The following is a 57,462-nucleotide window of genomic DNA, read 5'->3' on the forward strand; positions in this document are numbered from 1 at the left end:
CCATAGAAACCTCCCGCTCACAAATGGAGCTGCTGGAAGCATTTTCAGCTTTCCGGTATCCGAATGAGATAGGGCCTGGCGTATATGATATTCACTCACCACGCGTACCAAGCATTCATGAAATGACGGAGCTGCTGGAAAAAGCCGTGCAGTTATTGCCGGCGCGCAACATCTGGGTAAACCCGGACTGGGGCCTGAAAACCCGCAAGTGGCCGGAAACCGAGCAGGCGCTGCGTAACATGGTGGCAGCTGCGCAGAATATGCGTGCAGCAGTACCGGTATGATGATGATGTGCAGGTGTGCAGATATGCAAATGTGCAGATGGATTGAAGCGAATAGATGATGATGGTAATGTAAGGATTGTAATAAATTCATTACATTTATTCTACTAATTTTCGTGTTCAACACATTTGCACATCTGCATATTTGCACATTCGCATATTAAGACTATGGCCTGTCACGAAACCGTTACCTGTCCCAGCTGTAAAACTACTTTTGAGTGCCGTGTAGGTACTATTCTGCGCTGCCAGTGCCAGGATGTACCGCTTACGGAAGATGAGCGCCAGTACATTGCAGAACGTTTTTCCGGATGCCTGTGCGCTTCCTGTTTGCAGGCCATGAAATCCAGCTACAAACAAGAAAAATTCAAACAGCGGTTACATAATATTTTCAACTTATTTGGAAAGCGATAAACGAATGTCATACGAAGCACAGATTGCCCGTTCCGTTACCCGTATTTATAAAGCTGTTTTCCCGAATACGGTAAACCATTATGATACTATGTTTGGCGGTACCGCCATGCAGTTAATGGATGAAGTAGCTTTTATTACAGCTACCCGTTTTTCCCGTATGCGGGTAGTAACCGTATCCAGCGACCGTATAGATTTTAAGAAACCTATTCCGCATGGCACTATTATAGAATTGATCGGGGAAGTAATGCATGTAGGTAAAACCAGCCTGCAGGTGCGGGTAACTGTATATGTGGAGCAGATGTATTCCAATCACCGGGAGAAGGCCATTGAAGGCACTTTTGCCTTTGTGGCGATCGATGATCAAAAGCGGCCAACAGCGATTGTGCTGCCGCCGGAGTGATAAAAAAAAGTCCTGCATCTAAGACGCAGGACTTTTTTTTATACACTACTCAATTCGTGATTAACTATTTTATTTCTACAAGCTCTATTTCAAAGATCAGATCTTCACCAGCCAGCGGATGGTTGGCATCCAGTGTAACAAATTCAGTGCTTACACTGGCTACTTTTACCGGGAATACCTGGCCCTGTGCATTGCTCATTTGCAGCTCCATACCTATTTCCGGTTTCAGGTCGGGCGGTATATTAGCTTTAGGAAAATCCATGATCAGCTCATCGTTCTTGGGGCCATAAGCCTGATCCACAGGGATTTCCAACCTTTTTTTGTCGCCTACCTGCATCTCGAGTACGCCACTATCAAAGCCTTTGATCACCATGCCGGCACCTACTTTAAACTCCAGCGGGTCTCTTCCTTCAGAAGAATCAAACGTAGTACCGTTGATTAAAGTACCATGATAATGTACACGTACCGTATCCCCGTTTTTAACTGTTTGCATAACGAATAATAATTAAGTGTTAACAGATGATGTCTGCTGCAAGGTAAGGAAAAAAGATCATGGCGCACAAGCTGAGCAATCCGTATTTTTACACGCCTGTTATGCATTGGTGCTGATAACATGACTGATACTGCCGGGCTGGCAGCCATGTTCACCCAGGCCCGCCTGCCATATGCCTGTATGGTTAATATGAGGCAGTATCGTAGCGTAACATAATGTTATAAGGCTACTTGTAATTATAAATTTTTAATTATTTATTATAAAAGATGATCGAGAAACAAGACCTGCGCATTGTGTTTATGGGTACACCTGATTTTGCAGTGGCATCACTGGATATATTGGTACAGGAAGGCTACCAGATTGTTGGAGTGATCACGGCGCCGGATAAACCCGCTGGGCGTGGCTTACAGCTGCAGGAAAGCGCCGTAAAGAAATATGCAGTAACGAAAGGACTAAAAATATTACAACCGGAGAAGCTGAAGAACCCGGAATTCCTGGAAGAATTAACCGCCTTAAAGGCGCATCTGCAGGTGGTAGTGGCTTTCCGCATGCTGCCGGAAGTAGTATGGAATATGCCGCCCCTGGGTACTATTAACGTACATGCGTCCCTGTTACCTGACTACCGGGGCGCTGCGCCTATTAACTGGGCTATTATTAACGGCGAAAAGGTATCCGGCGTTACTACCTTTAAACTGCAGCATGCTATTGATACGGGTAATGTGCTGTTCAGCGCACAGGTGCCCATTAGCGATGATGAAACAGCCGGTGAGCTGCATGATGACCTGATGCAGACCGGCGCACAGGTACTTTTAAAAACCGTAGCAGCCATTGCAGCCGGTACCGCTGAAGAGCAGCCGCAGCCCGCGCTGGACCCGGAAAAGATAAAACATGCTCCCAAGATATTTAAAGAAGACGGGCGTATTAACTGGCAGCAGCCTATTGACAAGATCTATAACCTGGTGCGGGGCCTGAGCCCCTACCCCACTGCGTGGACCACCCTGCAGGATAAACAGCTGAAAATATTTAAAGCCTCTAAAGAACATGCTACCCCTGCCGTAGCACCCGGCGAGCCGTTAACAGATAACAGATCTTACCTGAAAATAGCCGCCAGTGATGGTTACCTGGTATTACAGGAAATACAGCTGGAAGGAAAAAAGAAGATGGAGATTGAGGCTTTCCTGCGAGGGTTCCGGCTTGGTAATTAATAATCAGGTACATAAAAAAAGAAAGGCTGCTCATTACTTTGAGCAGCCTTTCTTTTATGATCTGTGATTATTAATTCTCGTAACTCAGCTCACAATAGAACTTCGTTTCATTAGTGCCCAGGGCTTCAATGGCAGAATCACTTAGCTTGATGATCAAACCGGCGTTCTGCTTCATTTGCGGGATGGCTTCCAGCACTTTGGCATAAATGGATTTACCATTCAGCGGGTTGGTAACTTTTATAATGGTGCCACGGGAAGCGGAGTTATGCAGGGCATAATACTTACCTGCACCGGCATTGCTCTTAAACCAGGAGCCAGGGCCTTTTTCAGTGGTTGGCTTTTTACCGGAAGTTTGCTGCGAATAGATCTGCTCAAAGCTGGAACCGGATGGCGCTGGCGGCGGCGTGCTGGCTGCGGGAGCGGGAACTGGCGCAGGCGCCGATGCATGCGTTTCGCTGGCACTATTGTTATCGCTTTCTGTAGTATTGCTGCTTACCGGCGGCGCAGGCGTAACTACCGGGGGAGCCGGTGTTAGTACGGGAGCCGGAGCAGGATCGTTCTTTACAACAGTAGTGGTTTCTGTTACCGGCGGTGCAGGTGCAGGGCTGGCAGGTGTAGCAGCAGGAGTAGTAGACGGCGGTGCTGCAGCAGGTGTATGAGATGCGATCACGGCGCCATTGACAGTACCTTTCACATATCCTACTATCAGATAACTGTCTTTCTGTACACCATCGCCCGTCAGATTATTCCAGTGGCGGACGTTATCCAGCGACACTTTATTATAATTAACGCTGATGCGGTACAGGGTTTCTTTTTCCAGTACTTTATGATATACCGGGTGGCCGGCTGCTTCACCGCTTTGTACAAAGTTGCCTTTGTTCAGCGGGATCTTTACGCTTTGACCCAGCTGTAATCCACCATCAAAATTAAGATTGTTCTGTGCGGCAATTTCTTTGGGGGGCACGCTGTAGGCGCGTGACAGGCTATAGAAGGTCTCTCCTTTTGTTACAGTGTGCATTAAATACAGATCAGGAGCAGTGCCCTGTACCTCTAATATGTCCTGTGCCTGTACACCTGCTGCACCTAACATAATTCCCATGATAATCAACAATGATCTGACCATACTGACTCTTTTTATAATGCTAAACGCATTTTCCGGCAACGAATATATGCGTTAAAATTGATAAATTTTGATTCTCCGCCGGTGTGAAAACCTCAAATCTCTTTTAAAATACGGAGTTCTTTAGGATAATAATTGTTGATGCGGTTAGGCAATATCTTGGCCCATCCCAGGGGCATTTGCTCATATACCATCAGCGCCCAGCCCTTTACATCAGTGGGTACTGCCGGATCTTCCTTACGCAGGTATTGTAAGGCTTGTACTTTATTCAGCGCTACCTGCGGTATGTTGGCAGCCAGTAAAGTGCTCATGGCTAACTGGTGGTCCGGTACCAATTCTTTCGCAGTCAACTGCCCGGCTTTTACGCCGGCTTTCCGCAAATATAACTGTTGTTGCAATACGGCCACTGCGGGCGCCAGGCTGGCGGGCAAAATAATCGCATCGCCCTGATGCTCCATTAAGAACATTTCTGCCGTGGTATTCAACCAGGGGAATACTTTATCCTGCTCTTTTTTAGATAACGCTGGCAGGCTGTCTTTTAGTTTGCGGGAAGCCACCGGATCTGCGCTGGTCTTGCGGAAACAGGCAATAAAAAAACCTTCGCCCATTACCTGGTCCGGGTAAAAACGGTAACCTTCACAATTTCGTTTATCCGACCTGGTGGTTACAATATGCCAGCCTGCCGGCACCTGCAAGGGTATATTTTCAGCTTCCAGCTCTGTTGATAACCAGTCCAGGATAACTTCATCTTCTTCTTTAGAGTAAGAACAGGTGGAGTAAATGAGCACGCCATTCTCTTTCAGCGCAGGCCACGCATCAGCCAGGATACGCTGCTGGCGCTGGCTGCAAAGCGTTACATTTTCCGGCGACCATTCCTCCACTGCTTCGGGATCGCGGCGGAACAAACCGGAGCCTGAACAGGGCGCATCTACCACCAGCACATCAAAAAAGCCGGGCAGGCGGCCCATATCCCGCGGATCATTGTTCGTAACCACCACATTCTGCGCACCCCAGCGGCTAATATTATCTGCCAGCAAACCGGCACGGGCGCGGATCACTTCATTGGCCACCAGCAAACTATCTGCAGAAAGTAAAGCCTGCAGCAGCGTGCTTTTACCACCCGGTGCAGCGCAGAGGTCCAGTACCTTCAAAGGCTGCGACAGATCGCAGGTTTGGCGGATGGCATATTCCAGGAACATAGACGAGGCTTCCTGCACGTAGTATGCGCCGGCGTGAAAAAAAGGATCGAGCGTAAAGGATGGACGTTGCGGCAGGTAATAACCGTACTGCGACCAGGGCACCGGGCTTACCGGCGCAGCGCTGAGCGACTGTAATACCTGTGCTGCTGCAGCAGCATTGTGCACTTTAGCCGGGTTCAAACGCAGGGAAGTAACCCGCTCTCCGCTTGCATGCATCTGTAAAAATGCTTCCTCGTTATAACCCGGAAGCCCCCGCAAACCGGCTAACAGCGCAGGAGGTAAATATGTAGACACTAGAAATTCTTTTCGCAAAAATAATTAATAATGAATAATTAAAAATCAATAGACATAGTGCCGGTACTGCGCGTAACAACAGCCCTGCGATTATTAATTATTCAATTATTAATTAAACCTGTTTGATCTCCGCGATCAGCTGTTGTAATACCTGCTTGGCATCCCCGAACAGCATAGAGGTTTTGGGTTGAAAGAAAAGATCGTTCTCAATACCAGCGTAACCGGGTTTCATGCTACGCTTATTTACGATCACCATTTTGGCGGTTTCCACTTCCAGGATGGGCATACCGTATATAGGGCTGTCGGGGTCGTGTTTAGCTGCGGGGTTCACCACATCATTAGCACCTAAAACCAACACTACATCTGTAGTAGGCAGGGAGGCGTTGGCCTGCTCCATTTCCAGGAGCTTATCGTACGATACATCTGCTTCTGCCAGCAGCACGTTCATATGCCCCGGCATACGGCCTGCCACCGGGTGAATAGCATACAGCACGCTTACCCCTTTTTCTTCCAGCTGTTTTTCCAGCTCATGACAGGCATGCTGGGCCTGCGCTACGGCCAGCCCATATCCTGGCACGATCATCACTTTTTGTGCATATGCCAGCACCACTGCCGCATCTGACAAAGAAATAGCTTTGTATAATCCCTGCTCCTTAGCCACACCGGCTTTGGCGCCTCCAAACGAGCCAATGAGCACATTTTTCAGGGAGCGGTTCATAGCCTTACACATTAAAATAGTAAGGATGGTACCTGCAGAACCTACCAGGATACCACCGGTAAGCATTACCTGGTTGTTATATAAAAAACCTCCGCAAGCTGCAGCTACGCCGGTAAAAGAGTTCAGCAGGGAAATTACCACCGGCATATCTGCACCGCCAATGGGCATCACAAACAATACTCCGTATAACAATGCTAACACTAATACAATGTAAAATAAAATGTGGTGGTGCACCTGCAATCCGTCATTACTCAAAAGCAGCCATACAGCGCAAATGACCATTACGGCCAGCACTACCTGGTTCACAATATGCTGCCCCTTAAATGCAAAATCTTTGATACGCCCGTTCAGCTTTCCCCAGGCAATCATGCTGCCGGCAAAGGAAACAGCGCCTATCATTAAACCCAGTAAAATGGTCAGCAGCTCTCCGGTTGTTACCACATTCTCACTTAAATGCCGGAACTCTATTGCAGAGATCAATGCCGCGCAGGCCCCGCCGGTACCGTTGAACAGGCTTACCATTTCCGGCATGGCGGTCATTTTCACCTTTTTTGCAGCCAGCACGCCTATTACGCCGCCAATGATCAACCCTGTGAAGATCCATCCATAATTATGCAATCGCTCTCCGTTGTGCTCATACAGGAAGATGGTGCCCAGGATAGCCAGCGTCATGCCGCCGGCCGCTATCAGGTTGCCTTTGCGGGCAGTAGCCGGATGGCTGAGCATTTTTAAACCAATAATAAATGTAACAGAGCCAAGCAGGTAAATGATGGATAACACGCTGAAGGACATACTCTATTTTTTGGATTTAAACATTTCCAGCATCCGGTCCGTAACCACAAAACCGCCCACCACGTTTAATGTACCCAGTATTACGGAAAGGAAACCCAGTATCAGTGCAATGTAATTATCTGCTTCTGCCTGCCCCATAACAATAATAGCGCCTATGATCACTACCCCATGAATGGCATTGGCGCCGCTCATGAGCGGTGTATGCAGTACTGCAGGTACACGGGATATTACTTCTATACCCAGGAAAATGGACAGAATAACGATGTAGATGAGCTCAATATGTTGGTGAATGAATGACATGGAATGCGGTTTTTTAATTTTTACTTTATACTTCCTCTTTCAATCCGCACAGCGCTTTTACTCTTTCATTGGTAATAACACCATTATGCGTGATACAGGCGCCCTGCACAATATCATCTTCAAAATCCGGCACGGCCTGGCCATTGCGGATAATGAGCTGTAAAAAGTTGAACAGGTTGCGGGCATACAGTTTGCTGGCATCTGCCGGCATAACAGCAGCCAGGTTAGAGTTACCGATAATGGTAACGCCGTTATGCAGGATGGTGCTGTCGTTTTTTGTAAGCGCCGTATTGCCGCCGGTAGCGGCTGCCAGGTCTACGATCACTGCGCCGGGCCGCATGGTGTTCAGCATTTCCTGTGAAATAAGCTGTGGCGCCGTTTTGCCGGGTATTTGCGCCGTGGTGATCACAATATCCGCCTTGGCAATGCTGGCGGCTATTCTTTCCTCCTGTTTACGTTTATACGCATCCGTTTGCTCTACAGCATACCCGCCGGCGGCCGATGCATCTGCCGCACCTTCCACTTCAATAAAGCGGGCGCCTAAGCTCATTACCTCTTCCTTCACAGCAGGGCGGGTATCAAACACCTCTACTACCGCGCCTAAACGGCGAGCTGTGGCAATGGCCTGCAAACCCGCTACCCCGGCGCCTAAGATCAATACTTTGGCGGGGGCAATGCTGCCTGCGGCAGTCATGAACATAGGGAAATAACGGCTATAGGTATACGCTGCCAGCAACACCGCCTTATAACCGGCAATGTTAGCCTGGGAGCTTAATACATCCATACTTTGGGCACGGGTGGTACGGGGAATGCTATCCAGGCTGAAAAGTGTGAGCTGGCGGTCAGCTGCCTGCTGCATTTGCCGGGTATTATAAAGAGGCTGGTACACACCGGCCAGTATTTTACCGGGCTGCATGTTTTCCCATATAGCCGGTTCCGGTAGTTGAATGCTGAGGATAAGGTTGGCCTGCTGTACAATTTCAGCTGCCGGTTTAATGATGGCGCCGGCCTGCGTATAGGCATCATCGGGGTGAAAGGCCAGGGCGCCGGCATTGGGCTCCACCCACACAGTAACAGATTGCTGGCTTAGTTGCTTTACGACTTCCGGTACTAAAGAAACACGTTGTTCGCCTGTTTTTTCTTTGAGGACACCTGCAATCATCTGTGAAAATTTATTGATGAAATTTAAAGAAAAAACAGCAGGAATGGAAAAGAAAGTTGGAAAGCAGCGTAAGCCATTAGCTATTAGCTGTTAGCCGTTAGCAGTTAGCGCTGGCAGGCCTAAAGAGCACGGCAATTGAATAACACTTGCACTGTAGCTGCCAGGGCGCATGCACAAACAGGGAGTGGTAACCTGGATACCCATACTTATTTCCCCGGAAAAAATTTCCCCGGATCTGTCCAATTCCGGTTTGCCCGGTCATTATTGTAATGAACCACAAACTTATACCACCATGGACAACGCTATTAAATATCAACAATCAGCCACTGCGTACCGCGTACGTACCATTGCCTACTGGCTTGTTACCGGTTTCCTGGCCTTTGAGCTGGCCTATGGCTCTACCTGGGACCTGCGGCAAATACCCTATGTACGGGAGGTGATGACGCAGCTGGGCTACCCTGCCTATATACTGCTTATTATCGGGTTATGGAAGCTGCCCGGAGCCGTGGTTTTGTTGATACCAGGCACTCCCCGCCTGAAGGAATGGGCGTATGCAGGCACATTTTTCATTTTCTCCAGCGCCTTTGTCTCACATCTGGCAGTGGGTGATGTTAAGGGAAGCATCTGGCCGGCTATTTTCGGCTCGCTGACGGTTGCCTCCTGGTTCTTACGGCCGGCCTCCCGCTGTATAATGCCTGTTGCTGCCGCTCCTGCTGCGCAACCGGCAAAATGGAAGTCCATCTCATATTGGGCTACCATTGTGATCCTTGGATTTGTGCTGTTGTCGGGTGGTGCAGGGGAAATGTTGCATTTATGGGGTACTGTAGAAGGCACTGTGTATCATTTGGGGTATCCCCTGTATTTCCTCACCATCCTGGGTATCTGGAAAATACTGTCTGGTATAACGCTGATCGTGCCGCGTTTTCAGTTATTGAAAGAATGGGCGTACGCGGGAATTGTGTTTAACCTTACAGGAGCAGTGGCTTCCCATATAGCCATTGGCGATGGCATAGACCATTTTATTGCGCCCCTTATATTTGCAGCTGTGGCTATGTTTTCCTGGTGGCTGTTGCCGGCCAACCGCAGGCTGCAGTGATCGTGCACAAAGAATGTAAAATGCAAAATTCTAAATATAAAATGTAAAAGGGAAATGCCGCGACCGGAACCTGCCTAGGTATCGCTGCATTTCCCTTTTACATTTATGATTTTACATTTAAGATTTTACATTCTTTCCATTACACCATTTTCTCTGCTAACACGCCCGCCTGCTGAATAATTGCCGGTACTGCTACGCCGCTAATGTAATTGCCGCTGATATGTATGCCGGGATATTGCTGTTCAAAAGCCTGCACCGCCATGCGCAGCTGCCGGTGGCCTACATTCAGCTGTGGAATAGCTTTATCCCAGCGGGTGAATTCCTGCAGCACAGGGGCCTGGGTTATTCCCAGCAAAGCCGTGAGCTCGCTCACAATGGTTTGCTGCAGCGCGGTTTCATTCATTTCATCAAAAAAATGCTCCTGCTGTACGCCGCCGGTAAAAACAGTCAGTAATACTTTATCATCCGGTACACGGGAGGGAAAGATAGCTGAATTACAGATAGCTCCCAGGAAATGCAGCTGCGCAGCATGCGGCACCAAAAAGCCAAAACCTTCAGGCAGCTGCTGTACGGCCGCCCGCTCAAAACCAACATGCAGCACACCCATGCGGGGGTAATACAGCTGCTGCAGTAAATGTGCGGCAGCAGCATCCAGGCCCTCTATAACCGGTGCCGTGGCATAAGAAGGTGTAGCAAAGATCACACGGCCTGCCTGTACCGTTTCCGTTTGCCCGTTACTGTTATATTGTACGGTATAACCTTCCGCGGCAGCCGTAATGCCGGTTATACGGCTGTTGTAACGCACCGGGGTGTTCAATAATTGCTGCAAACGATCCGTCAGCACTTCGTTCCCACCCTTAAAGGCAATAATTTTGCGGCCGCCCATCATACCTTTGTTCTTAAAGAGGCCCTTGGTTACGCTGCCATACTCCTGCTCCCATTTGGGTAAAAAGGGCAATACTTCCTGCACAGATAAACGCGCAGGGTCTCCAGCGTAAATACCGGACAGGATGGGATCAAACAAATAATCGCTGATCTCTTTATTAAAACGGCGCTGTACAAAGCTGGCCACGGTTTCCTCACCAGTGGCCGGTTGCGGCTTCCTGAAACGTTCGGTGAACAGCCGCCATTTAGCCCTGCCACTAATGTATTTAGACGATAATATTTTTACAGGATTGGGAGATACCGGGTGTAAAGCCCCATCACGCACCAAAAAACGGTTCTTACTAACCGCAGCCGCTTCCAGCACCTCAGCTTCCAGCCCGATCTCTTTGAGAAAGGCCATGGTAGCCGGTGTGGCGCCAATAGAATTAGGACCGGCATCCAGCGTAAAACCATCCTTTTTAAAAGTGCGGATCACGCCACCGGGCGTATTACCTGCTTCCAGTAACAGATAAGGAAGGTTACGTTTCTGCAGTTCGTAGGCAATGGTTAAACCGGTTAAACCGGCGCCGGCGATAAGGATGGTGTTGTTCATGAGGAAGGTTTTTTAAGCTGGCAGCCGCCAGTAGGCAGTCTGAGGACGATGCCTGATGCTACTGTAACTACCTGCTATAATTCCAGGCACGTAAAAATTTCAATACGATCTACTCCCCAACTGCTAACAGCTAACTGCCAACTAACTTAGCTACAGCCTGTACCCACAGCGGATGCACATTCAGGCAGGGGATCATGGTAAAGCTATCTCCCCCATTGCTGATAAAGGAATGTTTACCTTCCACGGCAATCTCTTCCAGCTTTTCCAGGCAGTCAGATACAAAAGCAGGGCATACCACCAGCAGCTTCTTTTTACCTTCTTTGGGCAGCTCTTCCAAACGCGCTGCTGTATAGGGCTGCAGCCATTCTTCCCGGCCCAGGCGCGATTGGAAGGATACGCTCCATTTATCAGCCGGCAACCCCAGTTTGGCTGCTACCAGCTCTGAAGTATTTTTCACCTGGTGGCGGTAACAAAACTCATGGGCCGGTGATTGCACATGGCAGCAATCATCTACCTGCAGACAATGTTTGCCTGTTATATCGCCTTTTCGTATATGCCGTACCGGTACACCATGGTAGCTGAACAGCACATGATCATAATCCTGCTGCAGGTAGGGCCGCATGCTTTCCGCTACTGCGTTAATATAATCAGGTTCATCAAAGTAAGGCGGTATAACGGTAAGCTTGAACGGGTATTTTTTCTTTTTATACACCTCTTTGGCGTATTCCGCAGCCGTTTCGTAAGACGACATGGCATAATGCGGGTACAAAGGCAGCAGGACCACCTCTTTCAGCTGCGGATTTTCTTTCAGTAATTTATCATATGCAGCTGCGGGCGAGGGCGTGCCATAACGCATGGCTATTTCTACAGGCATCTGCAGATCATGCTGCACAGCCTTTTGCAGTTGTTTGGTTAATACGATCAATGGAGAACCTTCTTCCCACCAGATGGAACGGTAAGCCTCTGCCGACTTAGGCGCACGCCGCGGCACAATGATGCGTGTAACCAGCAGCCAGCGGAATAGATAAGGATAATCTATTACCCGTTTATCCATCAGGAATTCGTTCAGGTAACGCTGTACATCGGGAACCGAAGTAGAATCAGGCGATCCCAGGTTCATAAGCACTACGCCTACATCAGATCTTGCTTCCATTTATCAGAAATTGTTGCAAAAGTAACGGTTCTATCATGCGAATAAACAATGAAATGTCATACAATTGTTAGAATACAGGCGCAATAAAGCTGATAAAAATCATTTTTTAAGAAGCCTTAGTACCATGAGGAGAAATGACACACTAATGACCAGCTACATGCCTTTTGTTACTGCACTTGCCAGTATTTTTGCAGCCGGAAGCTTATATATTAAAATGCAGATTGCGTATTCAAAAGATATTACCAATTTTCATAGTATTGGGATCAATTACAAAAAAACAGATGCTGCTATCAGGGGTTTGTTCGCCATTAACCAGGCGCAATACCTGAGCCTCCTGGAGCATGCGAAAGCTGCGCAACTGGATGATCTCTTTGTACTCTCCACTTGTAACAGAACAGAAATATACGGGTTTGCACCCGATGCACAACAGCTGATGGACCTTGTATGCAAGGTAACCAACGGCGATTGTAACCTGTTTGCACAACTGGCTTATATACGTTCCGGTGAAGATGCGGTAAAACACCTGTACCAGGTAAGCACCGGCCTGGATTCACAAATACTGGGCGACTATGAAATTGTAGGGCAGATCCGTACGGCCTCCCGCTTTGCCAAGAACCATGGCTGTTTGGGCGGGTTCTCCGAAAGGCTGGTGAATAGTGTTTTACAGGTATCCAAATTAATTAAGAACGAAACAGGACTGAGCGCTGGCACAGTATCCGTGGCATTTGCCACCATACGCTTACTGGAAAAAAAGGTGCCGGATATACAAAATAAAAAGATCGTACTGGTAGGTGTAGGCAAAATAGGCCGTAACACCTGCAAGAACATGATCAGCTACCTGGGCACACAGGATATTACCCTCATTAACCGCACGGCCACTGTAGCCGAAGACTTTGCCTGTGTGCACGGTTTAAAGTTTGCACCATACGAAGAAATGGTGCCGGTACTTCAACAGGCCGATGTAATACTGGTAGCCTCCAATGCACCGCATCCTACAGTGCTGGCATCCCATTTACAGGCTGCTACGCCTAAGCTGGTCATAGACCTCTCTATTCCCTTTAACGTGGAACCTGCTGTGGGCGGGCTTTCCCATATAGAGCTGGTAAATGTGGATGAATTATCCAGGGTACAGGATGAAACCCTGCAGATGCGCCAGAAAGAAGTGCCCCGCGCACAGGAGATCATAGAAGAGCATATGGCCGAGTTCCTGTACTGGTATAAAATGCGCAAGCATGCCGTGGTATTAAAAGCAGTAAAAGATAAGCTGCATGAAATACATACGCGCGAAATACAGCAGCAGAAGAACGGCGCCCAGTATGACCTGGAAGATGTAGAAGAAGTATCTTCACGCATTATACAAAAAATGATCAACCTGATGGCAGGTAAAGTACGCAAGGAAACCGAAAAAGGCGACCTGTATATCTCCATGATCAACGACATTTTCGAGACCGGCATAAAACAGGATTAATACAATTCATGCAAAAAGAAATACGGATAGGTACACGGGAAAGTCAGCTTGCCCTGTGGCAGGCTAATTTGGTAAAGGATCTGTTAGCAGCACAGGGGTTTGCCACCACGCTGGTGCCCATAAAAAGCGAAGGTGATATTGACCTGGTTACCCCTCTGTATGAAATAGGCGTACAGGGTATTTTCACCAAAACACTGGATATTGCCCTGCTGAACAACCGTATAGACATTGCAGTGCACTCCCTGAAAGACGTTCCCACCCAGCTGCCAAAAAATATTATACAAGCCGCCGTACTGGAAAGAGGCCCTGTAAAGGACCTGCTGGTATATAAGCAGGATACGGCTTTCCTGGAACAGCCCGGTTATACAGCCAATGTGGCTACCAGCAGCCTGCGGCGTAAAGCCCAGTGGCAGCGGCGGTTTCCGCAGCACCAGATCCATAACCTGCGCGGTAATGTAAACACGCGTTTGAAAAAGCTGGCAGACGAGAACTGGGATGCCGCTATTTTTGCCGCCGCCGGTTTAGAGCGTATTCATTTACGCCCGGCACAGTCCATTGAGCTGGACTGGATGCTGCCCGCACCTGCACAAGGCGCAGTGGTAGTAGTGTGCCGGGAAGATGATACTTTTTGCCGGGAGGCCTGCGCCCCCTTACACCATACTGTAACCGCGCTTTGCACACAAATAGAAAGAGATTTCCTGCGCACTTTAATGGGCGGCTGTACTACGCCCATCAGCGCATATGCACATATAGAAGGTGATACCTTACACTTTGCCGCTGAACTCAGCAGCCTGGATGGGCTTACCTTCCTGGAAACCCACCGGCAGGTACCGGTACAACAAGCTGCTGACCTGGGAAAAACCGCTGCTGAAGAAATATTGGCAAAAGGCGGCGACAAAATAGTAGCCGCTATCAGAGATGCAAAATAAACGCCCCCGCATATTATGCACCAGGCCTTTGCCGGAAAGCCTGCTGGAAATGGCAGCCCGGGAGGGTGTGGATATAACAGTGGAAGTGTTTACAGCAATACATCCCATTGTATCAAAGGAAGTATGGGATATTATATTTCCATTATTGCAGCAGCGCATTACCCTGGTATTCACCAGCGCACATGCGGTAGAGATACTGGAAAAACATTACCTGCACCAGCCGGATACGTACTATGTGCCGGGGCGGCTATGGAACATTTGCTGCCTGGAAACAGGTACCCTGGATGCAGTGAAGGAAGCGCTGCCGCAATGCACCATCAAGGCCACTGCAGCCAATGCTACTGCGCTGGCCAATGCCATTACCGCATTAGGAGATGTGAGAGAGGTATATTTTATTTGCGGCAAACAACGGCGGGATGAGCTGCCCGGCATATTGCAGCAACACAACATAACCGTGCATGAATTAGTGGTGTATGAAAATGCTGCCACACCGGCAAAGCTGGATGCTGCTGTTTATGATGGCATTTTCTTTTTTAGTCCCAGCGCAGTACAGAGCTTTTTTTCGGTGAATACACTGCCTGCAGCTACTGTTTGTTTTGCCATAGGCGAAACCACCGCAGCAACATTACGGACTGTGACCAACAATAAGATCGTTATCAGCGGAAGCCCCAGTGCATATGCATTGCTGGCTGCTGCTACAGCATATTTTAACAAACCTTAACTGCAACGAATGAGCGCTTTGAAGAATGACCTTTTGCTGAGAGCTTTACGCGGAGAAAAAACAGAACGCACACCCGTATGGATGATGCGCCAGGCCGGCCGCTACCTGCCGGACTATATTAAACTGCGCGACAAATATTCATTTTTTGAACGCTGCGAGAACCCGGAGCTGGCCACGGAGATCACGGTAATGCCTGTAGAGCAGGTAGGCGTGGATGCCGCTATTATATTTTCAGATATACTGGTAGTGCCGCAGGCCATGGGGCTGGAAGTGCAGTTAATAGAAAAGTTAGGCCCTTTATTACCGGCCCCCATTAAAGGCGCTGCTGACCTGAAACGGGTATGCGTGCCTGATGTAAAGGATAAGCTGCATTATGTATTTGATGCGCTGCGCCTTACCAAACAAACCCTGGCCGGCCGCGTGCCGCTGATAGGTTTTGCCGGCGCCCCCTGGACACTGCTGTGTTACATGGTACAGGGCAAAGGCTCCAAAACATTTGATGAGGCTAAAGGTTTCTGCTACCAGCAGCCGGAAGTAGCGCACCAGCTGCTGCAAATGCTGACTGATACTACCATTGCCTACCTGAAAGAGCAGGTAGCTGCCGGCGCCGACCTGGTGCAGCTGTTTGATTCCTGGGGTGGTTTACTGAGCCCGGAAGATTTTGAAACATTCTCTTTGCAATATATGCGGCAGATAGTGGCGGCGCTGAAAGAGGTGTGCCCTGTGATCATGTTTGCCAAAGGCGCCTGGTTTGCGCTGGAAGAAATGGCAGCCACCGGCGCACATGGCTTGGGCATAGACTGGAGCATACAGCCACAGCGGGCCCGCGCTTTTGCAGGCAACAATGTAACCCTGCAGGGCAACTTTGATCCTGCCAGGCTGCTGCTGCCCATCCCGGAAATTGAAAAGGCCGTAAAAGCTATGTTAAAAGCCTTTGGCCCGCAGCGGCATATAGCTAACTTAGGCCATGGTATTTTACCGAATATACCGGTTGATCATGCAAAGGCGTTCGTGAATGCTGTAAAGAACAATTAATAATCGCAAGGCAGGCCTTCACCTGATGTACCTGCACCACGATTATTAATTCTTAATTAAATTGGAACCCATGTCTATAAAAGAGTCCTTCATATCATTTATTCACGGCTTACAGGATGAAATATGTACTGCGCTGGAAGACATTGATGGTAAAGCAAGCTTCCGGGAAGACCGCTGGGAGCGGCCTGGCGGCGGTGGCGGCAGATCGCGGGTAATTGCAGATGGCGCAGTGTTTGAAAAAGGCGGCGTAAATACTTCTGTAGTGCACGGCGCTTTGCCGGAAGTAATGGCCCAGCAGTTTGGCGTGCAGGACAGCCAGTTTATGGCTTGTGGTATTTCATTGGTGATACACCCGCTGAACCCTTTTGTGCCTACCGTACATGCTAACTTCCGTTATTTTGAGCTGTATGATAAGGAGGAGAACCTGAAGGATTGCTGGTTTGGCGGCGGCGCAGACCTTACACCTTATTACCTGTTTGAGGAAGATGGCAAACATTTTCATCAAACCTTTAAAAATGCCTGCGATCCTTTTGGGAAAGAGTTATACCCGCAGTATAAAAAACATTGCGATGAATATTTCATCAATAAACACCGCAATAACGAAGCCCGCGGCATAGGCGGTATCTTTTATGATTACCTGCGGCCAGATGCCAGCAGAAGCGCTGAACAGCTGTTCCGGTTTGCACAGGCTAATGGCAATGCTATATTACCGGCTTACCTGCCTATTGTGAAAAAAACAAAAGACCTGCCTTTTACTGCTGCGCATAAAGACTGGCAGGAGTATAGGCGCGGCCGTTATGTGGAGTTTAACCTGATCCACGACCGCGGCACCCTGTTTGGCTTAAAAACCAACGGGCGTATAGAATCTATTTTAATGAGCCTTCCGCCCCGGGCCCGCTGGGAGTACGACTATCATCCGGAACCGGGCAGTAAGGAAGCAGAGCTGCTGGAATATTTAAAACCCAGGGAATGGGCTAGTTGATGTGCAGATATGCAAATGTGCAGATGTGCAATGATTAAATAAGTTGATTTAATTTACTGATTATGATACGCAGAAACAGAATACTCAGAACTTCTCCGGCTATACGCGCCATGGTAGCGGAAACAATATTAACGCCCAGCGATTTTATTGCCCCGTTATTTATAACAGAAGGAGAAAATGTGCAGGAAGAGATCAGCTCTATGCCCGGTTATTTCCGCTACTCGCTGGAAAATACCGTGAAAGAAGCCAAACTGTTGTGGAGCATGGGTATTAAAAGTGTATTGCTGTTCATTAAATGTGCAGATGAGCTGAAAGATAATTTAGGCACGGAAGCGGTGAACCCGGAAGGGCTGATGCAGCGTGCCATCCGGAGCATTAAACACGCTGTTCCGGAAATGGTGGTGATGACAGATGTAGCGCTGGATCCTTACTCCTCCTACGGACATGACGGTATTGTAAAAGGCCAGGAAATTGTGAACGATGCCACAGTAGAAGTGCTGGCCCGCATGAGCCTGAGCCACGCACAGGCCGGCGCCGATATTATAGCGCCCAGCGATATGATGGACGGCCGCATACTGGCCATCCGCAATATATTGGAGGAAAATAATTTCGACAAAGTGGGTATTATGGCCTACAGCGCCAAGTATGCCTCCTGCTTTTACGGCCCCTTCCGCGATGCGCTGGATTCCGCACCCGGCTTTGGCGATAAGAAAACCTACCAGATGGATTATGCCAATACCAAAGAAGCTATCAAGGAAACCCTGATGGATGTGGAAGAAGGCGCTGATATTGTGATGGTAAAACCCGCCCTCTCCTACCTGGATATTATACGCACTATTAAAGATCGTGTAAACGTACCCGTTAGTGCTTACCATGTAAGCGGCGAATACTCCATGGTAAAGGCTGCTGCTAAAATGGGCTGGCTGAATGAGGAAAAGGCCATCCTGGAAATACTGACCAGCATTAAACGCGCCGGCGCTGACCTTATTGCTACCTATTTTGCCAAGGATGCGGTAAGATTATTGCAGGCATAACATAACTATGTTTCACCCTTCACAACAAACACCATGTATTTTCAAAGTAAACTGTTATTTGAAAAGGCGCAGGAGCTGATCCCCGGCGGGGTAAATTCACCGGTACGTGCGTTCAAAAGTGTAGGCGGCACGCCCATCTTTATGAAACACGCCAAAGGCGCTTATATGTATGATGTGGATGGTGCACGCTACCTGGATTATATTAACTCCTGGGGCCCCATGATCTTAGGCCATGCCTATGAGCCCGTGGTAAAGGCTATACAGGAATATGCCACTTACTCCACCTCTTTTGGCACGCCTACAGAGCTGGAAATTAAAGTAGCAGAGCAGATCGTGAAAATGGTGCCTAATATAGACCAGGTGCGTATGGTGAACTCCGGTACAGAAGCCTGCATGTCGGCCCTGCGGCTGGCGCGTGGTTATACCGGGCGTAACAAGTTCATTAAGTTTGAAGGTAATTATCATGGCCATGCTGATGCATTCCTGGTAAGCGCAGGCAGCGGGGTGGCCACACTGAACATACAGGCCGTGCCCGGCGTTACGCAGGCCGTGTCGGAAGATACTTTAACAGCGCCCTATAACAACCTGCCTGCTGTAGAACAGCTGATAGCAGATAACCCGGAGCAGATAGCCGCCATTATTGTAGAACCGGTAGCCGGCAACATGGGCTGTATACTGCCACAGCCGGGCTTCCTGGAAGGTTTGCGCCAGCTGTGCGATGCCAATGGCATACTGCTGATATTTGATGAGGTAATGGCCGGCTTCCGCCTGGCCCGTGGCGGCGCGCAGGAGCTGTTCAATATAAAGGCTGACCTGGTAACCTTTGGCAAGATCATTGGCGGCGGCATGCCCGTAGGCGCTTTTGCCGGCCGCAGGGAAATTATGCAGCATATTGCACCTGCCGGTAAAGTGTACCAGGCCGGTACGCTTAGTGGTAACCCCATTGCCATGATAGCCGGTTATACCGTGCTGCAGATCCTGGATGAACATCCGGTGATATACAGCCGCCTGGAAGAGAAAAAAGATTACCTGGTAAAAGGAATGCGCGAAGCCCTGGGCGCAGCGGGCATTGTACACCAGATCAACCACGTAGGTTCTATGCTCAGCGTGCATTTTGCAGAGTACCCCATTATTGATTTCAGCGCTGCTTCCGGAGCCAGTAACGAGCTATTTAAACGTTTCTTCCATGCTATGCTGGAAAGGGGCGTGTACCTGCCGCCTTCTGCTTTTGAAAGCTGGTTCTTAAGCAATGCGCTGACCCAGGAGGACCTGGATTTCACCATAGATGCAACAAAAAAGGCTATCAAAGCCATTACAAATAGTTAACAAATCAATCCAGTGCAGCGTGAAAAGTCCCGGCCAATGTGCCGGGATTTTTATTTTTTGGCTGCAGGGAACACCTGCACGTTATCACCGTCATATTCCAGCGTTTCGCCGGGCTGCAGCAAACGGTCGGGCAGCTTTTTATCTTTGAAATGAATGTGAATGTGCCCGTTATTCAGCGTAACCCGTACCTGCTGCTGCTGGGCTTTTACGCCAAACTCAGTGCCGGTGGCTATAATGTCCAGCGGAGCAGTGTGTACTACAAAAGGCCGTAAATGCTGATCTGCTTCCTTTTCCCGTACTACGGAAAAAGCAGCTTCCCCTTTCAGCCACACTTCCCGCTGCGCCCGTTCATTAAAATGCTGGCGGTAACGTAAGGTAGAGCTGGCATCCAGCAATACTTCGGAAGCATCCGGCAGCAGCACTTTACGGTTGCCGGCATCACCGGTGCGCACCTGCACCATGTTCATGCCGAACCATTGCCATAAAATAAAGGAAAGCACAAAGAGGATTACAGCAGCCGCCCACATCCACTTGCCGTACCAGAACTGGCGGCGGATCTTATCATAGAACGTGGGAGGAACATCGAGAGTTTGTTCTTGATTCATAATTATGAATTACGAATGATCAATTATGCATAACATTTTTGATCTAGGTTCATTATGCACAACTAACGTTGCGTAATTTACAAAAAAGCATTTATTTATGATGTTTGAATAACCAGGGCACTAATCCGGGTTCTGCGAAAGCATTATCCCAGCTGTTATGGCCTACACCAGGGTATTCTGTATACTTAACTTCTCCATGCAGGCGTTGCAGCTCCGCATAAAAATCGCGGGAGAATTGTACCGGTACCACGGGATCAGCGCCGCCATGAAAGATCCATACGGGTATTTTTTTCGCATAATTGGCTGCGGTGCTTACATTACCAGCCCCGCAAATGGGAAAAGCAGCGGCAAATACATCCGGGTAGCGGGCTATCATATCAAATGTACCCATACCGCCTAAAGAAAGGCCGCCAATGTACACCCGCTTGGGATCTACCTTACCGGATGCCAGCAGACTGTCCAGCAGGGCTTTCACCAGCGCGCCCGGTTTGGGCTGTGGCACATCTGTTGGAAACTCTGCACCGCTAACCTTACCCGAAGTATCCCGTTTTAGCCGGAAAGGCGCCCAGGTCATATCCGGCGGGCATTGCGGGAATATTACAATAGCCGGGAATGCCTGGCGGAGGGAATCTTTCAGGAACAGCGCGCCGCCATGCAGCAGCTGGGCCGCATTATCCCTGCCACGCTCCCCGGAGCCGTGCAGGAAAATAATAACCGGGTATTTTTTATAACTATCGTAATGCAAAGGCTCCAGCATACGGTATTGCAGGGTATCGCCATCTTTGATAAAGCTTTCGCGGCTATACGCGCTCATATCCACATCCTGGGCCTGCATATAAAATATATTCGTAAACGTTAGCGCAAATAGTAAGAGGTAACGCATGGGGAAAGTTTTGTTTAATTTACGAATTATCAATTACGAAATGCGAAATAGGTTTACCACAGGGAAAATTTTGCCTGTGAATGCACGGCTTTTCCATATGATCTGCTCAGTTGTAATTGATAATCCGTAATTAATACTTCAGTATGAAGTGTTGTTTGACCTTCACTTCCGGCATAAAAAATACCAGCCCAATGAAAAACAGGTCAATGGTGAGCGTTACGCGGGGATGCTGCTGAATGGTAGCCCAGGCTTCTTCCATGCCCGGTGTCCAGTGAATATCGTCAAAAATAAACAGCGATTGGTCGTGCGCCTGGGTCAGGCACTGTTCAAAATAAGCCAGGGTAGGGTCTTGACGGTGGTTGCCGTCAATAAACACCCAGTCCAGCCGGGGCTTTTCCTTCAGCAGGGCGGGCAGCACATCATCAAAATTACCGGTGCGCTGTTGTATATTCTTTATATCCAGCAGCTCAAAGTTCTGACGGGCACGGGCGGCAATATTGGGACAGCCTTCGATGGTCAGCACCTGCGCATCTGGTTTTGCCAGGGCCATATAAGCGGTGGAAAGGCCCAGGGAGGTGCCTAATTCCAGCATGTATTGCGGTTGCAGATATTGCACCAGGCGGTAGAACAGCTGCCCGAATTTGGGCGGTTTGGCTGCATAACGGGCAATGTCGCTTACTTTACGTACAGTACCGGCGCCGGTGAGTGAGCCGGCTCCCAGGTCCGTAACTGTGAGCTCCTCTCTGGTTTGCAGCAGCTGGCGGCGCAGGGCCTCCACCTCCTTGAATAGGTTAGGCTTACTTTTATCGCGCAGTACTTCTTCTATCAAAGCATACACAAAAGGCGAATGCACATCGTGCCGGTTGCCCGCGGTAAAATAGTAGCGCAGGTATTTTTTAGCAAATTCAAACTTGTGAGCCATCATCTGATTTACGATTTCAGATTTACGATTTTAGATTTTGCCTTGTACGTATGGTGTACGCTGTAATTTAATCTAAGACCGTAAACTGTAAATCTATAACTGTTTATCAGATCTACGATCTTAGATCTTTGCCTTATCCGCTGCAATTCAATCTAAGATCGTAAATCTAAAATCTAAAATTATTTAATAGATCTTCCCCCTGATCCATCCCCAGCGGTGCAGGCAATGCTGCAGCGATACCCGCAACACGCCCAGGCCATAGATACTGCTACGCCGGAAATTAATGCTGGACGCTTCTTCAAAATACTTGGTCGGGCAGGTAACCTCCCCTATTTCATACCCTTTCATGAAGATCTGCGATATCATTTCATTATCAAAAATAAAATCGTCGTCATTGTCCATGTAACGGATGTTTTCCAATACTTCGCGGGAAAAAGCCCGGTAACCGGTATGGTACTCGCTCAGCTTCTCATTAATAAGAATGTTCTGCGCCAGGGTCAGGAACCGGTTAAAAAAATATTTATAGATGGGCATACCTCCTTTCAGGGCGCCTTTTCCTAAAATGCGTGAGCCTAACACTACCGGGTATACCCCGTTTGCAATAATACTGCACATGGCCTGTATTAGCTTAGGAGTGTATTGATAATCAGGATGTACCATAATTACAATATCAGCGCCCAGCTCCAGGGCTTTGTTATAACAGCTCTTCTGGTTACCGCCATATCCCTTGTTATGGTCATGGCGGATAATATGCTGAATGCCCAGCTCCCGGCCTACCTGCGCGGTATCGTCCCGGCTGGCATCATCTACCAGCACCACCTCATCTACAATGTCAAATGGGATCTCCTTATAGGTTTTTTCCAGCGTTAATGCTGCATTATAGGCTGGTAGTACCACTATTATCTTTTTACTATTCAGCATAAAAAGTGGCCGTTTGGCCTGCAAATATAACAGGAAACCTGGCAATCCTACCTATCAAATAAAATCGTACTATCTTTGCAGCGGAATTTATTTTTGGCACCATATTTTCTTAACATATTGTTAATAAAAAGCGAACACTGCATGAACTTGCTTTATATGAAAAATGCTTCAAGATGTGTTTCCCTGTTTTCACTGATGATAAGTGGCATTGTGACGGCCCGGGCCCAGGAAAAACCGAAAGCAGATACGGTGCCGGTAACGGTAACACAGCCACAGGAAATGCGGACCAATGTCAGAACAGCCGATACCACCATCCGGAGGCTGATTGAAGACCTGCAGAAAGTAGCAGACAGCGACCGGCAAAATTCCAGCGCCATTCAGGGTTTATTGCAGGGAAAGGAAATAGATAACCTGACTAAATACGAGCTGATTAAGAATAACCTGATCAATGCCAGTGAAACCTACTACTTACTTAACAAAAAGATAATTGACTTAAAATCACGTACCACTACCAATAACCTGGACGTGTTCATTACTGCGTTGAACAACCCGGAAAGTAAAGAGCTGGGCTTTTCTTTCAGCGACCGTATTGTAGAACTGGTAGAAAAAATAGTGCTGAAAGGCAATGCGGATAAAGGCGAAAAAAATGGCAAAATAGTGGAATCCACTAAATCCATTATCAACAGCCCTATTTTCCAGAGCTTTACCTCACTCACTCCCCCCCTGGCAATTGCCAACTCTGTAATGAACTTCCTGCACAGCGTAAGCGTGAATAATAAACAGATTAACCAGAAAACGCTGCAGGAATTTGAAAAAGAGCTGAATAAATACGTAGTATACTATACGGCATTAAATGATGCCAACCAGAAATTTGAGTTTGGCCTGAACTTTAACAAAGACCAGCTGACCCTGTTGCAGGATAACCTGTATGATCACCTGATGTTCACTGCCAGCGCGCTTAAATTCCAGCTGCCGCAGCGGGGCAACAAACCCATTGGAGAAACCATGAATGATTTTTTCCTGGACTTCAAAAAAGAAAAGGTAGTGGATTTCTTTGGCCAGCTGGAAACCAAGTATTCCAAAGGCAAACGGATAGATTATGAATTGCTGCTGCGCGAAAATCCGAACCTGAAAGAAGTGAATAACCAGCTGGAAGACCTGATCCTGCAAACCAAACGTTTTGAGAACCTGTATAACGAGTACTTTACCCTGCTGGATTCTTATTACAGCAAAGTGAACAGCTCTCTGAAAATAGCACAGGATAACGGTTTGGCGGCACAGAATGTCATTGACAGCAAGCAGGCAGAGTTCCGTAACCTGAAGAATGAAGCAGTGGGCGATATACAGGCTTCCATAAACATTAAGGAGCTGTATAACAATACGGATAAGGTAAAATACCGCTACAGGATATTTTAATTTATATTTCAGATATTACATTTTAATTAGGAGTCCTGCGTACTTAGAACGCAGGACTTTTTTTTGTGAAGAACCTAATCGTAATTATAGATATTATCGATACCTTTAACCTATAAAATAGGGAACAATGACCACTGTACAACTGGAATACATTGTAGCGGTAGATACGTACAGAAGCTTTGTGGTAGCAGCAGAAAAGTGTTTTGTTACACAACCTACCCTGAGCATGCAGATACAGAAGCTGGAAGATGAACTGGGTATCAAGATCTTTGACCGGAGCAAGCTGCCGGTAGTACCAACAGAAATAGGCATCTCTGTAATAGCGCAATCCCGCGTAATATTAAAAGAAAGCTCCCGCATCAAGGAAATTATTGCAGGCCATAAAAAAGAGATCCAGGGCAACCTGAAAGTAGGTATTATTCCTACGCTGGCCCCTTACCTGCTGCCACGCATTCTTACGGGCTTCATGAAAAAATATCCCAAGGTTAAGCTGGAAATATGGGAATATCCCACAGAACAGATCATGCAGCAGCTGAAGCTGGAGCTGCTGGATTGCGGGCTGCTGGCCACTCCCCTCCATAATCCCAATCTGGAAGAGCAGCCGCTGTTTTATGAATCCTTTGTGGTATATACCGCTAAAAGCAATGAGCTGTTCAGCAAAAAGTTCATTAAACCGGAGGACCTGGATGTAAAAGAAGTGTGGCTGCTGAATGAAGGGCATTGCATGCGCAACCAGGTATTAAATATTTGCCGTGATAAATTTACCATGGGCGAGTACAAGAACCTGGAGTATAATACCGGTAGTGTAGAAACCCTGAAAAGAATGGTGGACCTGAATGAAGGATATACGATCTTACCAGAGCTTTCCCTGCAGGACCTTAGCACCCGCCAAATGAACATGGTACGCTATTTTAAGACACCGGAGCCAGTGCGGGAGATCAGTTTGGTCACTCACCGCTTTTTCATTAAACAGGCATTGATCGGGGCCTTTAAAAAGGAAATACTGTCGCAGGTACCGGAGAAAATGAAAGTGCAGAAGCAAAGAAGAGTAGTGGATATTGTACCGGAAAAGGTGCTGAAAGCGGAAAGCTAAAAGCATAAGCCAGGTACATCACTGAAAATAATAGCAATAAAAAAGCATAAAGCTCCTGCAATCGCTGCATTCGCTTTATGCTTTATGCTTTATGCTTTTTGCTTTATGCTTTGTGCCTATTTAACAGGCGTATAATACTTCATTGCCTCCGGCATCAGCTGTTGCAGCTGCTGCACACGGCGGGCGTCACTGGGGTGGGTGCTTAAAAGCTCCGGTGGTTTTTGTCCGCCGCCGGTATTAGCCATACGCTGCCAGAAGGGAATGGCTTCCTGCGGGTTGTAGCCGGCCATTGCCATAAAGATCACGCCCAGGTGATCGGCTTCCAGCTCATTCTGGCGGGAAAAGGCCATCAGCCCCACATTACCGCCTACGCCAAAAGATTGTAAAAAGATGTTCTGCGCCTGCGGGTTGCGGTTCAGCGCTACGGAACCGGCTACCTGTATACCTTGCGCTATCAGGCCCTGGCTCATACGCTCATTACCATGGCGGGCAATGGCGTGCGCAATTTCATGGCCCATTACGCAGGCCAGCGCAGTCTCATTCTGCGTAACCGGCAGCAGGCCGGTATACACAACTACCTTACCACCCGGCATACACCAGGCATTTACTTCTTTATTATTTACCAGGTTAAATTCCCATTTATAGGTGGAGATCTCTTTGCCGGCATTATGATCGTTCATGTAACGGGTTACCGCACCGGCTATGCGTGAGCCTACCCTTTTAACCATTTCAGCATCTTTACTGGCCGCAGGGGAAACCGCTTTGTTCTCCGTTAAAAAGCTCTGGTACTCCTGCAGTGCCATAGACTGCATTTGACTTTCGGGGATCAGGTTCAGCTGACTGCGGCCGGTAATAGGCACCCTGGTACAGGCAGCCATAAATCCCAGGCCGGCAGTTAAAAATAAAACAGTCTTTTTCATGGGTGAAGTCATTTGTTTTTTCTTGGACCAACTATACCAACTCCTACGCTACAGGTTCGCATATTTCTGAATAACAATCCAGGATGATTGTAAGTTGGTTCAGTGGCAAAAATACTTAGTGCAATCGGTATGCCAAACAAACAGGGTCAGCAAATTTTCGGGAATCATGCAAAACCGCTATCAAAGCAGGTATGCAGGTTGCTCTTTTATGAAAAAGAACCACCTGCACTACCTGGCAGTGATATTTGATGTATATAAATAAGTGGAACTTATATCAAAAGGAAAGATGATCAGGGCTTACGGCGGAAACCCCTTCTGTTTTTGAACAGCGGCACCTTATTCTCGTTACCGGTAAGCAGGCGCGCAATGTTCTTCTGGTGGGTTAGTACCACCATCAAGGCTACCGCTATAGCAAAAATGCGGTAAAAAACCTCCGGTTCGTTAAAGATGTAAAGGATCAGGATCGGGAATGCAATACTGGCTATAATAGAGCTCAGTGATACATACCTTGTAAAGAACAGGATCATTAAGAACACGCCTACACAGCAAACGGCTACAATAGGCTGTATGGCCAGCACCAGCCCAAACAGGGTGGCAATACCTTTACCGCCTTTGAAACCGGCCCATATCGGAAAAATGTGGCCCACTACTGCGGCCAAACCTAACCCGATCTGGAAGTTTACGAGCTGTGTTAAATGATCTGAGTTCTGATAATAGGGTAAAAGATAGGAAAGCCTGACTGCTATAACTCCCTTCAGCATATCCACCACCATTACAAAGGCTCCGGCTTTAGGGCCCAGCACACGGAAAGTATTGGTAGCACCGGCATTGCCGCTGCCATACTCCCGTATATCCATACCAAAAACCCCTTTGCTAACCCAAACGGCGGTAGGCACTGATCCTATGAGATAGGCACATATAAGGAATAACAATTCTATCATCACAATAAGTTAGAATGCTAAGATAACGAAAATCTGCGCCAAAATTAATAAAATATTATCTTTTTCTTTAACACGAAAGTTGAATAATTCTTGTTTTTTACGATTGTTAAATATAATTATTTTTTCATTCCGCTACCAGTCTTATAGCCAGCCAATTATCCTTCTCTACCTGTTCCAGCCTCTGCAGGCCTGCTTTTGCGGCACTTTCTAAAATTATTTTTTCATCCTGGGTCATAATACCACTTAACAGCAGCTGCCCGCCCGGGTTCAACAGCCTGCGCATGCTGGTCATGAATTGCAGCAGAATATTACGGTTAATGTTGGCGAGTATAATATCGTAAGGGCCTTCCAGATCTTCCAGGCTATCTGCCTGCCAGATATTTACCTCTACCTGGTTGCCAGCTGCATTTTCTTTACTATTCTCTACTGACCAGTCGTCAATGTCGATGGCATCTGTTTGTGCGGCGCCCATTTTTTGCGCCAGTATGGCCAGTATGCCGGTGCCGGTTCCAAAATCAAATACCTTTTTGCCCGCAATATCCAGCTGTTGCATAAGCTGTATCATGGAAAAGGTAGTGGCATGGTGCCCGGTACCAAAAGCCATTTTAGGCGTGATCACTATTTCATGCTCCAATGTTTGTGTAAAGGGTGCATGAAAACCTGCACGTATGCCGCAAAAGCTGCCTACAACCACCGGCTCAAAATTGCTTTCCCACAGGGCATTCCAGTTCTCCTGTTTGATCTCCTCTTTCGTATAGGTAATACCGTAAGACTGCAGCAGGTTATCCAGTGCTGCAACATCAAAATCTGTGGTGGGTATGTAGGCTACCAGGGTGCCCGGCCGCTCTTCAAATCCTTCGTAACTGATCTCAGTAAGCTGCGCTACCAGTACATCTGCAAGTTCGGGTGCACAGGCTATTGTGATGGCTATGTGTGACATGGGAGCGAAGGTAATCCGTAATTCCCAATTAGTAGTCTGAGTATTCTGTCGGATACAGGAACATAATATCCTGGTGAGATACATTATGCTGGTACTCCGGCAGGGCGGATAACTGCTTCCAGGCCGGGTCGCTGCCAAAGGATTTCCAGTGCGCCTCGCGGGCAGCTTTATTCTCAAAAGTGGTCAGGTACATGAGGTTGGGCATATGGCTGCCGCTGATCACCTCTCCATAAAACACGGCGTTAAAGTTCAGGCGTTTGAAAATGCCTACTTCATCGCCTTTATTAAACATTTGTACCTTATTGCGGTATAATTTTTCTGTAGGGCCTTCGTAGCTGCGCAGCTCATAGATACGCTCTTTCTTAGGGCCGCTGAGCGCCGGCAGCTCCAGCTGCGGATGGGCGCTGAAGGCCTGCAGCAGCATGATTTCCATTCTCGTATAGGGGGCAGCGTTATAGGCTGCATCCAGGTATTCCGCACCGGCCGTTCCATGTTCCTTACTGGCTTCCAGCTGTTCCGGCAGCTGCTGGAACTGTTCCAGGCGCTTGTAAGGTATCAGCACATAAATACGGCGGTCTGCAGCCGTATCATTGCCTACCGGCTTAAATACGCCTACTTTGGAAATGCCTGCCTTGTGTACGGCAGGTAAAAAAGCCTGTTCAAGGTAATGATCTACCGTGCTTTCCTGTGCAGCATCTTTCACATGATAAACCCTGATCTCGTAGAACTCACGCTGCGGCGGTTTTGCGGCAGCGTTAACAGATGATTGCAACATGCAAATGAGGATGGTAATACATAAGCCCAGGCTTCCGTTTAACGATCTCCTGAATGATCTTGACATTGTACAGTGTAACATGAAATTTATAAATTGTGTAGCGGCAAACGGTTGTCCAATTTAATAGTAAACCCCAGATTTTTTCAGTGAAATATTACAAGCGGCAATATAATAGGGACTAATTGTTAAACGCTGGTTAACGCGCCGTTTTTCTCATAAAAAAAACAACCGCCCCTAACGGAACGGTTGCTTTCTATAAAAAGATAATTACTGCTTATTATTCGTCGTCACCAATAAACTGTGCAGGTGCATCATGTTCTGGTCTGGGAGGGCGCGGGCCACGGTCGCGGTTATCACCACGGTCGCCACCACCACGGGGCGGACGGCCACCACCGCCAAAGCGGTCACCACGATCACCGCGGTCGCCACGATCGCCCCGGTCAGGACGGTCGCCTCTTTCCGGGCGCTCAGGCCTTTCCACATAACCTTCCGGTTTTGGCATCAGCACACGGCGGCTCAGCTTAAACTTACCGGTTTTGGGATCTGTACCCACCAGCTTCACTTTTACCTTTTCGCCTTCTGACAGTACACCTTCCATATTTTCCAGGCGTTTCCAGGAAACTTCAGAAATGTGCAGCAAACCTTGTTTACCAGGCAGGAACTCTACAAACGCACCGTAAGGCATTACTGATTTTACGGTAGATTCGTATACTTCGCCCACTTCAGGAACAGCTACAATACCTTTTATCCAAACCAGGGCTTTATCCAGGCTCTCTTTCTGTGCAGAGAAGATGCTTACTTCGCCGGTTTCACCAACTTCTTCAATGTTGATAGTGGTACCGGTTTCGCGCTGGATCTCCTGGATCACTTTACCGCCGGGGCCTATCACAGCGCCAATATATTCGCGGTCAATGATCAGTTTCTCCATGCGTGGTGCATGCGGTTTAGGTTCCGGACGCGGTGCCGGCAGGGTGGCATACATGGCTTCCAGGATGTGTAAACGTCCGCGCAGGGCTTGTGCCAGCGCCTGGCGCATTACATCCATGCTTAAACCATCTACCTTAATATCCATCTGGATACCGGTAATACCATCGCGGGTACCGGTTACTTTAAAGTCCATATCACCCAGGTGATCTTCATCGCCCAGGATGTCTGTTAACACAGCCCATTTACCGTCAGATGCGCGGGAAATTAATCCCATAGCCACACCGGATACGTGTTTAGGCAATGGTACGCTGGCATCCATCAGCGCCAGTGAACCGGCACATACGGTAGCCATGGAAGAGGAACCGTTAGATTCCAGGATATCAGATACTACACGCACAGTATAAGCATATTCGCTGCCCGGCATCATTTGTTTCAATGAACGCATGGCCAGGTTACCGTGCCCTACTTCCCTACGGCCGGGGCCGCGCATCGGTTTTACTTCACCGGTTGAGAAGGGAGGGAAATTATAGTGCAGAATGAATTTTGAATATTTGGAGGTAGCAGCGCTTTCAATCAGCAGCTCATCATCCGGTGTACCCAGGGTAACGGTGGTGAGGGATTGTGTTTCACCGCGGGTGAACAGGGCGCAACCGTGCGGGGAGGGCAGCAGGTCCACTTCCATGTTCAGGGGACGTACCTGGTCCAGGCTACGGCCGTCCAAACGAACGGATTCATCCAGGATCATGTTACGCACCACTTCTTTTTCCAGGCTGTGCAGGTATTTACCTACCAGTGGCTGGTCTTCTTCCGGCAGCTCGTCTACGTTCAGGAAAGTTTCCAGCTCTTCGCCGATCTGGTGGAATGCATCGGTACGTTCGTGCTTACCCATGGCAGACTTAGCTACCTGGTGAATGCGCTCCTGTGCAAATGCCGCTATTTTAGCTTTCAGCTCTTCGTTGGTGTGGGGCTTTTCATACTCGCGTTTTGCAGTAGCACCGGCTAACTGGCGCAGCTCTTCCTGTGCCTTTACCTGTGCCTGGATCGCAGTGTGTGCTACCTCGATGGCTTTGATCAGGTCTTCTTCGCTACATTCCTTGCTCTCACCTTCCACCATCATAATGTTCTTGGCAGTAGCGCCTATGATGAAGTCCATATCGGCTTTCTCCATCTGTGAGCGGGTGGGGTTGATCACCATCTCACCTTCTACACGGCCTACTCTTACTTCAGAGATGATCTCCTGGATGGGCACATCAGACACGGCCAGGGCAGCAGAAGCAGCCAGGCAGGCCAATGCATCCGGTAATACTTCCGCATCGGAAGAAATGAGGGTTACCAGCACCTGTACCTCACATAAATAATCATCGGGGAACAGGGGGCGCAATGCGCGGTCTATCAAACGGGAGATAAGTACTTCGTAATCAGACAGTTTGCCTTCGCGTTTAAAGAAGGAGCCGGGGATACGGCCTGCTGATGCAAATTTTTCCTGGTAGTCAACAGTTAGGGGGAAGAAACTTTGTCCTGGTTTTGGTTCTTTATTCGCTACAACGGTAGCCAGTAATATACAATCGCCCAAACGTACGGTAACGGCGCCATCAGCCTGGCGGGCCATCTTGCCTGTTTCTATGGTGACGATGCGGCCGTTTCCTATATCTAATTTGACTGAAATAGGCGTTAGATTCATAATAAGTGAAGATTAAAAGGTATACCTAAAAAAAAACTATTCCCAACCTAAATGAAGTTGGGAATAGCGCTATAACATGAAAATCGTTATTTTCTGAGACCTAACTTCTCGATCAGTGCTCTGTAACCAGAGAGGTTAGTTTTGGACAGGTAAGAAAGCAGGCGCTTTCTCTGACCTACCATTTTCATCAAACCGCGATTGCTGGCGAAATCTTTTTTATTAGCTTTCATATGGCCGGAAATGCTGGTAATACGCTCTGTCAGTAAAGCTACCTGAGCTTCTACAGAACCTGTATTCTTTTCGCTTCCACCAAATTCCTTGAATATATTGGCTTTCTTTTCAACAGTTAAGTAAGACATCTTAATAAATAATAAAAAATGATAAAGTTTTTTCGTCGCTATTTTTCCGGTGCAAAGGTAAATTGAAAATTTGGAATTAACAATTTAACCCCGATTTCACCTGAATTAATGATTAATAATGAATAATTAATAGTCGTAGATGCATGTCCGTCAATTAATTATTAATTCTTCATTATTAATTCCCTATACAAAATTGATGGCTGCATTATCCGTCACCTGCCCGTTTTCCGTGCGCAGCACCCGGGAAGGGAACTTTTGCAGCACAATATAGTCATGGGTAGCCATTACGATGGCGGTGCCATCTTCCCGGCAAATGCGGAACAGGAGCTGCATAATACCGTCGGAGGTTTCCGGATCCAGGTTACCGGTGGGCTCATCGGCCAGGATCAGCTTGGGAGAGTTAAGCAGGGCACGGGCAATATCCACACGCTGCTGTTCGCCGCCGCTGAGCTCATAAGGCATTTTAAACCCTTTGGTGCCCAGGCCTACCTTATCCAATACATCGGCAATCTTATCTTCCATCTGCTTCGGATCCAGCCAGCCGGTGGCTTTCAGCACAAATTTCAGGTTATCATGCACATTACGGTCTGTGAGCAGCTGAAAATCCTGGAACACCACGCCCAGGTTACGGCGCAGGTAAGGCACCTTTTTCCAGTCCATTTTTTTCAGGTCAAAGCCTACTACCTGCCCGGCCCCTTCCCGCAGGGTAAGGTCGCCGTACAGTGTTTTCAGCAGGCTGGACTTACCGGTACCGGTTTTGCCGATGAGGTACACGAACTCGCCTTTGTTCACCGCAATATTCACATCAGATAAGATCAAAGAGTTGCCCTGGTATATGTTAACGTTGGATAGTTGTAAGATCGGTTGCTCCTCCATTTTGTAGTCCTGTATTAATTAACTGATTAACGCCAACAAAAATAAATGAATATAGTTGTGAACGGAGCATTTTATAAAAAAACTAATAAAATAGTTGTTTAACTAAACTATTAGTTATAAGTTTGGATAAATGAAATCATATGAGCACACCTTCCGTAAAAACCCTCACCAAAGCTGAGGAACAGATTATGCAGGTGCTCTGGCAAAAAGGGCCTTGTTTTGTAAAAGAGGTGATTGAGGAGCTGCCGGAACCCAAACCACATTACAACACCACCTCTACCCTGGTGAAAATCCTGGTAGAAAAAGGCTTTGTAGATTTTAAGGCATATGGTAAATCGCACCAGTACTATGCGCTCATCAGCAAGGATGAATACAGCCACAAAACCGTAAAACAGCTGGTAAAGGGCTATTTCGAAGGCTCTTACAGTAACCTGATCTCCTTTTTCGTAAAGGAAAAGGACCTGAGTGTAAACGACCTGGAAAAACTGCTGAAACAAATTAAGGACGCTCAAAACAAATAAGCTATGGAACTGCTGCTCTCCTACCTGCTTAAGATGATGGTATGCTCCGGCATCCTGTATGCCTACTACCACCTGGCCCTGCGCAACAACCGCTTTCACCAGTGGAACCGGTATTACCTGCTGCTGGCTACTTTACTGTCATTATTCCTGCCTTTGCTGCAATTACCATCGCCTTTTGAAGGTAAACAGGCGCCGGCCTTTACCAATTATGCCACGCAAATTATTACGCTGCGGGAATTTATTTTACCGGCTACACCCGTTACCGTGGTGAATTACCTGGGAATATTGCAGCTGGCCTATGGCGGGGTAGTGCTGTTATTACTGGGCCGCATCTTATACGGCTGCTGGAAAATACAGCGGCTTATTCAACACAGCCGGGTACAGCACCTGCGCCCTTACCACCTGGTGCAAAGTGAGCAGGTACAAATGCCCTTCTCTTTTTTCCGTTACATTTTCTGGAGCGGAAATATTAATCCTGACAGTACGGACGGGCAGCAAATACTGCAACATGAGCTGGCCCATGTAACCCAAAAGCACAGTGTGGACAAGCTGCTGATGGAGCTGGTGTGCGCCATAGGCTGGGTTAATCCCTTCTTTCACCTGTTTAAAAGGGAGCTGGCACTGGTACATGAATTTATTGCCGACCAGCAGGCAGCCGGCAGCCAGGTAGCGGATTATGCGCAAACTATTTTACAGGTAATGCTGCAAAGCAAACAGCTTTCCATGACCAACAACTTCTTTCACCCGCCTATACAACGCAGGATCAATATGCTTTTAACACAAAAATCAAATTTTACGCTCATGAAAAAATTTATTGTATTCCCAATACTGGCTGCCCTGGTTATTTTCATTGGCTGCCAGCAGAATAACGATGCGGCTGTGCCGGGAACAAAAGATATTACCATGGAGGAGCTGAAAGCTATGGATGGTGCTCAGATCAAGTCCATTAAAGTCGATGGTAAAACCATGATAATCACTACCGACGATGGCAGGAACTATCGTGTCACCGATTACAAGCCAAGCGATCCGACACAGAAACCGGATACAAAAAATGAAGTATTCACTTTTGTAGAGAACCCGCCGGTGTATCCTGGTGGAGAACAGGCCCTGGCAGCGTATTTGAGCAAGAACATCCGTTATCCCAAAACAGCGCAGGAGCAAAATGTTTCGGGAACTGTATTTGTGCAGTTCGTAGTACAGGCCGATGGCGTTATCAGCGATGTACATACTGTAGGCGCCCCTAAAGGCAGTGGTTTGGAAGAAGAAGCCATACGGGTGGTGAAGGAAATGCCTAAATGGACGCCAGGCACCCAGCAGGGCCGAAAAGTAGCGGTGCAGTTTAACCTGCCTATCCGCTACACCCTTCAAACATCTATGAATATGATACGGCCCTTTATGCTGTTCGGCAAACAGGGTAATTGCTAAAAATAACTACGGCAGCTATTTGTGTAAACAATAGCTGCCGTAGATTTCTCAACATAGGGTTAACCCCAATTTTTTTATTCGTATACAAAAGCGCCGTACTCACTTTGCACGGTTACCTTCTTAGCCGGCGCCGCTTCCACCCTTCCTACCACCTGTGCATCTATATTAAAGCCTTTGGCTATTGCAATAATACCCTCTGCAATATTTTCCGGTACATACAGCTCCATGCGGTGCCCCATGTTAAATACCTTATACATCTCCTGCCAGCTGGCGCCGGATTGCTCCTGTATTAAACGGAACAAAGGCGGGGCGGGGAACAGGTTATCTTTTATTACATGCAGCTGATCTATAAAATGCAGCACCTTGGTTTGCGCGCCCCCGCTGCAATGCACAATTCCATCTATCTGCGAACGGTATTTGGCCAGCACCTGCTGTATAACGGGTGCGTAGGTACGTGTGGGTGATAATACCAGCTTACCGGCATCTATGGCTCCAAAACCGGGAATATCAATTTTATCTGTGAGCGTTTTTTTACCACTGAATACCAGTTCCTCCGGAATGCCGGCATCAAAGGTATCCGGGTAATCCCTGGCAATGGACTTGTTAAACACATCGTGCCGGGCGGAGGTAAGGCCGTTGCTGCCCATACCACCGTTGTATTCCTTTTCGTAAGATGCCTGCCCGTAGGAGGCTAAGCCTACTATTACATTACCGGCCTGTATCCGGTGATTGGAGATCACATCGGCCCGTTTCATACGGCAGGTAACGGTAGAATCTACAATAATGGTGCGTACCAGGTCGCCCACATCGGCGGTTTCCCCGCCGGTGGAGTAAATGCTGATGCCATGGCTGCGCAGCTCTGCCAGTATTTCTTCCGTACCGTTGATGATGGCGGCAATCACCTCGCCGGGGATCAGGCGTTTATTACGGCCTATGGTAGAGGAAAGTAATATATTTTCCGTAGCGCCTACACACAGCAGGTCGTCAATGTTCATAATAATAGCATCCTGCGCAATGCCTTTCCATACATCCAGGTTACCGGTCTTTTTCCAGTAGGCGTAGGCCAGGGAGGATTTGGTACCGGCGCCGTCGGCATGCATAATGTTACACCAGGCTTCATCGCCGCCCAGGATATCAGGCACTATTTTACAGAAAGCCTTCGGAAACAGCCCTTTATCAATGTTCTTAATCGCATTGTGTACATCCTCCTTATCGGCAGAAACACCGCGTTTAGAATAGAGATCTTGCGTCATTTGTTTGAATGATATTTGACCTGAAAAAGCGTTTTATACCTAAAAAAGTACCTTTTTAGAACTTTTTTAGAACTGCAAAAGTAACAGATTCCCCCCAGTTACCTATCCGAATCGTACAAATCCCAAAAAACTGGGTTAGATTTGCACGGCTTTAGACCGTTATTCAGATTTATGCAGGTTCACAGGGATCTATCACATTTGCCGGCTTTTCGTAATGCAGTGATCACTATTGGTACGTTTGATGGTGTGCATACCGGGCACCGGTATATATTACACCAGTTGCAGGGAACCGCTGCGGCTGTAAACGGGGAAACCGTAATTGTGACCTTTGACCCGCACCCACGGGAGGTTTTATTTGCCGGTGATAAAAAGCTGCACCTGCTCACCACTCTGCCTGAAAAAATACAATTACTGGATAAAGAAGGTATTGACCACCTGGTGGTGGTACCCTTTACCAAAGCCTTTTCCGAACTTTCTGCCCGCGCTTACCTGGAAGATTTCCTGATAGCCCGCTTTAAACCGCATACCATTATTATCGGGTATGATCACCGCTTTGGGCACAACCGCGAAGGCGGCCTTGAGCTGCTGGAAGCAGAGCAGCAGCAATACGGTTTTCAGCTGATAGAAATACCGCAGCAGGTAGTACACGACCTGTCTGTAAGCTCTACCAAAATACGTGAACGCCTGATGGAAGGGAATATAGCCCTGGCTGATGAGCTGCTGGGGTACCCCTATTTCCTGGAAGGCACCGTGATACATGGCGATAAAATGGGGCGGCAGCTGGGTTACCCCACCGCTAACCTGCAGCTGCCGGATGCGCGCAAGCTAATACCCTCTGAAGGGATTTATGCAGTAAAAGCTACCCTGAATAATGAACCGGAAATAATAAAAGGTGTAATGAGCATAGGTACCCGGCCTACTTTTAATGGTACGGACCTGCGCCTGGAAGTGCATCTCTTTAATTTTGACCGGGATATTTATGATGCGCAGCTGCGGGTGCAGTTCATTGCATTTATACGGCACAACCTAAAGTTTGATAATGCCGCTGCGCTTATTGCGCAAATGGATAAAGACTGTGTGGAAGCGAAGAAGATTTTATAATGTGCAGCTTAACTCATTACTTTATACATCAGCTCCTTCATTAACTCTCCATCCTCTACCCCGCTATCATTAATACCTATACTGCGCAGGTTATAGGTGTGCAGTAACAAAATAGCTTTTTCCGTGCCTTCTGCACCATACTGGCGGGCGGCCTGCATATAGTCCTTTACAAAGAACGGGTGCACACCCAGGGTGGATGCAATTTCCTTTTCCCCGCCTTTTACGCCAAAGATCAGGTTTACCTTACTGAAAAAGTTATACAAGGCAGGGATCACCATTTGTACCGGACCGGCTTTGGGGTTAGCGGCAAAATAGTTAACAATGCGCATTACCTTGATAAAATCCTGCTGGCCTACGGCATTCTGCAGCTCAAATACATTGTATTCTTTGCTGATGCCTACATATTTTTCAATATCCGCTTCATCAATCTTTTTTTCATTGGGCAGGTTTACCAGCAGCTTATCTATTTCATTAGCAATACGGGAAAGGTCGTTGCCAATATGATCTACCAGCAATATGCCGGCTTTCTGGGAAATAGCGCGGCCCATTTCCCTTACATACACCTCTACCCAGCCGGGCAGCTGGTTATCGTATAGTTTTTTAGTGCTCAGCAGCACTCCTTTGTCCTTTATTAATTTGGCCATTTTGCTGCGCCCATCCAGCTTTCCCTGTTTGTGGGCTACTACAAAAATGGTGGAATCCAGGGGGTGATCTATATAGGGCTCCAGCTTCAGCAGGTCGCGCATGGCCTGCGCTTCTTTTAATACAACTACCTGTTTTTCTGCAAACATAGGGTAGCGGCGGCAGGCATTGATCACGGCGCTCCAGTCGGCATCTTTTCCATACAGGACGGTGAGGTTAAACCCTTTCTCTGCTTCATCCAGCAGCTTATGCTCGGCATAGTTGACCACCTGGTCTATAAAAAAATCCTCCTCCCCTTCCAGCCAGTAAATGGATTTAAATTTCTTTTGCTTCCAATCTTTTAAAATATCCTGGTATTCCATGAAATGATTTACGGTTTGTAGTCCATTCTAGTGTTATACGATCACTACATCTTCCTCCTTTAAAATTGGTACCCCTTTAAAGCGCTGCAGCAATTGCCCTACGGCTACTACATCTTTCTGGCAATAGGTAGCAATGCGGGGCAGGTTACGTTCCTGCCAGTAAACGCTGGCCACCATGCTGCCGTCTATATCATCCTTGGGGGTAGGAATGCCCAGGATGGTGGTGAGCAGCTTCAGGGAAGTATAGTTCTTATAATCTCCAAAGCGCCACAGGTGCAGGGTATCCAGCATAGGCACTTCCCAGGGCTTAAAGCCATGCAGCTGCAGGCATGGGGGCAAAGATAGCTGATGGATAACAGAACGCCTACAGATGTATGGAATATCAAACTCCTTAATATTATGTCCGGCAAACAGGAAGCGCGGATGTTTGGCGCAAAATTTATTTACCAGGTCCAGGAAGCCGCTTAATACCACTTTTTCATCATCATCATAAATAGATTTGATGCGCAGCTGGTAACGGCCGCCTTCTATGGTGAAATAACCTGCTGAAATGCAGATCACTTTTCCAAACTCGGCAAAGATCCCGGCTTTTACGGCAAAGTCGCCGGCGCCTGTTGTTGAATCTGGCGCAGTTTTTGTTATTTTCTCCATCCAGAGGTGCTGAAGCGCCTCGGGTAAATCGTCGAAAGTAGCCACAGCGGGGGTTGTCTCTATATCGAGCAGTAATAACTGGTCTAATGCGATGTTAGGTAGCACTGAGAAAATCCTGTTTAAAAGTTTGTGAATTAAAGAATTTTAAAAAGCTATTTTTGCATAATTATTTTTAACCATATAACAATTAAACATAAAACAAACAACTATGGCTGAGAACACATTTAACACGCCTGCTTCCGGATCATCCGGCTCTGAAAAACCGCGTAGCCGTAACGGACTTATATACGGAATTTTAATTGCAGCACTGGCGGGTACGTGGATCTATATGTTGTACGACAAAAATAAGACCAGCGAAACTATTGTACAACAAGGCACTCAGATCGATTCTATTTCATCATCAAGAGATGCATTACAGCAGGAATACAATGCTGCCAACGCACGTCTGGACGATTTGATCTCCCAGAACAGCCGGATGGACAGCCTGGTAAAAACCAAAGATAAAGAACTGGCTGATATGAAAGCCAGGATCCACAGTATCCTGTCTAACAAGAATGCTACTCAGGGTGAACTGGCTGAGGCCCGCAAGCTGATAGAGCAAATGAAATCAAATATAGCCGGTTATCAGGAAACTGTTGAACGCCTGGAAGGTGAAAAACTGGTACTGGCCGGTGAAAGGGATGTAGCCCGTAAGGAAAGGGACTCTGTAGGTACGGTAAAAGACAGCCTGAATAAACAGGTGAACCTGGGTTCCGTATTACACGCCAGCAATATTAAGCTGCAGCCTTTACAGGTAAAAAAGAACGGTAAGGAAGTAGAAACCACCAAAGCCAAACGCGCAGATATGATGCGGGTTACCTTTGACCTGGATGAAAACAGGATTGCTCCCACCGGCGACAAAGAAATTTATGTAGCCATCTCTTCTCCCGACGGTTCTCCGCTGGCTGTAGAAGCACTGGGTTCCGGCCGTTTTAGCCTGGATGATGGTACTGAGAAATTATATACCGCCAAGAAAACCGTTGCTTACACTAAAGGTGAAAAACAAACCGTAAGCATGGATTGGAAACAAAATTCCGATTTTAAACCGGGCGATTACAGCGTTGAGATCTATCATAACGGTTTCCGCATCGGACAAGGTAAAGTAAGCCTGAAGAAAGGCGGTTGGTTCTAGTTGATTTAGTTTTAGCCGATATAAAAAAAGGGATTGCCTATGACGGGCAATCCTTTTTTTATGGAGAAAGCCGAAAGCAAAAAGCTGATTATGTTTTGCACCATTGAGCGGTTGGCGCTAAGCCGTTAGCTATTAGCTGGTAGCCGTTAGCCCCGGCTTTATGTTCTGAAGCCGCTTCCCAGTATTGGGGGGCTATGGTAGATAGTTTGGTATTGGTATCTGCATTCATGCAAGGCATTAAGCTTTCTGCTTTATCCTTTACGCTTTCCGCCTCCCCATTTTGTTAACGATTAGTTATTGCCAAATCGTATATATGAAAATAAACCTAATTTGAACTTCTTTTTTCTCCTATGTGACCGGATGTTGCTGTTGCTTAGCCTTGCTTTTAAAAGAAAACCAGTGCGCTCAACCTGCGTGAATAAAGAGGAAATCCAAGACTGAAAATAACCGGAGATACCTTAAAAAACCAAACTGCATGGCGGATTCCAAATCAGTGTACGTTATAGACGACGACGAAATTTTCCATTTTATTATCAGGAAGTTGTTTCTACAATGTGGTAAGGACCCCAATAACCTGCAAATCACTTCCTTTTACTCTGCTGAAGACGCGCTGGAACAATTGCGCCGGCCCGGGCCCCTGCCTGCACTAATCATTGTGGATATTAACATGCAGCCCATGAACGGATGGGCCTTTATGAAAGTTTTCGGGGAACTAAAACATACCCTGCCACAGCAGATCCCCGTAATAATGTGCTCTTCTTCTATTGATGATAAGGATATACAGCAGGTAAATAATACGCCAGAGCTGGCGGCTTATATTACCAAACCATTGGATAAAAAGAAGCTGGAGATCATTGAGAAATACCTGTAGATGTGCAAATTATAAATGTGCAGATGTGCAAATTAAAAGAGCGAAAGCGCATAATGCACTTTCGCTCTTTTAGTAATTATTATTAGCAACTTTTAATTCATCTGCATATTTGCACATCTGCACATTAATTACGCCGGCTGCACATTCATATACATCTCTTCCCGGAGCGCTTTCACGCGCGCATCTTCCAGGTATTCATCAAAGGTGGTTAACCGGTCAATAATACCTTTAGGCGTAATTTCAATAATGCGGTTAGCTACGGATTGCATAAACGTATGGTCATGTGTGGTGAACAGCACAATACCTTTAAAGTTGTTCATGCTTTCGTTAAAAGACTGGATGGATTCCAGGTCCAGGTGGTTGGTAGGTTCATCCAGTATTACTACGTTGGGATCCTGCAGCATCATACGGCTGGTCATACAACGCACTTTTTCACCGCCGCTCAATACACTGGTCTTTTTCGTGATGTCATCACCGCTGAACAGCATTTTACCCAGGAAACCGCGCAGGAAGGGCTCATCCACATCCGTTATGTGCGGGGGTACAAACTGGCGTAACCAGTCCATCAGGTTCAGTGATTTATCTGTAAAGAACTTGGCGTTATCGTTAGGTAAATAAGCTTTGGTAACAGTAGTGCCCCATTCAAACTTACCGCTGTCGGCCTGCGCTTCGCCATTAATGATCTCAAAGAAAGTGGTAAGGGCCAGGTGGTCTTTAGACAGGAAGGCGATCTTATCGCCTTTATTTACCGTAAAGCTTACGTTGCTGAACATGGTGCGGCCGTCCACAGCTTTTTCCAGCTTCTCTACGTTCAGGATCTGGTTACCTACTTCGCGCAGCTGCTTAAAAATGATGCCCGGGTATTTACGGTTGGAGGGCTGGATTTCTTCGATCACCAGCTTTTCCAAAGCCTTTTTACGGGAGGTAGCCTGCTTGCTCTTAGATGCGTTGGCGCTAAAGCGGGCAATGAAGTCCAGCAGGTCTTTCCGCTTTTCTTCCATCTTCTTGTTCTTATCAGACATCTGGCGGGCGATCAGCTGGGATGATTCATACCAGAAAGAGTAGTTACCGGTGAAGATCTGGATCTTACTGCGGTCCACATCTGCCACATGGGTACATACGGCATCCAGGAAGTGACGGTCGTGGGATACTACTATTACGATATTCTCATAACCGCCCAGGAAGTTCTCCAGCCAGCCAATGGTTTCTACGTCCAGGTCGTTCGTGGGCTCATCCAGCAGCAGGATGTCCGGGTTGCCGAACAGGGCCTGCGCCAGCAGCACGCGCACTTTTAAGCTACCGCTGATCTCTTTCATCAGTACACTGTGCATTTCTTCCTTCACACCCAGGTCGCCCAGTAAGGCGCCTGCATCACTTTCTGCGGTGTAGCCGTCCATTTCGCCAAATTCGCCTTCCAGCTCACCGGCGCGTATGCCATCCTCTTCTGTAAAATCGGCTTTGGCGTATATGGCATCCCGTTCCTTAGCTATTTCCCATAAACGCTTGTTCCCCATCAGCACGGTATTGAGCACGGTCACTTCATCAAACTCAAAGTGGTTCTGTTTCAATACACTCATTCGCTCACCGGGGGTAATTTCCACGTTTCCCTTATTGGGTTCTATTTCCCCGGATAAGATCTTCAGGAAAGTGGATTTACCGGCGCCATTGGCCCCGATAACGCCATAACAATTCCCTTTGGTGAAATTGAGGTTTACTTCGTCAAACAATACGCGCTTACCGTAAGAGAGCGTTACATTTTTAACACTGATCATGCTGGCTAATGAAATTTAAGGCGCAAAGTTACGAAATAGGGGGTTAAAAAGCATATTACTTGAAAAAAGCAAATTCCGGGGGTAATTGCACAGGCAGGATATTTGATTAGGTAAGGGCATGATGCCTACTACCACCCCACATGAACAGGAAATGCGCAAAGAGCTGCGCCGCTGGCAAAAGCAGATGCAGCGGGGGCCATCCCTGCCGGGGCGGCTTGCCAAACGGCTGCAGGACCGTGTGAACAACTGGATCCCGGAAAAAGTGCACAAGGCCTTTACGGTTGCCATCAAACAAATGACCCGGGCTGTACTGTACGGCGCAAAATTTATGACCCCGGAGCCGCAGCCGGTACAGGACCTGGTGCTTACGGAGACCAAAGTACTGGAACGTATCCGGTATTATAAAACCACGGCTGCCACAGAAGGCGCCCTTACCGGGGCTGGCGGCATTTTACTGGGGCTGGCAGACTTTCCGCTGTTCCTGGGCATTAAAATGAAAATGCTGTTTGATATTGCGGCTTTATACGGGTTTGATGTGAAGGATTATAAAGAGCGCTTGTTCCTGTTATATGTTTTCCAGGCTACTTTCTCCAGCCAGGAGCTGCGGAACAAAACCTATCCCCTGCTAGCCAACTGGGATCAATATAGCAAAGAGCTGCCTATGGACATTGATACTTTTGACTGGCGCCGATTTCAACAGGAGTACCGTGACTATATTGATATTGCCAAGCTGCTGCAGCTAATGCCCGGTATTGGCGCGGTTGTAGGTGCGTATGCCAACCATCGCCTGACCGATAAATTGGGGCGCAGCGCTATGAATGCTTACCGTATGCGTTTATTAAAGGTTTAAGTATCTTTATCCCTCACTCACTCTTCTAACGTATGACTACCTACGAGCAAATCTTTGAGAACAACAGGAAATGGGTGGCCAGCAAAACGGCTACCGATGCGGAATTCTTTGAAAAGCTGGCGCAGGAACAAAAGCCGGACTACCTGTATATTGGCTGCAGCGACAGCCGGGTGCCTGCCAATGAGATCATGGGGCTGGATGCGGGCGAAGTGTTTGTGCACCGTAACATTGCCAACCTGGTGAACAACATAGACCTGAATATTATGTCGGTGATCAACTATGCAGTGCGGCAGCTGGAGGTAAAACACATTATTGTATGCGGGCATTATAACTGCGGGGGCGTAAAAGCAGCCATGCAGCCGGAAGACCTGGGCCTGCTAAATCCCTGGCTGCGTAATATACGGGATGTGTACCGCCTGCATATGGAGGAGCTGAACAATATAACGGATACCCACGAACGCTATGGCCGGCTGGTGGAGCTGAATGTGCAGGAGCAATGCCTGAACGTGATAAAAACAGCGGTTGTGCAGCAATCCTATATTAGCAAAGGCTACCCTACGGTACATGGCTGGGTGTATGACCTGCATAATGGTTTGCTGGTAGACCTGAAGATCGACTTTGAAGGTTTGCTGCATGAGATACAGAAGATCTATGATCTGACAGGGAAAGGAATGCAATTTTAGATTTACGATTTTAGATCTATGCAAGGACTTATTGGCGTATTTGATTCAGGTTACGGCGGATTAACGGTATTAAAGGAGATCATAGCCGAACTACCGCAATATGATTATTTATATTTAGGCGATAATGCCCGTACACCTTATGGCAACCGCAGCTTTGAAACCATACATGCATATACGTTAGAATGTGTGCAGCACCTTTTCAGGATGGGCTGCCCGCTGGTGATATTGGCCTGCAACACGGCATCTGCAAAAGCGCTGCGTACTATTCAACAAAAAGACCTGCCTCATATTGCGCCGGACCGGCGCGTGCTGGGCGTTATACGGCCTACTACCGAACTGGTAGGCACCTTAACGCAAACCGGCGAAGTGGGCATACTGGCTACCAACGGTACCGTAACATCCGAATCCTACCCGATAGAGATCAACAAATTTTTTCCGCAGGTAAAAGTGCACCAGGAGGCCTGCCCTATGTGGGTGCCCCTGGTAGAAAATAATGAACATGAAAGCAGCGGTGCGGATTACTTTGTAAAAAAGCACCTGGATCATATACTGGGCATAGCGCCCGATATTGATACCCTGGTGCTGGGCTGCACCCATTATCCTTTGCTGATGCAGAAGATAAAGGAGCATTTGCCCGGCGGTATTACCGTATTATCGCAGGGTAAGATCGTAGCGCATAGCTTAAAAGATTATTTACACCGGCATCCTGAAATGGAAACGCGTTTGAGCAAACAGGGTACGCAAAAATTCTATACTACGGATGATGCGCAGCTCTTTGACCGGATGGCGGGGATCTTTTTTGGAAAAACTGTGCAATCGGAGCATTTAGCGCTGTAGCTGGTGCAGTCCATAGCCGATGGTCCATAGTCCATTGCCTACTGCGTATGAAGTGTTGCACAAGAACAGGTAAGTATTAATAAGGTTTATACTAAAAGAAAAAGGCGGTTATGCAACCGCCTTTTCTCGTATTACTTCTATGCTGTAGCAGGCCATGAATTAAAAACCTCACTTCCCTTCCAGCTTTAGCAAAAACGCCTGCTCCAGGGCTGTTTTCTTTAATGCGGCAAACCTTCCGGAAGCACCGCCATGGCCGGCTTCCATGTCGGTTTTCATGAGCAGCAAGTTATGATCTGTTTTTAGCTCGCGCAGTTTGGCCACCCATTTGGCAGGCTCCCAGTATTGCACCTGTGAATCGTGCAGGCCGGTAGTAACCAGCATATTGGGATAGGCTTTCGCTACTACATTATCATAGGGAGAGTATAACTTCATGTACTCATATGCATCCTTGTTCTTGGGATTGCCCCATTCATCAAACTCACCGGTAGTAAGCGGAATGCTTTCATCCAGCATGGTGGTAAGCACATCTACAAACGGAACGCCTGCAATTACGCCATGCCAGAGGTCTGGCCGCAGATTAGTTATGGCACCCATCAGCAGGCCGCCTGCGCTGCCGCCCTGGGCATAGAGGTGGTCCGGTGAGGTGTAATGCTGCGCTACCAAATGTTCTGCACAGGCAATAAAATCGGTAAAGGTGTTCATCTTTTTAAACAGCTTACCATCCTCATACCAATAACGGCCCATTTCTTCACCGCCGCGGATATGCGCTATAGCAAAAGCAAAACCACGGTTCAGCAAACTTAAACGCGCGCTGCTGAATGCAGGTTCTGTAGTAATGCCGTAAGAGCCGTACCCATACAGCAACAGCGGATGTTTGCCGTTCTTCTCAAACCCTTTTTTATATACAATAGAGATAGGCACTTTTACGCCATCTTTTGCGGTGGCGGTTAAACGTTCTGTTACATAATCTTTGGGATCATAACCGCCCAGCACTTCCTGCCGTTTCTTTAACTCGCTTTTGCGGGTTTCCATATTATAATCGTAGGTAGAGGCGGGTGTGGTCATGGAAGTATAGCTGTAGCGCAGCTCTTTGGTATCCAGCTCCGGGTTAATGCTGATGCCGGCTACATAGGCCGGTTCATCAAAGTGCAGGTAATGATCCTGGTGGTTTTGCAGGTTCATGATGTGCAGCTGTGAAAGGCCATCCTTACGCTCCGCCAGCACCAGGTATTCACGGAACACTTCAAATTCTTCCAGCAATACATCTGCACGGTGGGGGATCACTTCTTTCCAGTTCTCTTTGGAAGTCTTATCCAGCGGGCTTTCCATCAGGCGAAAATTTTTTGCATCCAGGTTAGTGCGGATGTAAAAACGATCGTTGAGCGGTTCTATATCATACAACAGATCCTTCTGGCGCGGCTGAAAGATCCTGAAGCTGCCTTCCGGTTTGGATGCATCCAATATGCGGTATTCAGCAGAAAGTGTGCTGGTAGAGGCGATCATGATGAACTGACCGGATTTGCTGCGGCGTACATCTACATCAAAGGTTTCATCTTTTTCCATGTACACCTGTTCATCCTTACTAACTTCCGTACCCAGCTTATGGCGCAAGATACGCTCCTCACGCAATGTTTCCGGGTGTTTGCCGGTGTAAAAGAAAGTCTGGTTATCATTGGCCCATGCCACATCTCCGCTGGTTTCAGGAATGGCATCCGGTAAAATGTTGCCGGTAGCCAGCTCTTTTACCCGGATCACATATTTGCGGCGGCTTACCGTATCTACCCCAAAGGCCAGCAGTTGGTTATCCGGGCTTACGGACAGGCCATTCACATGGCAATAGGCGTGCCCCTGGGCTACTTCATTTACATTCAATATTACTTCCTCTGCTGCTTCCAGGCTGCCTTTTTTACGGCAGTAGATGGGATATTCCTTACCGGTTTCAAAACGGGTGTAGTAATAATAACCATTCTTCATGTAAGGGGCGCTGGCATCGGTTTCCATAATGCGGCCCTTCATTTCTTCATACAGGCTTTCCCGTAGTTTCTTCTCCGGTTGCATGATGGTATCCAGGTAAGCATTTTCTGCCTGCAGGTAAGCGATCACTTTCGGATCGTTCCTGTCATTCATCCAGTAGTAATTGTCCGTGCGGGTATCTCCGTGTATGGTAAGCGTCTTGGGTATTTTAGGCGCTACCGGCGCTGGTACATTCGATTGTTCCGTCATAGTGTTCTTTTTCTCCTGACAGCCTAAAAGGCTAATGCATAATAATGCGGTAAAACCTGGCGTGTGCTTCATATAGGAATGTAAATTAAACAATTTGCATGCTTTCCGGGTTCCAGTGAATGGGCTGCTTTTTAAAGTAGCTTTCATTGGTAAGCAATGCCGGGCCGGCGGCGCGCAGGCCAAAGGTGGCGTCTTCCACAACAGCTTTGCCGGAGCGCATAGCTTCAAAGAAATTCACGAAATGATCCTGACGGTCATCATAACCGGCAGGTGCAGCGTACTTACTTTCAGACCTGTCTCCTTTGCGCATGGCTTCGGGATATTTGGTATTGTACTGCTGTACATAGGCTTCCTGCTGCGCTTTGGTGAAGGTGTTATATGTATCCCACCCGCCATAACCGGGAGCTTCCGGCAGCTTATGTTTTTTGATCTTAAAATCGTTCCAGCCCATTTCCAATACGCCTTCTGTTCCAATAAAACGGGTGTATTGCCCGCCACCGCCGCCATCTGCAAAGTTCACCCGCAGGGTGGTCTGGAAGGCAGGATGCACCTTGGTTTCAGGGTAGTCAAAAATAGCTATTACTACATCCGGCACATCGCGCCCATCTTTCCACTGTACTAAATTGCCGCTGGCAAAAACGCGGGAAGGGCCTATGGAGCCGGTAATGTAGTGCAGGCCGGTGATCAGGTGCACAAACAGATCGCCGGGAATGCCGGTGCCATATGCCTGGTAATTGCGCCAGCGGAAAAACCGTACGGGATCAAAAGGCACTTTGGCGGTATCTTTTAAGAAGGTGTCAAAGTCAACGGTTTTGGGGCTGGCATCCGGCGGTATGGAATACTGCCAGGCGCCCAGCGCATCATGCCTGTCATAACAGGCTTCCACTACATTCAGCTGTCCTATTTCGCCGGCCTGGTATCTTTTACGCGCTTCTACCATGGCTATGCTGCTTACGCGCTGGCTGCCTACCTGGAACACTTTGCCGGTACGCTTTTGCGTGGCTATTACCTGGTGCCCTTCTGCTATCTGCTGCACCATGGGTTTTTCGCAATACACTGCTTTACCTTTTTCCATGGCGTAAATGGAAATAGTATCGTGCCAATGGTCCGGCGTAGCTACTATTACCGCATCAATATCTTTACGGTCCAGCAGCTCCCGGTAATCGCGGGTGGTAAATACATTGCTGCCGTATACCTCCTTTACTTTCTGCAGGTGACCATCATACAGGTCAGCAGCGCCAACAAACTCCACACCGGGTACTTTCAGCGCGGTATCCACATCGCCAAAGCCCATAATACCCATGCCTACGCAGGCCAGGCGTATCTTATCGTTAGCGGATATACGTTTTTCGGGTTGTAATATATGTATATGTTCCCTGCCCAGGGATGCCAGGGGGCCGGCGCCTATTAAAGCAGCGGTGCTGCCCAGTTGCCGGAGGAATTTTCTGCGGGAGTTGTTAGACATAACGTTCCTGATTTTAGGTTAGACGTGGATAGACTGTATAATAATAACGAAAAAAACGGAACTTCTGTAACCGCTGCTGAGGAGTGGTAAAACAAAACAGGCTGCCCCGTTTATAGCGGGACAGCCTGCGGCTTATAATATTTACCTGGCGGCGTTACCTATTTTTCATAGGTAAAACCAGCGCGGATAAACTCGCGGTTCAGGCGGGCAATGTTAGTGAGGGAGATCTCTTTCGGACATTCTGCTTCGCAGGCGCCGGTGTTGGTACAGCTACCAAAACCTTCTTTGTCCATTTGAGCTACCATGTTCAGCGCACGGGTAGCTCTTTCCGGCTCGCCCTGCGGCAGCTGGGCCAGCTGGGATACTTTAGCAGATACGAACAGCATGGCAGAGGAGTTCTTACATGCTGCCACGCAGGCACCGCAACCAATACAGGCTGCTGCTGCAAATGCGGCATCGGCTTTATCTTTCGGGATGGGAATAGCATTCGCATCTACCGCGTTACCGGTGTTTACGGATATAAAACCACCTGATTCAATAATGCGGTCAAAGGCGCCACGGTCTACCGTCAGATCTTTCAGTACCGGGAAAGCTTCTGCTCTCCAGGGTTCTACGGTAATGGTATCGCCATCTTTAAAGGCGCGCATGTGCAGCTGACAGGTAGTAGTACCTGCCCAGGGGCCATGTGCACGGCCGTTGATATGCATGGAACACATACCGCAAATACCTTCACGGCAGTCATGGTCAAATGCTATCGGTTCTTTTCCCTCGTTGATCAGGCGTTCATTCAACACATCGAACATTTCCAGGAAAGACATTTCAGAAGAGATATCTTTTACCTGGTAAGTTTCAAAACCACCCTGAGCTTTTGTATTTTTTTGCCTCCACACTTTTAATGTGAGGCCCATGGTATAATGTTCCATTGTTATGGCTGTATTACTCAATAATAGAATTAGATTATTTGTACGAGCGCTGTGTAGGCTTACACTCCTCAAATACGAGTGCCTCCTTGTGCAATTCGTAGGTGCTATCACCTTTGTATTCCCAGGCGGCTACGTAAGCGAAGTTGGCATCGTCGCGCAGCGCTTCCCCTTCCTCTGTCTGCGATTCTTCGCGGAAGTGGCCTCCGCAGGATTCGCGGCGGTTCAGGGCATCAAGACACATCAGCTCACCCAGTTCCAGGAAGTCGGCCACACGGCCTGCTTTTTCCAGCTCAGGGTTGATCTCGTTGGCCTCACCGGGTATGCGCACATCTTTCCAGAACTCAGCGCGCAGCGCTTTGATCTCTTCAATGGCTTCTTTCAAACCCTGCTCATTACGGGCCATGCCGCATTTCTCCCACATGATCTTACCCAGCCTTTTGTGGAAGTGATCCACTGACTTGCTGCCTTTAATATTCATTAAGCGGTCAAGAGTTTCCTGTGCCTGCTTTTCTGCTTCCACAAAGGCCGGATGGTCTGTGGGAATAGCTTTGGTACGGATCTCATCGGCCAGGTAGTTACCAATGGTGTAAGGTATTACAAAGTAACCGTCGGCCAGGCCCTGCATGAGTGCGGATGCACCCAGGCGGTTAGCGCCGTGGTCAGAGAAGTTGGCTTCACCTAAAGCATATAAACCAGGTACGGTGGTCATCAGCTCATAATCCACCCACAGGCCGCCCATGGTATAGTGCACGGCAGGGTAAATGCGCAACGGCACTTCGTAGGGATCTTCGCCGGTGATCTTGGCCAACATATCTAACAGGTTACCGTATTTCTCTACTACTACTTCTTTACCCAGCTGGCGGATCTGGTCCGGTGTTGGGTTATGCAACCCGCGTTTGCCGGCTTCTATTTTGCCATAACGTTCCATGTTAGCGGCAAAATCCAGGTACACGGCCTGTTTGGAGGTACCTACACCATAACCGGCACCGCACCTTTCTTTGGCAGCACGGGAGGCCACATCGCGCGGTACCAGGTTACCAAAGGCGGGGTACCTTCTTTCCAGGTAATAATCCCTTTCGTCTTCAGGTATATCGCTTGGTTTACGGGTATCGTTCTGTTTCTTGGGCACCCATATACGGCCGTCGTTACGCAGTGATTCTGACATCAGCGTTAATTTGGACTGATGATCGCCGGAAACGGGGATACAGGTTGGGTGGGTCTGTGTAAAGCAGGGGTTACCGAAGTAAGCGCCTTTTTTAGTTGCTTTCCATGCTGCAGTTACGTTAGAACCCATGGCGTTGGTAGACAGGTAGAACACGTTACCATAACCGCCGCTGCACAGCAGCACGGCATGGCCAAAATGGCGTTCCAGCTTACCGGTAGTAAGGTCGCGGGCAATGATGCCGCGGGCTTTCCCATCTATCTTCACTATATCCAGCATTTCATGGCGGGTATACAGGGTTACGTTACCCAGGGCCACCTGCCGCTCTAATGCGGAGTAGGCGCCTAACAGCAGCTGCTGGCCGGTTTGGCCGGCGGCGTAGAAAGTACGCTGTACCTGTGTACCACCAAAAGAGCGGTTGCTTAACAGGCCACCGTATTCACGGGCAAAGGGCACACCCTGTGCCACGCACTGGTCTATAATATTAGCGCTTACCTCTGCCAGGCGATGCACATTGGATTCGCGGGAACGGTAGTCGCCACCTTTTACAGTATCGTAAAATAAACGGAAAACGGAATCACCATCATTCTGGTAGTTCTTGGCAGCATTAATACCACCCTGTGCTGCAATACTGTGCGCACGGCGGGCACTATCCTGAAAGCAGAATGCTTTTACCTTGTATCCTAATTCGCCTAAAGAGGCCGCTGCTGAAGCGCCTGCCAGGCCGGTACCCACAATGATTATTTCCAGACTGCGTTTGTTAGCCGGGTTCACCAGCTTACAATGTCCTTTATAATCTTCCCATTTACTATTTAACTGGCCGGCAGGAATTTTTGCATCCAACATAATATGTCAAAAATTTGAGAGTAAAGCTTGAAATTATTTGAAAAATATTACCACCGGAATAGCAGCAAAACCAATAGGGATCAGGATGCCAAACAGCCATACCCCTATGAAATTAATTAAGCCGTTGTATTTAACATGGTTTAAACCAAAGGTCTGGAAGGCGCTTTTGAAGCCGTGTACCAGGTGAAAGGACAAACCGATCATACCGATCACATACAAGGCTACCAGCCAGCCTTCCTTAAAGGCATACTGTACTGTGGAGTACAGGTCCTTTACCGGTTCGCCGGTGGCGTCGTAGTTAATGGTGGGTACATTGCCGAAGTGGAATTTCCACCAGAAATCGGCCAGGTGAATAATGATGAAAATGAGCAGGATGCTGCCCATAACAGCCATCTGGCGGCTAAACCAGGAAGAGGTTTGGTTACCCGGGTTAATTGCATACTTCACCGGGCGGGCCTTACGGTTACTGAAAGTAAGCTGCAGGGCAATAATGGCATGCAGCAGGATCACGATCTTTAAGCCCCAGGCAATAAACTGGATCAGGCTGTTGTGCCCCATGAAGGCGGCGTAGCTGTTAAAAGCTTTGCCCCCATCGTTGTACAGCAGCTGGACGTTACCGGCCAGGTGCACCAATACGAAGCTGCAAAGGAAAAAACCGGTAGCGCCTACTAATATTTTTTTGCCAATAGAGGTATCGAAGAATTGTGACCACTTCATATAAAATACTGAGCTTCCTTATAAGTAATATGATAAAATTCCTAAATGTCGGGCAAATTTAACGCAGGAAAAGTTAAAAGCAAATGATATTTCTCAGTTTTAGCTAATTAAGTCCATGATCCATAGCCGATGGTCCATAGAAGTTTCCGATATATCAGTTTGCAGGTAAAATGTCCTTAATGTACACTGCCATGGACTATGGACCATGAATTATGGACATTTTGCTACTCCAACCGCCGCATCATGACATTATCGATGAGATTATAGAGGTGCTGGGGCTGGTAGGTTCTCCATTTGTCGTTTTCAAGGAGGTGTACATAGTTGTCCAGGCGGGCCCTCACAAAGTCGTGTTTGGTTTGTTCGGGCATGTTCAGGCTCACGATCCAGCCGCCCTCGTCCTTAATATCATCCCACCATTCCTCATAATAACAATCGTCTGAGGAATGAAAATTCATGACATTTTCTGTAATGAGAATAAATTTGTTAATGCCTTCGGCTACCATAACATCTATGATCTCCCTTTTCAGGGTCATAATATCATTTTCAATGGCATCATTCCATTCTCCCAACAATTCTATAATGGCAAAGTTGAACTGGTAATCTGCAAACAATACTTTCAGATACAGTGTGCGGGAGCCAAAATCGTCCCACTGCGGATGTACGTAATAGTTATATACGGTATTGGTAAATTCAAATTCGCTGTACTCCCTGCCATAGAAAGGCGATAGCTCATCTTCTTCCGCTGCGTACAAATGCCGCCAGTTATAATATGGTTCTATATCGTGCATGGGCTCTCAATCTACTCTCCTAAAGTTACGCCATCTTGCTATATTCTTCTACCGCCTTTCTGACACTGCCGGCCTTTAACAGCAGGTCTTTAGCGGTCTCATATTCGCTGAGCTGCAGCTTTTCCATCAGCATTTTTACGCCTCTGTCCACCAGCTTATCATTGCTCAGCTGCATGTTCACCATTTTATTATCCTCTACCCTTCCCAGCTGGATCATTACTGCGGTAGAGATCATATTTAATACCAACTTTTGCGCGGTGCCGCTTTTCATGCGGGTGCTGCCGGTTACAAACTCCGGGCCTACCACCACTTCTATGGGATAATCGGCGGCGGCGGATAATGGCGCGCCGGCATTACAGCATATGCTGCCGGTAACCACTCCCTCCTGGCGGCACTTTTGCAGGGCGCCAATTACATAGGGCGTGGTGCCGCTGGCGGCAATACCTATTACCACATCTTTTTCTGTGACGTTGAATTCCTGCAGGTCTTTCCAGCCCTGCTCCCGGTCATCTTCTGCAAATTCCACTGCCTTGCGGATGGCGGCATCCCCACCGGCAATAATGCCTATTACCAAACCATGCGGTACGCCAAAAGTGGGCGGGCATTCCGATGCATCCACAATTCCCAAACGGCCACTGGTACCGGCGCCCATGTAAAACAGGCGGCCACCGGCCAGCATTTTATCTGCGATGGCTGCTACCAGCTTTTCTATCTGCGGAATTACTTTTGCTACCGCCTGGGGCACCGTTTGGTCTTCTTTATTAATATTGGTCAGGATCTCCGCTACGGTCATCTTTTCCAGGTGGCGATAGTGGGAAGTTTGCTCCGTTACTCTTACAAAGGACATTTCTATTTTAGATTGTAGATTTTAGATTTACGATTTATGCTGCTTACAGCTTACTACTTTTTACGCCTGCTTCCTCATGGTATTTTATTAAACCGTCCATAGGATTGCGTAATACAGATCCCAGCTGCAGCTCATACAGCTCGCACAGGGCCTGCAGCACATCCCGGAAATGCCAGGCTATGCTACCGGTAAAATGCAGCGGATGCGTCCAGCTTTCGCTGTACTTATAGATATGGTTAAAGAAAAAATCGTTCAGGCCATCTTCCAATATATTCTCTACAATAAAATGCCCGCGGTTCTCGCCCAGGAACACGGAAAAGCCGGCCAGGTAGCGGTTAGCCATGGGTTTGCGGTACACATTTTCCAGGATCTCATCTTTATTGGTATGGTACTTTGCATCAAAGCGCATTTGCAGCTCCTCGTCAAAAGAGTTATAACAATAATACTGCAGCAGCTTCCGGCCCAGGTAAGCGCCGCTCCCCTCATCGCCCAGTATAAAGCCCAGGCCTGGGTTATTATGCGCAATACGCTCACCGTCGTAATAACAGCTATTGGAACCGGTACCCAGTATGCTGGCTATACCGGGACCGTGCTGGCATAACGCGTGGGCAGCGGCCATCAGATCGTGTGATACCGCAATATTTGCATGGGGCCATACGGCGCCCAGGGCTTCCTGCATGATCTGCACACTTCTGGGCTGCGAACAGCCGGTACCGTAGTAAAAGATCTCTTCTACTTCTACCCCCGGGGGCATTTGCGGCTTCAGCTCCTTTTCCAGCACCTCACGCACCTGCTGGGCGTTAAGGAAAAAAGGACTGATGCCCTGTGTTTGATAACGGAAATGATCACTTGGAGTTAACAGGCTCCAGTCTGCCTTCGTAGAACCACTATCCGCTATCAGCTTAACCTTTACAGGCATATCCGTTGATTTATGAAATTAATGTAGCAGAATATAATTATGCTATTTTTGTCACAATTTAAACAAATCGGCCAATTTATAATTTTAGATTTACGATTTCAGATTTTAGATTTGGTAATGCGTTCTCCGCTCCAGGCTAATCTAAAATAGTAAATCCAAGACCGTAAATTGATTGGGGCTCAATACAGGAATTATGTCAAACAATAGAAAGCTGAATGTTTTTTTACCCCTCTTATTTGCAATTGTGCTGGCGCTGGGAATGTACCTGGGTCATAAAATGCCCGGAGCGCAAAGTGGAAGTACCGTACTTTTTAGCCGGGGCGGCCGCAGTGCTTTACAGGAAACCATGGACCTTATTAAAGTAAAATACGTGGATACCTTAAAGGTAGACGACCTGCAGCAGGAAGCCATAGATGGTTTATTATCTCACCTGGATCCGCACTCCATATACATACCGCCTACCAACCTGGCAGAAGTGAATGAAGACCTGGAAGGTAATTTTCAAGGTATTGGCGTAGAGTTTAACATTACGGATGATACTGTGAATGTAGTGGCTGTGCTGGCCGGCGGCCCTTCTGAAGCAGCCGGGGTATTAACAGGCGATAAGATCCTTAAGGTGAATGACAGCCTGCTGGTAACCGGAAACGGCATTACATCCGACAAGATCCGCAAGCTGCTGCGGGGACCTAAAGGATCTGAAGTAAAAGTAACCATGCTGCGCCGTAACAAACAGGTGGACATCCGGATCAAACGCGGCGTGATTCCCCTGTACAGCGTGGATGCCAGCTACCTTATTACACCCAAGATAGGTTATATTAAGATCAGCAAATTTGCAGCTACCACTTACCAGGAGTTTATGGACGCCCTGCGCAAGCTGCAAAGACAGGGTATGGAAAAGCTGGTAATAGACCTGCGCCAGAACCCCGGCGGCTTCCTGGATGCTGCTACCCGTATTGCTGATGAGGTGCTGGATGGTAATAAACTGATCCTTTATACAAAAGGTAAAAGCTACCCGCGTACAGATTATAAATGTGAAAAACCCGGGTTGTTTGAAAAAGGCGCCCTGGCAGTGCTTACGGATGAAGGCTCCGCCTCTGCCAGCGAAATACTGGCCGGCGCCATACAGGACTGGGACCGCGGGATGATAATAGGCCGCCGTACTTTTGGTAAAGGCCTGGTGCAGGAACAGTTTGACCTGAGCAACGGAGGCGCGTTAAGATTAACCGTGGCGCGTTATTACATTCCCTCCGGCAGAAGCATTCAAAAATCTTACAGCAACGGCCGCGAAGCTTATGATGAGGATATTATGAACCGCTATACGCATGGCGAGCTGTTAAACAAGGATAGTATTAAACAGGCAGATACCATCCCGTATAAAACGGCCAAAGGCCGCGTGGTATATGGCGGCGGCGGTATTACCCCGGATATATTTATACCTTTTGATACTTCCCGCTTTTCTGCGGTATTAACGGATATGTACACACGTAATACATTCAGCAACTTTGCCTACAAGTATTACAATGCCCACAGGGATGTGCTGAACCGTTATAAAGATGCATCCGGATTTACCCGGCAGTTTGCGGTAACGCCGGAGCTGTATGATGATTTCCTGAGTTATGCCCGTAAAGACAGCATTCATACAGAGCGGATAACTGCTAAAGATGAAACGGAGATCCGCGACCGTATTAAAACCATGCTGGCAAGGCAGCTATACCGTACCGAAGGTTTTTATGAAGTGATCAATGCCGGCGATCCGCTGGTAAAACGCGCGGTAACGGAATTAGAGAAAGCAAAAGAATAGATTAACATTTATAAATAAAAAGGGTGAAAGGCAGGCACTGCTTTTCACCCTTTTTATTTACGCCATCTGCTAAAAATACAAAGGCCATTCCATGCGGAACGGCCTTTTAATAACTTCTTGCAAGAAAGCTACAATAACTTCCTACACAATTAGTGATGTGCAGCGCTATCAGCAGCGGCAGCAGTTGTGTCAGCTAAAGTTGAATCAGGAGTAGCTACTGAAGAATCAACGGGAGCAGCAGACAGGGTGTCAACAGCTGTAGTTGTAGAATCAGTAGTTTCTGAAGATGCACCGCTGTTACAAGCTACGAAGGTCATACCTGCGGCGATGGCGAACACGAATAATTTTTTCATACTCTGTAAGTGATTAGTTTTAAGATCACGCAAATTTATATAAATAAATTTGAATATAAAATATGTATTTTTATAATGTGTTATACTTGTGGACTTTCTCCCCAATAATTACTTCTTCCTGAAGAATATTCTTAAAGGAACGCCCTGAAAATCAAAATTTGAGCGTATCTGGTTCTCCAGATAGTTCCTGTAAGGTGGTTTCACATCATCCGGCAAATTGCAGAAAAAGGCAAAAGCGGGGGTATATGTGGGCAGCTGCGTTACATATTTAATACGTATAGGCGTGCCCCTTACTACCGGCGGGTGGTAAGATTCAATGGCCTTTAACATAATATCATTCAGCTTGGAGGTAGGTATTTTTTGCCTGCGGTTCTCATATACCTTCAGGGCCTCTTCTATAGCTTTGAAAATGCGTTGTTTTTCC

56 protein-coding genes and 1 pseudogene (1 of these 57 only partly in view) are annotated in these 57,462 nt (G+C 47.8%); 23 read left to right on the forward strand and 34 right to left on the reverse strand.

The window, feature by feature from the left end:
* The 3 genes and pseudogenes from KVT36_RS00005 to KVT36_RS00015 all read left to right on the forward strand — a co-directional run.
* Positions 1-284: pseudogene (locus KVT36_RS00005) on the forward strand (5-methyltetrahydropteroyltriglutamate--homocysteine S-methyltransferase); the annotation flags it as partial.
* A gap of 165 nt (positions 285-449) precedes the next feature.
* Entirely contained in the window at positions 450-692 is a 243-nt protein-coding gene (locus KVT36_RS00010; RefSeq protein WP_217601467.1) for a cysteine-rich CWC family protein, read from the forward strand.
* A gap of 4 nt (positions 693-696) precedes the next feature.
* On the forward strand, positions 697-1,092 hold the full coding sequence (locus KVT36_RS00015; RefSeq protein WP_217601468.1) for an acyl-CoA thioesterase: 396 nt from the start codon (positions 697-699) through the stop codon (positions 1,090-1,092).
* 64 nt (positions 1,093-1,156) lie between these two features.
* On the opposite strand, the gene KVT36_RS00020 is transcribed toward KVT36_RS00015, so the two are convergent.
* On the reverse strand, positions 1,157-1,585 hold the full coding sequence (locus KVT36_RS00020) for a peptidylprolyl isomerase (RefSeq protein WP_217601469.1): 429 nt from the start codon (positions 1,583-1,585) through the stop codon (positions 1,157-1,159).
* Between the two features lie 266 nt (positions 1,586-1,851).
* On the opposite strand from KVT36_RS00020, the gene fmt reads away from it, so the two are divergent.
* Positions 1,852-2,790 carry a methionyl-tRNA formyltransferase gene (fmt, locus tag KVT36_RS00025; protein ID WP_254639769.1) on the forward strand — a complete coding sequence of 313 codons (939 nt, stop codon included), beginning with the start codon at positions 1,852-1,854 and terminating at the stop codon, positions 2,788-2,790.
* Positions 2,791-2,860: 70 nt separating this feature from the next.
* Here fmt and KVT36_RS00030 read toward each other — a convergent pair whose 3' ends face one another.
* From KVT36_RS00030 to KVT36_RS00050, 5 genes are all read right to left on the reverse strand, one after another.
* Complete coding sequence (locus tag KVT36_RS00030; RefSeq protein ID WP_217601470.1) at positions 2,861-3,913, reverse strand: LysM peptidoglycan-binding domain-containing protein; 1,053 nt, start codon at positions 3,911-3,913, stop codon at positions 2,861-2,863.
* Positions 3,914-4,005: 92 nt separating this feature from the next.
* Positions 4,006-5,403: an RNA methyltransferase gene (locus tag KVT36_RS00035; RefSeq protein ID WP_368669988.1), complete on the reverse strand. Its 1,398-nt coding sequence runs from the start codon at positions 5,401-5,403 to the stop codon at positions 4,006-4,008.
* Positions 5,404-5,515: 112 nt separating this feature from the next.
* A complete protein-coding gene (locus tag KVT36_RS00040) occupies positions 5,516-6,913 on the reverse strand; it encodes an NAD(P)(+) transhydrogenase (Re/Si-specific) subunit beta (protein WP_217601471.1) in 1,398 nt (465 codons plus the stop codon).
* A gap of 3 nt (positions 6,914-6,916) precedes the next feature.
* Complete coding sequence (locus KVT36_RS00045; RefSeq protein ID WP_217601472.1) at positions 6,917-7,213, reverse strand: NAD(P) transhydrogenase subunit alpha; 297 nt, start codon at positions 7,211-7,213, stop codon at positions 6,917-6,919.
* A 25-nt stretch (positions 7,214-7,238) separates the two neighbouring features.
* The gene (locus KVT36_RS00050; protein WP_217601473.1) at positions 7,239-8,375 is read right to left on the reverse strand and encodes a Re/Si-specific NAD(P)(+) transhydrogenase subunit alpha; all 1,137 of its coding nucleotides are present in this window, start codon (positions 8,373-8,375) and stop codon (positions 7,239-7,241) included.
* Positions 8,376-8,667: 292 nt separating this feature from the next.
* On the opposite strand from KVT36_RS00050, the gene KVT36_RS00055 reads away from it, so the two are divergent.
* Positions 8,668-9,471, forward strand: a complete 804-nt coding sequence (locus KVT36_RS00055) for a DoxX family protein (protein WP_217601474.1) — start codon at positions 8,668-8,670, stop codon at positions 9,469-9,471.
* Between the two features lie 139 nt (positions 9,472-9,610).
* On the opposite strand, the gene hemG is transcribed toward KVT36_RS00055, so the two are convergent.
* Positions 9,611-10,948 (reverse strand): protoporphyrinogen oxidase, encoded by a 1,338-nt coding sequence (gene hemG, locus KVT36_RS00060; RefSeq protein WP_217601475.1) that lies wholly within the window; start codon positions 10,946-10,948, stop codon positions 9,611-9,613.
* A gap of 130 nt (positions 10,949-11,078) precedes the next feature.
* A complete protein-coding gene (gene hemH, locus KVT36_RS00065) occupies positions 11,079-12,101 on the reverse strand; it encodes a ferrochelatase (RefSeq protein WP_217601476.1) in 1,023 nt (340 codons plus the stop codon).
* A 124-nt stretch (positions 12,102-12,225) separates the two neighbouring features.
* Between hemH and hemA the strand changes: the two genes are divergently transcribed.
* From hemA to hemL, 7 genes are all read left to right on the forward strand, one after another.
* Positions 12,226-13,569: a glutamyl-tRNA reductase gene (gene hemA / locus KVT36_RS00070; protein ID WP_254639770.1), complete on the forward strand. Its 1,344-nt coding sequence runs from the start codon at positions 12,226-12,228 to the stop codon at positions 13,567-13,569.
* Between the two features lie 8 nt (positions 13,570-13,577).
* Complete coding sequence (gene hemC / locus KVT36_RS00075) at positions 13,578-14,498, forward strand: hydroxymethylbilane synthase (protein ID WP_217601477.1); 921 nt, start codon at positions 13,578-13,580, stop codon at positions 14,496-14,498.
* Positions 14,488-15,219 carry a uroporphyrinogen-III synthase gene (locus KVT36_RS00080; RefSeq protein WP_217601478.1) on the forward strand — a complete coding sequence of 244 codons (732 nt, stop codon included), beginning with the start codon at positions 14,488-14,490 and terminating at the stop codon, positions 15,217-15,219. The genes hemC and KVT36_RS00080 overlap by 11 nt, the downstream gene beginning before the upstream one ends.
* A 9-nt stretch (positions 15,220-15,228) precedes the next feature.
* Positions 15,229-16,254, forward strand: a complete 1,026-nt coding sequence (gene hemE, locus KVT36_RS00085) for a uroporphyrinogen decarboxylase (protein WP_217601479.1) — start codon at positions 15,229-15,231, stop codon at positions 16,252-16,254.
* 70 nt (positions 16,255-16,324) lie between these two features.
* Entirely contained in the window at positions 16,325-17,236 is a 912-nt protein-coding gene (gene hemF, locus KVT36_RS00090; RefSeq protein ID WP_217601480.1) for an oxygen-dependent coproporphyrinogen oxidase, read from the forward strand.
* Between the two features lie 62 nt (positions 17,237-17,298).
* On the forward strand, positions 17,299-18,270 hold the full coding sequence (hemB, locus tag KVT36_RS00095) for a porphobilinogen synthase (RefSeq protein WP_254639771.1): 972 nt from the start codon (positions 17,299-17,301) through the stop codon (positions 18,268-18,270).
* A gap of 33 nt (positions 18,271-18,303) precedes the next feature.
* Positions 18,304-19,596, forward strand: coding sequence for a glutamate-1-semialdehyde 2,1-aminomutase (hemL, locus tag KVT36_RS00100; RefSeq protein ID WP_217601481.1), 1,293 nt, complete (start codon positions 18,304-18,306; stop codon positions 19,594-19,596).
* Between the two features lie 50 nt (positions 19,597-19,646).
* On the opposite strand, the gene KVT36_RS00105 is transcribed toward hemL, so the two are convergent.
* From KVT36_RS00105 to KVT36_RS00120, 4 genes are all read right to left on the reverse strand, one after another.
* Entirely contained in the window at positions 19,647-20,201 is a 555-nt protein-coding gene (locus KVT36_RS00105; protein ID WP_217601482.1) for a FecR family protein, read from the reverse strand.
* A 91-nt stretch (positions 20,202-20,292) separates the two neighbouring features.
* Positions 20,293-21,084 (reverse strand): PHB depolymerase family esterase, encoded by a 792-nt coding sequence (locus KVT36_RS00110; RefSeq protein ID WP_217601483.1) that lies wholly within the window; start codon positions 21,082-21,084, stop codon positions 20,293-20,295.
* 130 nt (positions 21,085-21,214) lie between these two features.
* Positions 21,215-22,009 carry an O-methyltransferase gene (locus KVT36_RS00115; protein ID WP_254639772.1) on the reverse strand — a complete coding sequence of 265 codons (795 nt, stop codon included), beginning with the start codon at positions 22,007-22,009 and terminating at the stop codon, positions 21,215-21,217.
* A gap of 180 nt (positions 22,010-22,189) precedes the next feature.
* Positions 22,190-22,927, reverse strand: coding sequence for a glycosyltransferase family 2 protein (locus KVT36_RS00120; protein ID WP_217601484.1), 738 nt, complete (start codon positions 22,925-22,927; stop codon positions 22,190-22,192).
* A gap of 156 nt (positions 22,928-23,083) precedes the next feature.
* On the opposite strand from KVT36_RS00120, the gene KVT36_RS00125 reads away from it, so the two are divergent.
* Both KVT36_RS00125 and KVT36_RS00130 read left to right on the forward strand, forming a co-directional pair.
* Entirely contained in the window at positions 23,084-24,343 is a 1,260-nt protein-coding gene (locus KVT36_RS00125; RefSeq protein ID WP_217601485.1) for a hypothetical protein, read from the forward strand.
* A gap of 127 nt (positions 24,344-24,470) precedes the next feature.
* Positions 24,471-25,436, forward strand: a complete 966-nt coding sequence (locus KVT36_RS00130; protein ID WP_089920990.1) for a hydrogen peroxide-inducible genes activator — start codon at positions 24,471-24,473, stop codon at positions 25,434-25,436.
* A 116-nt stretch (positions 25,437-25,552) separates the two neighbouring features.
* Here the strand turns inward: KVT36_RS00130 and KVT36_RS00135 are convergent, their stop codons facing one another.
* The 7 genes from KVT36_RS00135 to KVT36_RS00165 form a co-directional block, all read right to left on the reverse strand.
* Positions 25,553-26,356 carry a M48 family metallopeptidase gene (locus KVT36_RS00135; RefSeq protein WP_217601486.1) on the reverse strand — a complete coding sequence of 268 codons (804 nt, stop codon included), beginning with the start codon at positions 26,354-26,356 and terminating at the stop codon, positions 25,553-25,555.
* A 290-nt stretch (positions 26,357-26,646) separates the two neighbouring features.
* Positions 26,647-27,297: a glycerol-3-phosphate 1-O-acyltransferase PlsY gene (gene plsY, locus KVT36_RS00140; RefSeq protein ID WP_217601487.1), complete on the reverse strand. Its 651-nt coding sequence runs from the start codon at positions 27,295-27,297 to the stop codon at positions 26,647-26,649.
* A 124-nt stretch (positions 27,298-27,421) separates the two neighbouring features.
* The gene (gene prmA / locus KVT36_RS00145) at positions 27,422-28,237 is read right to left on the reverse strand and encodes a 50S ribosomal protein L11 methyltransferase (RefSeq protein WP_217601488.1); all 816 of its coding nucleotides are present in this window, start codon (positions 28,235-28,237) and stop codon (positions 27,422-27,424) included.
* Between the two features lie 28 nt (positions 28,238-28,265).
* Positions 28,266-29,093 carry an NIPSNAP family protein gene (locus KVT36_RS00150; protein ID WP_254639773.1) on the reverse strand — a complete coding sequence of 276 codons (828 nt, stop codon included), beginning with the start codon at positions 29,091-29,093 and terminating at the stop codon, positions 28,266-28,268.
* A 196-nt stretch (positions 29,094-29,289) separates the two neighbouring features.
* Positions 29,290-31,620, reverse strand: coding sequence for a polyribonucleotide nucleotidyltransferase (locus tag KVT36_RS00155; protein WP_217601489.1), 2,331 nt, complete (start codon positions 31,618-31,620; stop codon positions 29,290-29,292).
* 86 nt (positions 31,621-31,706) lie between these two features.
* Entirely contained in the window at positions 31,707-31,979 is a 273-nt protein-coding gene (rpsO, locus tag KVT36_RS00160) for a 30S ribosomal protein S15 (protein WP_089920999.1), read from the reverse strand.
* Positions 31,980-32,162: 183 nt separating this feature from the next.
* Entirely contained in the window at positions 32,163-32,855 is a 693-nt protein-coding gene (locus KVT36_RS00165; protein WP_217601490.1) for a cell division ATP-binding protein FtsE, read from the reverse strand.
* A gap of 140 nt (positions 32,856-32,995) precedes the next feature.
* Between KVT36_RS00165 and KVT36_RS00170 the strand changes: the two genes are divergently transcribed.
* Both KVT36_RS00170 and KVT36_RS00175 read left to right on the forward strand, forming a co-directional pair.
* Entirely contained in the window at positions 32,996-33,376 is a 381-nt protein-coding gene (locus KVT36_RS00170; RefSeq protein WP_217601491.1) for a BlaI/MecI/CopY family transcriptional regulator, read from the forward strand.
* A 3-nt stretch (positions 33,377-33,379) separates the two neighbouring features.
* Positions 33,380-34,801, forward strand: a complete 1,422-nt coding sequence (locus KVT36_RS00175) for a M56 family metallopeptidase (RefSeq protein WP_217601492.1) — start codon at positions 33,380-33,382, stop codon at positions 34,799-34,801.
* Positions 34,802-34,875: 74 nt separating this feature from the next.
* Here KVT36_RS00175 and KVT36_RS00180 read toward each other — a convergent pair whose 3' ends face one another.
* Positions 34,876-36,054: an AIR synthase related protein gene (locus KVT36_RS00180; RefSeq protein WP_217601493.1), complete on the reverse strand. Its 1,179-nt coding sequence runs from the start codon at positions 36,052-36,054 to the stop codon at positions 34,876-34,878.
* Between the two features lie 171 nt (positions 36,055-36,225).
* On the opposite strand from KVT36_RS00180, the gene KVT36_RS00185 reads away from it, so the two are divergent.
* Positions 36,226-37,155 carry a bifunctional riboflavin kinase/FAD synthetase gene (locus tag KVT36_RS00185; protein ID WP_217601494.1) on the forward strand — a complete coding sequence of 310 codons (930 nt, stop codon included), beginning with the start codon at positions 36,226-36,228 and terminating at the stop codon, positions 37,153-37,155.
* A gap of 8 nt (positions 37,156-37,163) precedes the next feature.
* On the opposite strand, the gene holA is transcribed toward KVT36_RS00185, so the two are convergent.
* A complete protein-coding gene (gene holA, locus KVT36_RS00190; protein WP_217601495.1) occupies positions 37,164-38,159 on the reverse strand; it encodes a DNA polymerase III subunit delta in 996 nt (331 codons plus the stop codon).
* A 33-nt stretch (positions 38,160-38,192) separates the two neighbouring features.
* Complete coding sequence (locus KVT36_RS00195; RefSeq protein ID WP_217601496.1) at positions 38,193-38,915, reverse strand: ribonuclease H-like domain-containing protein; 723 nt, start codon at positions 38,913-38,915, stop codon at positions 38,193-38,195.
* 103 nt (positions 38,916-39,018) lie between these two features.
* On the opposite strand from KVT36_RS00195, the gene KVT36_RS00200 reads away from it, so the two are divergent.
* On the forward strand, positions 39,019-39,981 hold the full coding sequence (locus tag KVT36_RS00200; protein ID WP_217601497.1) for a hypothetical protein: 963 nt from the start codon (positions 39,019-39,021) through the stop codon (positions 39,979-39,981).
* An 88-nt stretch (positions 39,982-40,069) separates the two neighbouring features.
* Here KVT36_RS00200 and KVT36_RS00205 read toward each other — a convergent pair whose 3' ends face one another.
* Positions 40,070-40,210, reverse strand: coding sequence for a hypothetical protein (locus KVT36_RS00205; RefSeq protein WP_217601498.1), 141 nt, complete (start codon positions 40,208-40,210; stop codon positions 40,070-40,072).
* A gap of 246 nt (positions 40,211-40,456) precedes the next feature.
* On the opposite strand from KVT36_RS00205, the gene KVT36_RS00210 reads away from it, so the two are divergent.
* The gene (locus KVT36_RS00210; RefSeq protein WP_217601499.1) at positions 40,457-40,852 is read left to right on the forward strand and encodes a response regulator; all 396 of its coding nucleotides are present in this window, start codon (positions 40,457-40,459) and stop codon (positions 40,850-40,852) included.
* A 128-nt stretch (positions 40,853-40,980) separates the two neighbouring features.
* Here the strand turns inward: KVT36_RS00210 and KVT36_RS00215 are convergent, their stop codons facing one another.
* Positions 40,981-42,624: an ABC-F family ATP-binding cassette domain-containing protein gene (locus tag KVT36_RS00215; RefSeq protein WP_217601500.1), complete on the reverse strand. Its 1,644-nt coding sequence runs from the start codon at positions 42,622-42,624 to the stop codon at positions 40,981-40,983.
* Between the two features lie 118 nt (positions 42,625-42,742).
* Between KVT36_RS00215 and KVT36_RS00220 the strand changes: the two genes are divergently transcribed.
* The 3 genes from KVT36_RS00220 to murI are packed head-to-tail and all read left to right on the forward strand — an operon-like array spanning position 42,743 to position 44,994.
* Complete coding sequence (locus KVT36_RS00220) at positions 42,743-43,474, forward strand: EcsC family protein (protein WP_254639774.1); 732 nt, start codon at positions 42,743-42,745, stop codon at positions 43,472-43,474.
* 32 nt (positions 43,475-43,506) lie between these two features.
* Entirely contained in the window at positions 43,507-44,157 is a 651-nt protein-coding gene (locus tag KVT36_RS00225; protein ID WP_217601501.1) for a carbonic anhydrase, read from the forward strand.
* 18 nt (positions 44,158-44,175) lie between these two features.
* Complete coding sequence (gene murI / locus KVT36_RS00230) at positions 44,176-44,994, forward strand: glutamate racemase (RefSeq protein WP_217601502.1); 819 nt, start codon at positions 44,176-44,178, stop codon at positions 44,992-44,994.
* 168 nt (positions 44,995-45,162) lie between these two features.
* Here murI and KVT36_RS00235 read toward each other — a convergent pair whose 3' ends face one another.
* The 8 genes from KVT36_RS00235 to KVT36_RS00270 all read right to left on the reverse strand — a co-directional run bounded on the left by KVT36_RS00235 (position 45,163) and on the right by KVT36_RS00270 (position 54,884).
* Positions 45,163-47,289 carry a S9 family peptidase gene (locus tag KVT36_RS00235; protein ID WP_217601503.1) on the reverse strand — a complete coding sequence of 709 codons (2,127 nt, stop codon included), beginning with the start codon at positions 47,287-47,289 and terminating at the stop codon, positions 45,163-45,165.
* Between the two features lie 13 nt (positions 47,290-47,302).
* The gene (locus KVT36_RS00240; protein WP_217601504.1) at positions 47,303-48,682 is read right to left on the reverse strand and encodes a Gfo/Idh/MocA family protein; all 1,380 of its coding nucleotides are present in this window, start codon (positions 48,680-48,682) and stop codon (positions 47,303-47,305) included.
* Positions 48,683-48,840: 158 nt separating this feature from the next.
* Positions 48,841-49,605, reverse strand: coding sequence for a succinate dehydrogenase/fumarate reductase iron-sulfur subunit (locus KVT36_RS00245; RefSeq protein ID WP_217601505.1), 765 nt, complete (start codon positions 49,603-49,605; stop codon positions 48,841-48,843).
* A gap of 34 nt (positions 49,606-49,639) precedes the next feature.
* Positions 49,640-51,613 carry a fumarate reductase/succinate dehydrogenase flavoprotein subunit gene (locus KVT36_RS00250; RefSeq protein WP_217601506.1) on the reverse strand — a complete coding sequence of 658 codons (1,974 nt, stop codon included), beginning with the start codon at positions 51,611-51,613 and terminating at the stop codon, positions 49,640-49,642.
* Positions 51,614-51,646: 33 nt separating this feature from the next.
* Positions 51,647-52,330, reverse strand: coding sequence for a succinate dehydrogenase cytochrome b subunit (locus KVT36_RS00255; protein WP_217601507.1), 684 nt, complete (start codon positions 52,328-52,330; stop codon positions 51,647-51,649).
* 224 nt (positions 52,331-52,554) lie between these two features.
* The gene (locus KVT36_RS00260) at positions 52,555-53,118 is read right to left on the reverse strand and encodes a hypothetical protein (RefSeq protein ID WP_217601508.1); all 564 of its coding nucleotides are present in this window, start codon (positions 53,116-53,118) and stop codon (positions 52,555-52,557) included.
* A 25-nt stretch (positions 53,119-53,143) separates the two neighbouring features.
* Positions 53,144-53,965 (reverse strand): N-acetylmuramic acid 6-phosphate etherase, encoded by an 822-nt coding sequence (gene murQ / locus KVT36_RS00265; RefSeq protein ID WP_217601509.1) that lies wholly within the window; start codon positions 53,963-53,965, stop codon positions 53,144-53,146.
* Between the two features lie 43 nt (positions 53,966-54,008).
* On the reverse strand, positions 54,009-54,884 hold the full coding sequence (locus KVT36_RS00270) for an N-acetylglucosamine kinase (protein ID WP_217601510.1): 876 nt from the start codon (positions 54,882-54,884) through the stop codon (positions 54,009-54,011).
* A gap of 193 nt (positions 54,885-55,077) precedes the next feature.
* Between KVT36_RS00270 and KVT36_RS00275 the strand changes: the two genes are divergently transcribed.
* The gene (locus KVT36_RS00275; protein ID WP_254639775.1) at positions 55,078-56,685 is read left to right on the forward strand and encodes a S41 family peptidase; all 1,608 of its coding nucleotides are present in this window, start codon (positions 55,078-55,080) and stop codon (positions 56,683-56,685) included.
* A gap of 149 nt (positions 56,686-56,834) precedes the next feature.
* On the opposite strand, the gene KVT36_RS00280 is transcribed toward KVT36_RS00275, so the two are convergent.
* Complete coding sequence (locus tag KVT36_RS00280; protein ID WP_217601511.1) at positions 56,835-57,038, reverse strand: hypothetical protein; 204 nt, start codon at positions 57,036-57,038, stop codon at positions 56,835-56,837.
* 108 nt (positions 57,039-57,146) lie between these two features.
* A protein-coding gene (gene der, locus KVT36_RS00285) for a ribosome biogenesis GTPase Der (RefSeq protein WP_217601512.1) crosses the window boundary here: on the reverse strand, positions 57,147-57,462 show its 3' end. Its footprint extends 998 nt past the window's final position; 316 of the gene's 1,314 nt are visible here — the last part of the coding sequence; its start codon lies off the right edge, out of view; the stop codon is at positions 57,147-57,149.

The organism is Chitinophaga sp. GbtcB8 (assembly GCF_019091455.1).
Classification (GTDB): domain Bacteria; phylum Bacteroidota; class Bacteroidia; order Chitinophagales; family Chitinophagaceae; genus Chitinophaga.

Bases quoted from the DNA above. Each gene is read 5' to 3' on its own strand.
- hemC (WP_217601477.1), top strand. From the start codon at position 13,578: ATGCAAAAAGAAATACGGATAGGTACACGGGAAAGTCAGCTTGCCCTG.
- plsY (WP_217601487.1), bottom strand. From the start codon at position 27,297: ATGATAGAATTGTTATTCCTTATATGTGCCTATCTCATAGGATCAGTG.
- KVT36_RS00235 (WP_217601503.1), bottom strand. From the start codon at position 47,289: ATGAAGCACACGCCAGGTTTTACCGCATTATTATGCATTAGCCTTTTA.
- KVT36_RS00280 (WP_217601511.1), bottom strand. From the start codon at position 57,038: ATGAAAAAATTATTCGTGTTCGCCATCGCCGCAGGTATGACCTTCGTA.
- KVT36_RS00275 (WP_254639775.1), top strand. From the start codon at position 55,078: ATGTCAAACAATAGAAAGCTGAATGTTTTTTTACCCCTCTTATTTGCA.
- hemF (WP_217601480.1), top strand. From the start codon at position 16,325: ATGTCTATAAAAGAGTCCTTCATATCATTTATTCACGGCTTACAGGAT.
- KVT36_RS00155 (WP_217601489.1), bottom strand. From the start codon at position 31,620: ATGAATCTAACGCCTATTTCAGTCAAATTAGATATAGGAAACGGCCGC.
- hemL (WP_217601481.1), top strand. From the start codon at position 18,304: ATGTATTTTCAAAGTAAACTGTTATTTGAAAAGGCGCAGGAGCTGATC.
- KVT36_RS00130 (WP_089920990.1), top strand. From the start codon at position 24,471: ATGACCACTGTACAACTGGAATACATTGTAGCGGTAGATACGTACAGA.
- KVT36_RS00220 (WP_254639774.1), top strand. From the start codon at position 42,743: ATGATGCCTACTACCACCCCACATGAACAGGAAATGCGCAAAGAGCTG.
- murQ (WP_217601509.1), bottom strand. From the start codon at position 53,965: ATGTCCTTTGTAAGAGTAACGGAGCAAACTTCCCACTATCGCCACCTG.
- KVT36_RS00170 (WP_217601491.1), top strand. From the start codon at position 32,996: ATGAGCACACCTTCCGTAAAAACCCTCACCAAAGCTGAGGAACAGATT.
- KVT36_RS00250 (WP_217601506.1), bottom strand. From the start codon at position 51,613: ATGTTGGATGCAAAAATTCCTGCCGGCCAGTTAAATAGTAAATGGGAA.
- KVT36_RS00120 (WP_217601484.1), bottom strand. From the start codon at position 22,927: ATGCTGAATAGTAAAAAGATAATAGTGGTACTACCAGCCTATAATGCA.
- KVT36_RS00110 (WP_217601483.1), bottom strand. From the start codon at position 21,084: ATGCGTTACCTCTTACTATTTGCGCTAACGTTTACGAATATATTTTAT.
- fmt (WP_254639769.1), top strand. From the start codon at position 1,852: ATGATCGAGAAACAAGACCTGCGCATTGTGTTTATGGGTACACCTGAT.
- KVT36_RS00050 (WP_217601473.1), bottom strand. From the start codon at position 8,375: ATGATTGCAGGTGTCCTCAAAGAAAAAACAGGCGAACAACGTGTTTCT.
- KVT36_RS00105 (WP_217601482.1), bottom strand. From the start codon at position 20,201: ATGAATCAAGAACAAACTCTCGATGTTCCTCCCACGTTCTATGATAAG.
- KVT36_RS00080 (WP_217601478.1), top strand. From the start codon at position 14,488: ATGCAAAATAAACGCCCCCGCATATTATGCACCAGGCCTTTGCCGGAA.
- KVT36_RS00020 (WP_217601469.1), bottom strand. From the start codon at position 1,585: ATGCAAACAGTTAAAAACGGGGATACGGTACGTGTACATTATCATGGT.
- KVT36_RS00260 (WP_217601508.1), bottom strand. From the start codon at position 53,118: ATGCACGATATAGAACCATATTATAACTGGCGGCATTTGTACGCAGCG.
- KVT36_RS00030 (WP_217601470.1), bottom strand. From the start codon at position 3,913: ATGGTCAGATCATTGTTGATTATCATGGGAATTATGTTAGGTGCAGCA.
- KVT36_RS00175 (WP_217601492.1), top strand. From the start codon at position 33,380: ATGGAACTGCTGCTCTCCTACCTGCTTAAGATGATGGTATGCTCCGGC.
- murI (WP_217601502.1), top strand. From the start codon at position 44,176: ATGCAAGGACTTATTGGCGTATTTGATTCAGGTTACGGCGGATTAACG.
- KVT36_RS00180 (WP_217601493.1), bottom strand. From the start codon at position 36,054: ATGACGCAAGATCTCTATTCTAAACGCGGTGTTTCTGCCGATAAGGAG.
- KVT36_RS00055 (WP_217601474.1), top strand. From the start codon at position 8,668: ATGGACAACGCTATTAAATATCAACAATCAGCCACTGCGTACCGCGTA.
- holA (WP_217601495.1), bottom strand. From the start codon at position 38,159: ATGGAATACCAGGATATTTTAAAAGATTGGAAGCAAAAGAAATTTAAA.
- prmA (WP_217601488.1), bottom strand. From the start codon at position 28,237: ATGTCACACATAGCCATCACAATAGCCTGTGCACCCGAACTTGCAGAT.
- KVT36_RS00150 (WP_254639773.1), bottom strand. From the start codon at position 29,093: ATGTTACACTGTACAATGTCAAGATCATTCAGGAGATCGTTAAACGGA.
- hemE (WP_217601479.1), top strand. From the start codon at position 15,229: ATGAGCGCTTTGAAGAATGACCTTTTGCTGAGAGCTTTACGCGGAGAA.
- KVT36_RS00185 (WP_217601494.1), top strand. From the start codon at position 36,226: ATGCAGGTTCACAGGGATCTATCACATTTGCCGGCTTTTCGTAATGCA.
- KVT36_RS00015 (WP_217601468.1), top strand. From the start codon at position 697: ATGTCATACGAAGCACAGATTGCCCGTTCCGTTACCCGTATTTATAAA.
- KVT36_RS00125 (WP_217601485.1), top strand. From the start codon at position 23,084: ATGAAAAATGCTTCAAGATGTGTTTCCCTGTTTTCACTGATGATAAGT.
- hemG (WP_217601475.1), bottom strand. From the start codon at position 10,948: ATGAACAACACCATCCTTATCGCCGGCGCCGGTTTAACCGGTTTAACC.
- hemB (WP_254639771.1), top strand. From the start codon at position 17,299: ATGATACGCAGAAACAGAATACTCAGAACTTCTCCGGCTATACGCGCC.
- KVT36_RS00225 (WP_217601501.1), top strand. From the start codon at position 43,507: ATGACTACCTACGAGCAAATCTTTGAGAACAACAGGAAATGGGTGGCC.
- KVT36_RS00245 (WP_217601505.1), bottom strand. From the start codon at position 49,605: ATGGAACATTATACCATGGGCCTCACATTAAAAGTGTGGAGGCAAAAA.
- KVT36_RS00010 (WP_217601467.1), top strand. From the start codon at position 450: ATGGCCTGTCACGAAACCGTTACCTGTCCCAGCTGTAAAACTACTTTT.
- KVT36_RS00135 (WP_217601486.1), bottom strand. From the start codon at position 26,356: ATGAAAAAGACTGTTTTATTTTTAACTGCCGGCCTGGGATTTATGGCT.
- KVT36_RS00045 (WP_217601472.1), bottom strand. From the start codon at position 7,213: ATGTCATTCATTCACCAACATATTGAGCTCATCTACATCGTTATTCTG.
- KVT36_RS00200 (WP_217601497.1), top strand. From the start codon at position 39,019: ATGGCTGAGAACACATTTAACACGCCTGCTTCCGGATCATCCGGCTCT.
- rpsO (WP_089920999.1), bottom strand. From the start codon at position 31,979: ATGTCTTACTTAACTGTTGAAAAGAAAGCCAATATATTCAAGGAATTT.
- KVT36_RS00210 (WP_217601499.1), top strand. From the start codon at position 40,457: ATGGCGGATTCCAAATCAGTGTACGTTATAGACGACGACGAAATTTTC.
- hemH (WP_217601476.1), bottom strand. From the start codon at position 12,101: ATGGAAGCAAGATCTGATGTAGGCGTAGTGCTTATGAACCTGGGATCG.
- KVT36_RS00040 (WP_217601471.1), bottom strand. From the start codon at position 6,913: ATGTCCTTCAGCGTGTTATCCATCATTTACCTGCTTGGCTCTGTTACA.
- hemA (WP_254639770.1), top strand. From the start codon at position 12,226: ATGAGGAGAAATGACACACTAATGACCAGCTACATGCCTTTTGTTACT.
- KVT36_RS00270 (WP_217601510.1), bottom strand. From the start codon at position 54,884: ATGCCTGTAAAGGTTAAGCTGATAGCGGATAGTGGTTCTACGAAGGCA.
- KVT36_RS00255 (WP_217601507.1), bottom strand. From the start codon at position 52,330: ATGAAGTGGTCACAATTCTTCGATACCTCTATTGGCAAAAAAATATTA.
- KVT36_RS00205 (WP_217601498.1), bottom strand. From the start codon at position 40,210: ATGAATGCAGATACCAATACCAAACTATCTACCATAGCCCCCCAATAC.
- KVT36_RS00215 (WP_217601500.1), bottom strand. From the start codon at position 42,624: ATGATCAGTGTTAAAAATGTAACGCTCTCTTACGGTAAGCGCGTATTG.
- KVT36_RS00165 (WP_217601490.1), bottom strand. From the start codon at position 32,855: ATGGAGGAGCAACCGATCTTACAACTATCCAACGTTAACATATACCAG.
- KVT36_RS00240 (WP_217601504.1), bottom strand. From the start codon at position 48,682: ATGTCTAACAACTCCCGCAGAAAATTCCTCCGGCAACTGGGCAGCACC.
- KVT36_RS00115 (WP_254639772.1), bottom strand. From the start codon at position 22,009: ATGATGGCTCACAAGTTTGAATTTGCTAAAAAATACCTGCGCTACTAT.